This is a genomic window from Agrobacterium sp. LY4 (genome assembly GCF_001526585.1).
Classification (GTDB): Bacteria; Pseudomonadota; Alphaproteobacteria; order Rhizobiales; family Rhizobiaceae; genus Agrobacterium; species Agrobacterium leguminum.
Genome location: NZ_ASYA01000054.1, coordinates 1 through 57,671, shown reverse-complemented (window position 1 = coordinate 57,671; position 57,671 = coordinate 1). Strand labels below are relative to the sequence as shown.

51 protein-coding genes, 2 tRNA genes and 1 riboswitch are annotated in these 57,671 nt (G+C 59.8%); of the genes, 22 read left to right on the top strand and 31 right to left on the bottom strand.

Translation table 11 applies throughout. The features are described from left to right. Positions 1–434 precede the first annotated feature (434 nt). On the top strand, positions 435–1,826 hold the full coding sequence (gene fumC / locus L904_RS25705) for a class II fumarate hydratase (protein ID WP_031234063.1): 1,392 nt from the start codon (positions 435–437) through the stop codon (positions 1,824–1,826). A 120-nt stretch (positions 1,827–1,946) separates the two neighbouring features. Continuing rightward, the gene (locus L904_RS28005; protein WP_155246281.1) at positions 1,947–2,279 is read left to right on the top strand and encodes a hypothetical protein; all 333 of its coding nucleotides are present in this window, start codon (positions 1,947–1,949) and stop codon (positions 2,277–2,279) included. A 118-nt stretch (positions 2,280–2,397) separates the two neighbouring features. Here the strand turns inward: L904_RS28005 and L904_RS25700 are convergent, their stop codons facing one another. From L904_RS25700 to L904_RS25685, 4 genes are all read right to left on the bottom strand, one after another. Then, a complete protein-coding gene (locus L904_RS25700) occupies positions 2,398–4,026 on the bottom strand; it encodes a CTP synthase (protein ID WP_059760448.1) in 1,629 nt (542 codons plus the stop codon). A gap of 159 nt (positions 4,027–4,185) precedes the next feature. Continuing rightward, positions 4,186–4,641, bottom strand: a complete 456-nt coding sequence (gene secG, locus L904_RS25695; RefSeq protein ID WP_003524802.1) for a preprotein translocase subunit SecG — start codon at positions 4,639–4,641, stop codon at positions 4,186–4,188. A 116-nt stretch (positions 4,642–4,757) separates the two neighbouring features. After that, on the bottom strand, positions 4,758–5,528 hold the full coding sequence (gene tpiA, locus L904_RS25690; RefSeq protein ID WP_020809901.1) for a triose-phosphate isomerase: 771 nt from the start codon (positions 5,526–5,528) through the stop codon (positions 4,758–4,760). Between the two features lie 212 nt (positions 5,529–5,740). Beyond that, positions 5,741–6,622 carry an alpha/beta fold hydrolase gene (locus L904_RS25685; RefSeq protein ID WP_020809900.1) on the bottom strand — a complete coding sequence of 294 codons (882 nt, stop codon included), beginning with the start codon at positions 6,620–6,622 and terminating at the stop codon, positions 5,741–5,743. Between the two features lie 225 nt (positions 6,623–6,847). Here L904_RS25685 and parE point away from each other — a divergent pair, with 225 nt between their 5' ends. Beyond that, positions 6,848–8,962, top strand: coding sequence for a DNA topoisomerase IV subunit B (parE, locus tag L904_RS25680; RefSeq protein WP_020809899.1), 2,115 nt, complete (start codon positions 6,848–6,850; stop codon positions 8,960–8,962). A 67-nt stretch (positions 8,963–9,029) separates the two neighbouring features. Then, a complete protein-coding gene (locus L904_RS25675) occupies positions 9,030–9,920 on the top strand; it encodes an NAD(P)-dependent oxidoreductase (protein WP_020809898.1) in 891 nt (296 codons plus the stop codon). 10 nt (positions 9,921–9,930) lie between these two features. Here L904_RS25675 and L904_RS25670 read toward each other — a convergent pair whose 3' ends face one another. Genes L904_RS25670 through L904_RS25660 form a run of 3 tightly spaced genes read right to left on the bottom strand, consistent with a single transcriptional unit; the run spans position 9,931 to position 11,248 of the window. Beyond that, a complete protein-coding gene (locus L904_RS25670; protein ID WP_020809897.1) occupies positions 9,931–10,539 on the bottom strand; it encodes an ATP-dependent Clp protease proteolytic subunit in 609 nt (202 codons plus the stop codon). Positions 10,540–10,580: 41 nt separating this feature from the next. Continuing rightward, positions 10,581–10,937 (bottom strand): SRPBCC domain-containing protein, encoded by a 357-nt coding sequence (locus L904_RS25665; protein ID WP_020809896.1) that lies wholly within the window; start codon positions 10,935–10,937, stop codon positions 10,581–10,583. After that, entirely contained in the window at positions 10,934–11,248 is a 315-nt protein-coding gene (locus L904_RS25660) for a helix-turn-helix transcriptional regulator (protein WP_003524773.1), read from the bottom strand. Before L904_RS25660 ends, L904_RS25665 begins: the two co-directional genes overlap by 4 nt. 159 nt (positions 11,249–11,407) lie before the next feature. Between L904_RS25660 and L904_RS25655 the strand changes: the two genes are divergently transcribed. Further along, the gene (locus L904_RS25655) at positions 11,408–12,964 is read left to right on the top strand and encodes a phospholipase D family protein (protein ID WP_020809894.1); all 1,557 of its coding nucleotides are present in this window, start codon (positions 11,408–11,410) and stop codon (positions 12,962–12,964) included. Between the two features lie 16 nt (positions 12,965–12,980). On the opposite strand, the gene L904_RS25650 is transcribed toward L904_RS25655, so the two are convergent. The 5 genes from L904_RS25650 to L904_RS25630 form a co-directional block, all read right to left on the bottom strand. Beyond that, entirely contained in the window at positions 12,981–13,814 is an 834-nt protein-coding gene (locus tag L904_RS25650; RefSeq protein ID WP_031233782.1) for a response regulator, read from the bottom strand. 162 nt (positions 13,815–13,976) lie between these two features. Continuing rightward, positions 13,977–16,490: an FAD-dependent oxidoreductase gene (locus L904_RS25645; RefSeq protein ID WP_059762706.1), complete on the bottom strand. Its 2,514-nt coding sequence runs from the start codon at positions 16,488–16,490 to the stop codon at positions 13,977–13,979. Between the two features lie 215 nt (positions 16,491–16,705). Next, on the bottom strand, positions 16,706–17,068 hold the full coding sequence (locus L904_RS25640; protein ID WP_155272835.1) for a hypothetical protein: 363 nt from the start codon (positions 17,066–17,068) through the stop codon (positions 16,706–16,708). Then, positions 17,038–18,333 carry a hypothetical protein gene (locus L904_RS25635; protein WP_245285009.1) on the bottom strand — a complete coding sequence of 432 codons (1,296 nt, stop codon included), beginning with the start codon at positions 18,331–18,333 and terminating at the stop codon, positions 17,038–17,040. Before L904_RS25635 ends, L904_RS25640 begins: the two co-directional genes overlap by 31 nt. A gap of 258 nt (positions 18,334–18,591) precedes the next feature. Beyond that, positions 18,592–21,273, bottom strand: coding sequence for a mechanosensitive ion channel family protein (locus L904_RS25630; protein ID WP_059762705.1), 2,682 nt, complete (start codon positions 21,271–21,273; stop codon positions 18,592–18,594). Positions 21,274–21,395: 122 nt separating this feature from the next. Here L904_RS25630 and L904_RS25625 point away from each other — a divergent pair, with 122 nt between their 5' ends. Both L904_RS25625 and L904_RS25620 read left to right on the top strand, forming a co-directional pair. Further along, a complete protein-coding gene (locus L904_RS25625; RefSeq protein WP_003524764.1) occupies positions 21,396–21,650 on the top strand; it encodes a GlsB/YeaQ/YmgE family stress response membrane protein in 255 nt (84 codons plus the stop codon). 155 nt (positions 21,651–21,805) lie between these two features. Further along, positions 21,806–21,881, top strand: a tRNA-Lys gene (locus tag L904_RS25620). Positions 21,882–22,055: 174 nt separating this feature from the next. Here the strand turns inward: L904_RS25620 and L904_RS25615 are convergent. Next, positions 22,056–22,499 carry an energy transducer TonB gene (locus tag L904_RS25615; protein ID WP_245267314.1) on the bottom strand — a complete coding sequence of 148 codons (444 nt, stop codon included), beginning with the start codon at positions 22,497–22,499 and terminating at the stop codon, positions 22,056–22,058. 498 nt (positions 22,500–22,997) lie between these two features. Between L904_RS25615 and L904_RS25610 the strand changes: the two genes are divergently transcribed. The 3 genes from L904_RS25610 (at position 22,998) to L904_RS25600 (ending at position 24,152) form a co-directional block, all read left to right on the top strand. Continuing rightward, a complete protein-coding gene (locus L904_RS25610; RefSeq protein WP_020810465.1) occupies positions 22,998–23,249 on the top strand; it encodes a hypothetical protein in 252 nt (83 codons plus the stop codon). Positions 23,250–23,450: 201 nt separating this feature from the next. Further along, the gene (locus L904_RS25605) at positions 23,451–23,681 is read left to right on the top strand and encodes a hypothetical protein (protein WP_020810466.1); all 231 of its coding nucleotides are present in this window, start codon (positions 23,451–23,453) and stop codon (positions 23,679–23,681) included. A 282-nt stretch (positions 23,682–23,963) separates the two neighbouring features. Then, the gene (locus tag L904_RS25600) at positions 23,964–24,152 is read left to right on the top strand and encodes a hypothetical protein (RefSeq protein ID WP_003524758.1); all 189 of its coding nucleotides are present in this window, start codon (positions 23,964–23,966) and stop codon (positions 24,150–24,152) included. 234 nt (positions 24,153–24,386) lie between these two features. On the opposite strand, the gene L904_RS25595 is transcribed toward L904_RS25600, so the two are convergent. Continuing rightward, positions 24,387–24,635 (bottom strand): hypothetical protein, encoded by a 249-nt coding sequence (locus L904_RS25595; RefSeq protein ID WP_003524756.1) that lies wholly within the window; start codon positions 24,633–24,635, stop codon positions 24,387–24,389. 683 nt (positions 24,636–25,318) lie between these two features. Between L904_RS25595 and L904_RS25590 the strand changes: the two genes are divergently transcribed. After that, a complete protein-coding gene (locus L904_RS25590; protein ID WP_003520624.1) occupies positions 25,319–25,756 on the top strand; it encodes a PACE efflux transporter in 438 nt (145 codons plus the stop codon). Positions 25,757–25,777: 21 nt separating this feature from the next. Here L904_RS25590 and L904_RS25585 read toward each other — a convergent pair whose 3' ends face one another. From L904_RS25585 to L904_RS25565, 5 genes are all read right to left on the bottom strand, one after another. After that, on the bottom strand, positions 25,778–26,743 hold the full coding sequence (locus L904_RS25585) for a dienelactone hydrolase family protein (RefSeq protein WP_020810468.1): 966 nt from the start codon (positions 26,741–26,743) through the stop codon (positions 25,778–25,780). 112 nt (positions 26,744–26,855) lie between these two features. Further along, positions 26,856–27,461, bottom strand: coding sequence for an ABC-type transport auxiliary lipoprotein family protein (locus L904_RS25580; protein WP_020810469.1), 606 nt, complete (start codon positions 27,459–27,461; stop codon positions 26,856–26,858). A gap of 15 nt (positions 27,462–27,476) precedes the next feature. Next, the gene (locus tag L904_RS25575) at positions 27,477–28,847 is read right to left on the bottom strand and encodes an MlaD family protein (protein ID WP_020810470.1); all 1,371 of its coding nucleotides are present in this window, start codon (positions 28,845–28,847) and stop codon (positions 27,477–27,479) included. Between the two features lie 8 nt (positions 28,848–28,855). Next, positions 28,856–29,692 (bottom strand): ABC transporter ATP-binding protein, encoded by an 837-nt coding sequence (locus L904_RS25570; protein WP_035223193.1) that lies wholly within the window; start codon positions 29,690–29,692, stop codon positions 28,856–28,858. Between the two features lie 10 nt (positions 29,693–29,702). Continuing rightward, on the bottom strand, positions 29,703–30,863 hold the full coding sequence (locus L904_RS25565; protein ID WP_020810472.1) for an ABC transporter permease: 1,161 nt from the start codon (positions 30,861–30,863) through the stop codon (positions 29,703–29,705). Positions 30,864–31,006: 143 nt separating this feature from the next. Here L904_RS25565 and dgcA point away from each other — a divergent pair, with 143 nt between their 5' ends. Next, positions 31,007–31,990: an N-acetyl-D-Glu racemase DgcA gene (dgcA, locus tag L904_RS25560; protein ID WP_035260342.1), complete on the top strand. Its 984-nt coding sequence runs from the start codon at positions 31,007–31,009 to the stop codon at positions 31,988–31,990. Between the two features lie 535 nt (positions 31,991–32,525). Here dgcA and L904_RS25555 read toward each other — a convergent pair. Further along, complete coding sequence (locus tag L904_RS25555; protein WP_004433026.1) at positions 32,526–33,365, bottom strand: UDP-2,3-diacylglucosamine diphosphatase; 840 nt, start codon at positions 33,363–33,365, stop codon at positions 32,526–32,528. Positions 33,366–33,593: 228 nt separating this feature from the next. On the opposite strand from L904_RS25555, the gene L904_RS25550 reads away from it, so the two are divergent. Together L904_RS25550 and L904_RS25545 are read left to right on the top strand one after the other, a co-directional pair. Next, on the top strand, positions 33,594–35,909 hold the full coding sequence (locus tag L904_RS25550; RefSeq protein ID WP_020809546.1) for an NADP-dependent malic enzyme: 2,316 nt from the start codon (positions 33,594–33,596) through the stop codon (positions 35,907–35,909). 136 nt (positions 35,910–36,045) lie between these two features. Continuing rightward, positions 36,046–37,158 (top strand): DUF2865 domain-containing protein, encoded by a 1,113-nt coding sequence (locus L904_RS25545; protein ID WP_031233649.1) that lies wholly within the window; start codon positions 36,046–36,048, stop codon positions 37,156–37,158. 194 nt (positions 37,159–37,352) lie between these two features. Here L904_RS25545 and bluB read toward each other — a convergent pair whose 3' ends face one another. Beyond that, positions 37,353–38,069 carry a 5,6-dimethylbenzimidazole synthase gene (gene bluB, locus L904_RS25540; protein ID WP_020809547.1) on the bottom strand — a complete coding sequence of 239 codons (717 nt, stop codon included), beginning with the start codon at positions 38,067–38,069 and terminating at the stop codon, positions 37,353–37,355. Positions 38,070–38,145: 76 nt separating this feature from the next. Next, a riboswitch (cobalamin riboswitch) is annotated at positions 38,146–38,328 on the bottom strand. A 64-nt stretch (positions 38,329–38,392) separates the two neighbouring features. Next, positions 38,393–39,223, bottom strand: coding sequence for a TolB family protein (locus tag L904_RS25535; RefSeq protein WP_020809548.1), 831 nt, complete (start codon positions 39,221–39,223; stop codon positions 38,393–38,395). A gap of 188 nt (positions 39,224–39,411) precedes the next feature. Between L904_RS25535 and L904_RS25530 the strand changes: the two genes are divergently transcribed. Further along, complete coding sequence (locus L904_RS25530) at positions 39,412–39,789, top strand: glyoxalase superfamily protein (protein ID WP_020809550.1); 378 nt, start codon at positions 39,412–39,414, stop codon at positions 39,787–39,789. A gap of 253 nt (positions 39,790–40,042) precedes the next feature. Here L904_RS25530 and L904_RS25525 read toward each other — a convergent pair whose 3' ends face one another. Next, positions 40,043–41,722: an NAD+ synthase gene (locus L904_RS25525; protein ID WP_020809551.1), complete on the bottom strand. Its 1,680-nt coding sequence runs from the start codon at positions 41,720–41,722 to the stop codon at positions 40,043–40,045. Positions 41,723–41,944: 222 nt separating this feature from the next. Here L904_RS25525 and L904_RS25520 point away from each other — a divergent pair, with 222 nt between their 5' ends. The 3 genes from L904_RS25520 (at position 41,945) to sthA (ending at position 46,676) form a co-directional block, all read left to right on the top strand. Beyond that, positions 41,945–43,885 (top strand): LTA synthase family protein, encoded by a 1,941-nt coding sequence (locus L904_RS25520; protein WP_020809553.1) that lies wholly within the window; start codon positions 41,945–41,947, stop codon positions 43,883–43,885. Between the two features lie 117 nt (positions 43,886–44,002). Beyond that, positions 44,003–44,536 (top strand): DUF1003 domain-containing protein, encoded by a 534-nt coding sequence (locus L904_RS25515; protein WP_031233651.1) that lies wholly within the window; start codon positions 44,003–44,005, stop codon positions 44,534–44,536. Positions 44,537–45,272: 736 nt separating this feature from the next. Continuing rightward, entirely contained in the window at positions 45,273–46,676 is a 1,404-nt protein-coding gene (sthA, locus tag L904_RS25510) for a Si-specific NAD(P)(+) transhydrogenase (protein WP_035261139.1), read from the top strand. 245 nt (positions 46,677–46,921) lie between these two features. Here the strand turns inward: sthA and L904_RS25505 are convergent, their stop codons facing one another. The 4 genes from L904_RS25505 to L904_RS25490 all read right to left on the bottom strand — a co-directional run bounded on the left by L904_RS25505 (position 46,922) and on the right by L904_RS25490 (position 50,375). Continuing rightward, a complete protein-coding gene (locus tag L904_RS25505) occupies positions 46,922–47,572 on the bottom strand; it encodes a hypothetical protein (RefSeq protein WP_035261134.1) in 651 nt (216 codons plus the stop codon). 259 nt (positions 47,573–47,831) lie between these two features. Beyond that, positions 47,832–48,359 carry an AAA family ATPase gene (locus tag L904_RS25500; protein ID WP_035261136.1) on the bottom strand — a complete coding sequence of 176 codons (528 nt, stop codon included), beginning with the start codon at positions 48,357–48,359 and terminating at the stop codon, positions 47,832–47,834. 215 nt (positions 48,360–48,574) lie between these two features. Continuing rightward, on the bottom strand, positions 48,575–50,053 hold the full coding sequence (tig, locus tag L904_RS25495; RefSeq protein WP_035261138.1) for a trigger factor: 1,479 nt from the start codon (positions 50,051–50,053) through the stop codon (positions 48,575–48,577). 239 nt (positions 50,054–50,292) lie between these two features. Further along, positions 50,293–50,375, bottom strand: a tRNA-Leu gene (locus L904_RS25490). A gap of 664 nt (positions 50,376–51,039) precedes the next feature. On the opposite strand from L904_RS25490, the gene L904_RS27465 reads away from it, so the two are divergent. The 3 genes from L904_RS27465 to trmFO all read left to right on the top strand — a co-directional run bounded on the left by L904_RS27465 (position 51,040) and on the right by trmFO (position 53,735). Further along, positions 51,040–51,186 (top strand): DUF1127 domain-containing protein, encoded by a 147-nt coding sequence (locus L904_RS27465; RefSeq protein ID WP_004433052.1) that lies wholly within the window; start codon positions 51,040–51,042, stop codon positions 51,184–51,186. 480 nt (positions 51,187–51,666) lie between these two features. Beyond that, on the top strand, positions 51,667–51,810 hold the full coding sequence (locus tag L904_RS28650; RefSeq protein WP_003495735.1) for a DUF1127 domain-containing protein: 144 nt from the start codon (positions 51,667–51,669) through the stop codon (positions 51,808–51,810). 482 nt (positions 51,811–52,292) lie between these two features. Next, positions 52,293–53,735 (top strand): methylenetetrahydrofolate--tRNA-(uracil(54)-C(5))-methyltransferase (FADH(2)-oxidizing) TrmFO, encoded by a 1,443-nt coding sequence (gene trmFO, locus L904_RS25485; protein ID WP_020811362.1) that lies wholly within the window; start codon positions 52,293–52,295, stop codon positions 53,733–53,735. A 6-nt stretch (positions 53,736–53,741) separates the two neighbouring features. On the opposite strand, the gene L904_RS25480 is transcribed toward trmFO, so the two are convergent. From L904_RS25480 to L904_RS27990, 4 genes are read right to left on the bottom strand one after another with little or no spacing between them, the layout of a single operon-like run. Then, on the bottom strand, positions 53,742–54,344 hold the full coding sequence (locus L904_RS25480) for a TadE/TadG family type IV pilus assembly protein (RefSeq protein WP_020811361.1): 603 nt from the start codon (positions 54,342–54,344) through the stop codon (positions 53,742–53,744). Further along, positions 54,341–54,907: a TadE/TadG family type IV pilus assembly protein gene (locus tag L904_RS25475; protein ID WP_020811360.1), complete on the bottom strand. Its 567-nt coding sequence runs from the start codon at positions 54,905–54,907 to the stop codon at positions 54,341–54,343. The genes L904_RS25480 and L904_RS25475 overlap by 4 nt, the downstream gene beginning before the upstream one ends. Before the next feature lies 1 nt (position 54,908). After that, complete coding sequence (locus tag L904_RS25470; RefSeq protein WP_155246289.1) at positions 54,909–56,036, bottom strand: pilus assembly protein; 1,128 nt, start codon at positions 56,034–56,036, stop codon at positions 54,909–54,911. Next, positions 55,984–56,274: a hypothetical protein gene (locus L904_RS27990; RefSeq protein ID WP_155246288.1), complete on the bottom strand. Its 291-nt coding sequence runs from the start codon at positions 56,272–56,274 to the stop codon at positions 55,984–55,986. Before L904_RS27990 ends, L904_RS25470 begins: the two co-directional genes overlap by 53 nt. 277 nt (positions 56,275–56,551) lie before the next feature. Between L904_RS27990 and L904_RS25465 the strand changes: the two genes are divergently transcribed. Continuing rightward, positions 56,552–57,671: S-(hydroxymethyl)glutathione dehydrogenase/class III alcohol dehydrogenase (locus tag L904_RS25465; protein ID WP_059775536.1), on the top strand; the 1,120-nt coding region annotated here is incomplete at its 3' end.

The following is a 57,671-nucleotide window of genomic DNA, read 5'->3' as shown; positions in this document are numbered from 1 at the left end:
AAAGGGCGGGCATCAGTTTCATGCCTGTCTAGCCGATCGACGGCCCGTTGAAAAGAAAACGCGAAAAAGCCCACAACCGTGCCGAAATGAACCTTACGATACAGCCAAAGCCGTAAAAACGTAATTTCCAGAATTGGCGAGAATGGTTAAATTTCCATTTATTTCATTCACTTTGCCCTGCCCCGCCAGACCTTCCGGGCGCCCCGGAAAGCCCGGTTTTCCGGCCATTTCGCGTCGTAGTAAAAATGACACGCCGGCGCCTTTTTCACCCCGCGCCGCGCCATACGGCGAAATCGCTTTTGCGCGGCGGGAAATATCTGCCTCCGCTGCATTGCAGCGCTTTCATTGCCGGCGCGATGATTCTATATATCGGCCGCGCAAGGCGGGCGAAGGCGCCGTTTTGGCGGAGGAAAACGAGTAAAAAGGCAAGATTGATGACAGCCACACGGACGGAAACCGATACATTTGGACCCATTGAAGTTCAGGCCGATCGCTATTGGGGCGCGCAGGCGCAGCGCTCGCTCGGCAACTTCAAGATCGGCTGGGAAAAGCAGCCCGCCTCTGTCGTTCGCGCGCTCGGCATCGTCAAGCAGGCCGCAGCCCGCGCCAACATGGCGCTTGCCGGCCTCGATCCCAAGGTCGGCGACGCCATCATCGCCGCCGCGCAGGAAGTCATCGACGGCAAGCTGACAGAGCATTTCCCGCTCGTCGTCTGGCAGACCGGCTCCGGCACCCAGTCCAACATGAACGCCAATGAGGTGATTTCAAACCGCGCAATCGAGATGCTCGGCGGCGAAATGGGCACCAAGAAGCCGGTTCATCCCAACGACCACGTCAATATGAGCCAGTCTTCGAACGACACCTATCCGACGGCGATGCACATCGCCTGCGTGGAAGAGATCGTTCATCACCTGTTGCCGAGCCTCAAGCACCTGCACAAGGCGCTGGAAGCCAAGGTCAAGCAGTTCGAAAAGATCATCAAGATCGGCCGCACCCACACGCAGGATGCAACGCCGCTGACACTCGGCCAAGAATTCTCCGGCTACGCCGCGCAGGTCGCCTCGGCCATCGCCAATATCGAAACCACCCTGCCCGCGCTCTCCAAGCTCGCCCAGGGCGGCACCGCCGTCGGCACGGGCCTCAACGCCCCCATCGGCTTCGCCGAGAAGGTCGCCGAGGAAATCTCCAAGATTACCGGCCTGCCCTTCGTGACCGCGCCGAACAAGTTCGAGGCGCTCGCCTCGCACGATTCCATGGTCTTCTCGCACGGTGCGATCAATGCGGCCGCTGCTGCGCTCTTCAAGATCGCCAACGACATCCGCTTCCTCGGCTCCGGCCCGCGCGCTGGTCTCGGCGAATTGTCGCTGCCGGAAAACGAACCCGGCTCGTCGATCATGCCCGGCAAGGTCAATCCGACCCAGTCGGAAGCACTGACGCAGGTGTGCGCCCATATCTTCGGCAACAATGCAGCACTGTCCTTCGCCGGTTCGCAGGGCCACTTCGAGCTCAACGTCTATAACCCGATGATGGCCTACAACTTCCTGCAGTCGGTCCAGCTTCTGGGCGATGCGGCCGTCTCCTTCACCGACAATTGCGTCGTCGGTATCGAGGCCCGCGAGGACAATATCAAGAAGGGCGTGGAAAATTCGCTGATGCTGGTGACGGCGCTGAACAGCAAGCTCGGCTACGACATCTGCGCCAAGATCGCCAAGACCGCGCACAAGAACGGCACGACGCTGCGCGAAGAAGCCGTCGGCGGCGGATACCTCACCAACGAGGAGTTCGACCAGTTTGTACGCCCGGAGAACATGATCGGGCCGAAGTAAGCCTGTTTGAATCGTGCTGAAATGAAAACAGGCCTTCGGGCCTGTTTTTTTTGGGGGGGCATGAGGGGTGCGACGATGGCGCTCAAACTCCACAGAACTTCAATCTGAGCGGGGATAACATTGAAATATACGGGCATTATCCTGATTGCCGTAATGGCTCTAGCGTCGTGCAATACACTTGGACCCTACAACACCCCAGAGATACGCCGCGTCGCGTCAACCGGGAGCGCATTAGGCAAATGCTTGCAGCGGACCGCAAAGTCGTTTCTTGTTTCAAACAAAAATCCGCAAAAAGTCGCTTCAATGCTTGATAACGCATGCATGTCGGAACGAAAGGCAGCGTTGGATGCCAAGCGTGCGGCAGGTTTGCCGGTGAGCTATTTCGATTATGGAAAAGGGCGACACGAAGTCTCATTATATTGGGCGCACAATGCACAGTGGATTCAAGAATAAGCGGACCACAACCAAAAACCTCTGTGTAAAGAGGTCAGTATCTGAAACTCATGGCGGCAATCTTTAATGCACAATAAAAAGGGCCGCTTTCGCGACCCTCTTCGTATTCTTCAAACCGTCAAACCAGCCGGCTCTGTTCCACCGCAGCTTCGATAAAGCTGGCGAAAAGCGGATGCGGATCAAGCGGGCGGCTCTTCAGTTCCGGGTGGTACTGAACGCCGATGAACCACGGGTGGTCAGGATATTCCACCGTTTCCGGCAGGACACCATCCGGAGACATGCCCGAGAAGACCAGGCCGCATTCTTCCAGCCGGTCCTTGTAGTCCACATTCACCTCATAGCGGTGACGGTGGCGCTCGGAAATATCCGTGGTGCCGTAGATTTCGGCGATCTTGGTGTCTTTCTTCAGCGCTGCCTTGTAGGCGCCGAGACGCATCGTGCCGCCGAGATCGCCCTTGGAGGAGCGCTTCTCCAGCTCGTTGCCCTTGACCCATTCGGTCATCAGGCCGACGACCGGCTCGGAGGTCGGGCCGAATTCGGTGGAGGAGGCATTTTCGATGCCGGCAAGGTGACGGGCCGCTTCCACGACCGCCATCTGCATGCCGAAGCAGATGCCGAAATAGGGCACGTTGCGCTCACGCGCGAACTGCGCCGCCATGATCTTGCCTTCCGAACCGCGCTCGCCGAAGCCGCCGGGCACCAGAATGCCGTTGACCTTTTCGAGATAAGGCGTCGGGTCTTCCTTTTCGAAGACTTCCGACTCGATCCATTCCAGCTTGACCTTGACCCGGTTGGCGAAGCCACCGTGATGCAGCGCCTCGATCAGCGACTTATAGGCATCCTTGAGGCCGGTATATTTGCCGACAATCGCAATCGTCACTTCGCCTTCCGGCGTGCGGATGCGGTTGCAGACCTCTTCCCAGGGCTCCAGACGCGGCTTCGGCGCCGGCTCGATGCCGAACGCGGCCAGCACTTCCGAATCGAGGCCTTCCTTGTGGTAGGCAATCGGAACGTCATAGATATTCGCCACATCCAGCGCCTGGATGACGGCGGAAGGACGCACATTGCAGAACAGCGAAAGCTTGCGGCGTTCCGCTTCCGGGATTTCCCGGTCGGCGCGCACCAGCAGAATGTCGGGGTGAATACCGAGCGCCTGCAGTTCCTTCACGGAATGCTGGGTCGGCTTGGTCTTCAATTCGCCGGCTGCCGGAATGTAGGGCATCAGCGTCAGGTGAAGATAGATCGCCGTACCGCGCGGCAGGTCGTTGCCGAGCTGACGGATCGCTTCCATGAACGGCATCGCCTCGATGTCACCCACCGTGCCGCCGATCTCGCAGATGACGAAGTCGTAATCGTCATTGCCTTCGATCACGAAATCCTTGATCTCGTTGGTGACATGCGGAATGACCTGAACGGTTGCGCCGAGATAGTCGCCGCGCCGTTCCTTGTCGATGATGTTCTTGTAGATGCGACCGGTGGTGATGTTGTCGGTCTTGGTTGCCGAACGCCCCGTGAAGCGCTCGTAATGGCCAAGGTCGAGGTCCGTCTCGGCACCGTCATCCGTCACGAACACTTCGCCGTGCTGTGTCGGGCTCATGGTGCCGGGATCGACGTTCAGATAGGGGTCGAGTTTACGAAGCCGCACCCGATAACCACGGGATTGCAACAAAGCTCCGAGTGCTGCCGCAGCGATGCCCTTGCCTAGAGAGGAGACCACGCCGCCTGTGATGAATACATATCGCGCCATGGGATTCACCGGATACCTTTTTACCTCTGATTCCGCCAGCCCAAATTTCATGCTTTCGAAAATTCGCTGTTGACGAATTTGCGATGGGTCAGGCCGGAATGCGAACAAAAGAAAACCGGCAGGCTTTTGGCCTGCCGGAGCGTTAAATCAAAACCGGGCTTATTGACCGGTCGGAACTGCGTTCGGATCGGCGGGCTGCGCCGGGGCCGGAGCGGCCGTGCCGGAAGCGGCCGGAGCCGGGGTCGTCTGAGCCGGTGCGGCTGCACCATTGGTCGGAACGCCATTCTCAGCCGGAGCGGGCGTCGACGGCGTCGTCGCCGGGCCGAGTGTATCGAGAATGCCGTTACCCTGGCCCTGCGTGGCCGGAATACGGTTCAGAATGTCGGTCGGGCGCGATTCGTAGCGCGTCAGGAGACCGAGGCCGAGCGAGGTCGCGAAGAACAGCGCGGCAAGGATCGCCGTGGTGCGCGTCAGCGCATTGGCCGTTCCGCGCGCGGACATGAAGCCCGAACCGCCGCCGATACCGAGGCCGCCGCCTTCGGAACGCTGGATCAGGACCACGCCGACAAGCGCCAGCACGATCATGAGGTGAATAACAATCAAAACGGTCTGCATGACAATCCATTCCATGCCCCGCGCGGAGCACTACAAAGAAGGTTTCGCGGCTCTTTACATGAGGCGAAGGCTTATTCCAAGCCCCTTTCCCGCCATCTGTAACAGGAAAACCTGTCTCAGGCCGTCAGTTGCTCGTATGCCGCATAGATGGACAGGAAGTCCGAGGCTTTCAAGCTCGCGCCGCCGATCAGCGCGCCATCCACGTTCTCGACACCCATCAGTTCCAGCGCATTGGCCGGCTTCACAGAGCCGCCATAGAGGATGCGCATGGTCTTGCCGGCGTCGCCGAAGCGCTTGACGAGTTCGTCGCGCATGAAGGCATGGGCCTCACGCACATCGTCCACGGTGGGCGTCAGACCCGTGCCGATCGCCCAGACGGGCTCATAGGCGATGACGGTATTTTCGGCGGTCGCCTCGTCCGGCAGCGAGCCGGCGAGCTGGCGCTTGAGGATATCGAGCGTCTGGCCCGCCTTGCGCTCATCCGCCGTCTCGCCGATGCAGACGATGGCAATAAGATCGGCTTGATGGGCGGCAACGGCCTTGGCGCGCACCAGATGATCGGTCTCGGCATGGTCGGTGCGGCGCTCGGAATGGCCGACGATGACATGGGTGCCGAAGCAGTCGGCGATCATCTCGGCGGAAATATCGCCGGTATGCGCGCCGGAGGCGTTCTGGTGGCAATCCTGCGCGCCGATCATCAGCGGGCTGTCATCGCACAGCGCCGTTGCCACGTAGAGCAATGTCGAGGGCGGGCAGATCAGCGCATCCACCTTTTCGGACAGCGCGCCCTTGACGCCCTCTGCCATGGCCTTGATCTGATCGAGCGAGGCACGGGTGCCGTTCATCTTCCAGTTTCCGGCAACAAGCGGTCGAACATTCGGCGTCATGCGTATCCCATTCCCTTTGTCTTGAGGCCGCCTGTGGCGGCGCCCCTTCCCTCAGCCGTATCACGGCCCATAATCGCGACAGAAACACTGCCGGAAATCCCGGGATATTCCTTTAACCTCAGCCGGCAACAAATGGTACAAAAAAGCGGCCTAAAGGTTCAAAACGACGGGCAATTTCTAAAAATTTGCCGTTGCTGACCCAAATCGAGGCCTCAGCGGCTCAAAATCCAGTTCAAAACCGCCCGCCAGTCGGTCATGCGCACCGGTGTGCCGTGGCTGCCGGTCTCATAGCGCGTGAACCGCGCCGGCTCGCCGGCCTTCAGCAAAGAGCGGAAGATGCTTGCCTGCTGATCCGCCGAATAGACCTTGTCGGCGCTGCCATGGGTGAACCAGACCGGCTTCTTCGCCCTGGCAAACGCGCTTTTCGGAAAATCCGGATCGACCGCACCGCCGAGGATCGCCATGCCCTTGAGATTGGCGACGGCAGCCTTGTCGCGGCTGATACCGTAACAGATGAAACTGCCCATCGAGGCGCAGGTCAACACGACAGGCTTGCCGCCCGATTTTTTGGCCGCATCGGCAATCAGCGCCGCGATATCGGCAACGCCGTTCTCATCGAAGGAACGCACGCTCGGCGCATAATAGGTGCCGCCATTGGCGACGGCGAGGTTTTTCAGCCGGTTGAAATTGCCGCCGAAGGTGTAGTCGTTCATTCCGAGCCGCCGGTCGCCGCCGCGTCCATGGATGAAGATGACCGTGAAGGCCTGCCCGCTCGCCGGCCCGACACGGCCGACCTCAAGCGCCCTGCCCTCAACGGAAACACTTTCCAGCGCCTGCGCCTTCTTCGGCGTCATATCGACATATTGCCGTTTCACCCGCCGCTCGGGCACCTCGTCGCGGCCGTTGATATCGCGCATCTCCTGATAGTCGACGACTTCTGAAGCGCCGCCATCGGCCGTGGAAAGCACCGTCTGGGCGGAAAACAGCTCATCCTTGAAGGGACGCAGCGGCCCATCGGAGGCCAAGGCCGCAACCGGCATGGCCGCAACAGTCAGGCTGAAAAGAGTACAAAACGTGAAATGAGCTGTGGACATGCCTTGGCTAACCGTTCATTCGTGGCTGCGAGACTTGCCATTGCAACCTCGCCAGCGCAATCCTCCTGTTGCGAAACCCTGACACAATCGTGGCATAGGATGCGCCGCATCTGCCAGACGGGCCCACTTCAAATCGGACGGGAACCGCGTTTGGCGTTATGATTGACGCTACTGGCATAATGATTCGCATGGCGAAATTCTGACACACGCTTTTGAACTTTGGACATGATGGACGACAGCAACGATCTCTTCTCCGGTCTTCCGGCAGCACGAAACAGCGATACGGAAACGAACGAGGACACCGCAAAGACGCCGGTGACCGCGGCCGCCAACGTGCCCGCCAACGCGAATGTGCAGCCGAAGCCCGCAGCCGTTGCGGCCGTGACGCCGCCCGCCCCCGTATCACCATCCGGTGACGACTACGGCGCGTCCTCGATCCGCGTGCTCGAAGGGCTGGAGCCGGTGCGCATGCGCCCCGGCATGTATATTGGCGGCACCGATGAGAAGGCGCTGCACCACCTGTTCGCCGAAGTCATCGACAACTCCATGGACGAGGCCGTCGCCGGCCACGCCAATTTCATCGAGGTCCATCTCGATGCCGAAGGTTTCCTGACGGTCACCGACAATGGCCGCGGCATTCCGGTGGAAAACCACCCGCAGGTTCCCGGCAAGTCGACGCTCGAAGTCATCATGACCAAGCTGCATGCCGGCGGCAAGTTCGACGGCAAGGCCTATGAGACATCGGGCGGCCTGCACGGCGTCGGTGTTTCCGTGGTCAATGCGCTCTCCGATCTTCTCGAAGTGGAAGTGGCCCGTAACCGCAAGCTTTACCGCCAGCGTTTCTCGCGCGGCCTGCCGATCGGTCCGCTGGAAGAACTGGGCGACGTGCACAACCGTCGCGGCACCCGCGTGCGTTTCCATCCCGATCCGCAGATCTTCGGCGACCACGCGAAGTTCGAACCGGCCCGCATCTTCCGCATGGCCCGTTCCAAGGCCTATCTCTTCGGCGGCGTCGAAATCCGCTGGAGCTGCGATCCCGGCATGGTGCCGGCCGGCGGCGAAATCCCCGAAAAGGCCGTGTTTCATTTCCCCGGTGGCCTGAAGGACTATCTCGCCGCCACGCTCGGCAAGGAATTCACCGTCACCCGCGAGATTTTCTCGGGCCGCACGGAAAAGACCGGCGGCCACGGCGCGCTGGAATGGGCCGTCACCTGGTATGGCGGCGACACGCAGATCCATTCCTATTGCAACACCATTCCCACGCCGGAAGGCGGCACGCATGAGGCCGGTTTCCGCATTGCGCTCACCAAGGGCCTGAAGAACTACGCGGACCTGACGCAGAACAAGCGCGCCAAGGACATCACCACCGATGACGTGATGATCTCGGCCGCCGGCATGCTCTCCGTTTTCATCCGTGAGCCTGAATTCGTCGGCCAGACCAAGGACAAGCTCGCCACCGTCGAGGCTCAGCGCATCGTCGAAAACGCGCTGCGCGATCCCTTCGACCATTATCTTGCCGGCAATCCGGGCGAAGCGGCGAAGCTGCTCGACTGGGTGATCGAGCGCGCCGAAGAGCGCCTGCGCCGCCGCAAGGAAAAGGAAGTCAACCGCAAGACCGCCGTGCGCAAGCTGCGCCTGCCCGGCAAGCTGGCGGATTGCGCCCAGAACACGGCGGAAAATGCGGAACTTTTCATCGTCGAGGGTGACTCGGCGGGCGGCTCGGCCAAGCAGGCGCGCAACCGCGCCAACCAGGCCATCCTGCCGCTGCGCGGCAAAATCCTCAACGTCGGCAGCGCCAGCCGCGAAAAGCTCTCCGCCAACCAGCAGATCGCCGATCTCATTCAGGCGCTCGGCTGCGGCACGCGCACGAAATATCGCGAAGAGGATTTGCGGTATGAGCGCATCATCATCATGACCGATGCCGATGTCGACGGCGCCCATATCGCCTCGCTGCTCATCACCTTCTTCTATCAGGAAATGCCGGAACTCATTCGCGGCAGCCATCTCTATCTCGCCGTGCCGCCGCTTTATGTCATCCGCCAGGGTGCCAAGAGCGCCTATGCCCGCGACGACACCCACCGTGCCGAGCTGATGGAAACCGTCTTCAAGGGCAAGAAGGTCGAAATCGGCCGCTTCAAAGGCCTCGGTGAAATGATGGCCCAGCAGCTGAAGGAAACCACCATGGATCCCGAAAAGCGCACCCTGCTGCGCGTCGAGATCGACGATGTGGATTTCGAAGGCACCCGCGAGGCCGTCGACAATCTGATGGGAACCAAGGCAGATGCCCGATTCCGTTTCATTCAGGAACGGGCGGCGTTCGCGGATAATCTGGATATTTGATCGTCCGGATGACACCTTGAAAGGCAACGCATGGCGCTGCCTTTTGTGTTGATGTGGAGGCAACATCATGCGGATAGTGCTGACGGGCAGCTCCGGTCGGGTCGGCCGCGCGATTTTCAGTGCCCTTGCCGGCAGGCACAATATCACCGGCATGGATCGCTCCCCCTTTTCCACCACCCATATCGTCGGCGATTTTGCGGACGAGGCGCTCCTGCGCTCCGCTTTCGAACGGGCGGATGCGGTGATCCATACGGCAGCACTCCACGCTCCGCATGTCGGCATTGTCCCGGACACGGAATTCCAGCGTATCAATGTCGACGGAACCCGCATGGTGGCGCAAGCGGCAATGGCGGCGGGCGTGCCGCGGCTGGTCTTCACCAGCACCACGGCGCTTTACGGACACGCGGTGTCTGCAGGGTCCTGCACCTTCATCAATGAAGAGACGCCGCCCCGACCGAAGAGCATCTATCACCGCACCAAACTTGAAGCCGAGCAGATGCTGGAGGGAATGGCAGGCCCGCATCTTGCCGTGCGCGTGTTTCGCATGTCCAGAAGTTTCCCGGAGCCCGCCCACGTGATGGCGGCCTACAGGCTGCATCGCGGCGTCGATATTCGCGATGTCGCCGATGCCCATGTGCTGGCGCTGACCAATGCGGGAGACGATTTCCAGCGCTATATCATATCGGCAACCACCCCGTTTTCCGCCGATGACTGCGACAGCCTCGCCAAGGATGCCGCTTCCGTTCTCCGGCAGCGGACCCCGGCCCTCGCCGACGCATTCGCGCAAAGGGGATGGGCGCTGCCGGCAACTATTGACCGGATCTATTCGCCCGCCCGCGCCACAGAGGGTCTGGGCTGGACATCCCGCTTCGGTTTCGGCGAGGTACTTGCACAATTGGACCGGCGCAGTCTGGAGGTCCTGCCTATGGGCGCCAATATCAGCAGGAAATCCGAATAAGCGTCCGGCCTTATGCCGCGACATCCTCACGAACGCCCAGAATGCGATCGATCAGGCCCCATTCCAGAGCTTGCTCCGCCGTCATGAAAAAATCCCGGTCCATGGCCGCTTCGAATTTTTCATAGCTGTGTTTGCAATGCTCGGAATAAAGCCGCGTCATGCGGTGCTTGGTCAGCCGCATCTCTTCGGCATGGATCAGCATGTCCGACGCCTGCCCCTGGAAACCGCCCAGCGGTTGATGAATGTGGATGCTGGCATTGGGAAGGGCGCTCCGCTCGCCCGGTTCACCCGCCATCAGCAGAAACGACCCCATGGAGCGGGCCGTTCCCATGCAGAGCGTATGAACCGGTGCGCGGATATAATGCATGGTGTCATACATGGCGAGACCGCTGGTCACCACACCGCCCGGCGAATTGATATAGAGATGGATCGGTTTCTTCGGGTTTTCCGCCTCGAGAAACAGCAATTGCGCGCAGACCAGCGCCGAAACCGCATCGTTCACCTCGCCGTTGAGGAAGATGATCCTTTCCCGCAACAGGCGGGAATAGATATCGAAAGACCTTTCTCCCCTTGACGATTGTTCGACTACCATAGGGACGAGTTGCATCGCTTCGCGCATCGGCGAACTCCTGTCGTTGAAATGTCGGGGGACGTTCCGGATCAGGCGGCGAGCTTGATCGGCGAACCGTTATGGTTTGCAGCGGCCTTTATCATCCGGTCGGTATTGACGGGCAGGTCATGAATGATGCGCAGGCTGGTGCCGCCATGGGCATTCGCCGCGATCCTGAAGGTGACGGTGCTTTCCAGAAATGGCGGATTATCCTCACGCAGCCGGTAGCGAACCTCCTCGCCGGGTTTGATATCGATCGCATCGGGTTCCGCCAAAGCCTCATTCGGCAGCCAGTTTTCACGAAACGCCGGAATGCTGATGGCGCGCCAGACCTTTTGCGGCGGCTCGTCCAGATCATATTCAAGCTCGATGCCGTTCTTCGGCGCTTCCGGTGTCTGCCTGTTCATTGGTCCATATCCTTCAGCAGGAGTTTGAGAGCCTCAATGCGCTGCGGCCAGTAGGCGCGATATTTGCCGAGCCAGGCCGCAATGCGCGTCAGCCCGTCCGGATCCACTTCATAATTAACGAAACGGCCCTGCCGCTTCTCGACCACCAGCCCTGCCCCGCGCAACACTGAAAGATGCTGCGACATGGCCGGCTGGCTGATCTCGATCCCCTCACGCAGGGCGGAAGCGTTCATGGCGCCATCCGCCAGCTTTTCGAAAATGGCGCGGCGCGTCGGATCGGCCAGCGCCCGGAAAATATCGTTCTCTGTCATGACAACACATAAGCACACACTTATGTGATTCACAAGCCCTTTCGGCGCGTGGAAAACGCGTCTTTTTCACGCCGATGGCACAAGATGCCGTGAACGCTTTATCCCCTCGCGCGTTTTCATCCCGGCTGATACTCTTCGGGCCGGGAGCGATCAAAACAAGTGACTGCATTTACGGTCTTCATCGTCATTCTTCTTATGGTCATCGGGCCGAGCCTGTTTGTCGTCATCGGCAAACAGCGGGAAAAGGCCATTCCAAAGCGTCCTTCCACCGCCCTGCCCCTTGCCGAAGACGCAACGACGCTGGACCGGCACTGGCAATCGATAAGAAACGGCTGGAACGAGAAAAATGCGCTCTGCCTGCTGCATTCCAACCTCGATGCCTTTGCGGTGCGCGTGGCGGCGGCGCGTGCCGCCGGGCGCAGCCTCGATCTGATGTATTACATGTGGAATGCCGACCTGACCGGACGGCTGATGATGCGCGAAGTCATCGCCGCCGCCGATCGCGGCGTGCGCGTGCGCCTGCTGCTCGACGATCTCGGCGTCTCCATCTCCGACCGCATCTTCCACGCCATCGACAGCCATCCGAATATCGAGTTGCGACTGTTCAACCCCACCCGGGCGCGGGAAAACATTCTGCATCGAAGCATCGAGCTGGTGCTGCGCTTCCGAAGCGTCAACCGGCGCATGCACAACAAGGCCTGGATTGCCGATGGCCGGGCCGTGATCGTCGGCGGGCGCAACATTGGCGACGCCTATTTCGACGCTGCCGAGCGGGCAAATTTCCACGATTTCGATATCCTCGGCTTCGGCAGGATCGTCGCCGACGCCACGGAAATCTTCGACGATTACTGGAACAGCGCCGTTTCCGTGCCCGTCCGCTCGCTATTGGCACGCAGGCCGAGCAAACTCGCAAGGCTGCGGCGCGAGCTGGACGCCCTGCCGAAAAGCGAAGCGGCAAAACCCTATCTGGAGCGCGTCGAAAGCCAGTATGGCCGCGACCATTTCCTGATGTCGGACCGTCTGCACTGGGTCGAGGCGGCGGATATCCTCGCCGACCCACCGGAAAAAGCGGCAGGCAAACGCCGCAAGGGTCATAACTTCCTGATGGAAAGCCTGCTGCCGCTGATGCAGGCGGCAAGCGACAGCCTGCACATCACCTCCCCCTATTTCATTCCCGGCAAACAGGGCGTGGGGATATTTCTACAACTCGCCGAGAACGGCGTGTCGGTCGCCATCCTCACCAATTCGCTGGCCGCGACGGATGTGGCCGCCGTGCACGCCGGTTATGCCCGCTATCGAAAACCGCTTCTCTCCGGCGGGGTGCGCCTGCACGAGCTGCGCGCGCAGGCAGATCAGTCCAACTTCACCCTGCGCGGCTCGGGACAGGCGAGCCTGCACACCAAGGCTTTCACACGTGACGGCAGGACCGGCTATATCGGTTCACTCAATTTCGATCCGCGTTCCGCCTCGCTGAATACGGAAATGGGCGTCGTCTTCAACTCGGCCCCGCTGGTTGCCCGCATGGACGAGATATTCGCGGGCGAAATCCGTCGCACCATGAGTTTCGAGCTGGAAATCGACAAAGGCAGGCACATCGTCTGGATGACGGAAGAACAGGGGCGCACAAGGACATACCGGCGCGAACCCGACGCCACCATCAGCCGCCGCATCGTTGCCGGTATCATGCGCTTCCTGCCGCTGGAATCGCAGCTTTAACGGGGAAAGCCTGGGCTCAGGCCGCCGGCCTTACCCCCGCTTTCGCCAGCTGTATCTGCACCAGCGTATCGAGGTTCTGGTTGACCCGGCAATAAAACTCCTCGTCGATGAAGGGGCGCAGCATGAAATCGTTGCCGCCCGCCTTCAGGAACCGCGCCGAAAGCAGCCGGTTGGTGGAGGACGACACCCCGATGATGCGCAGCTCGTGCGACCCACGGACGGTGCGGATGCGCCGCGTCAGTTCGAAGCCGTCAATATCGGGCATGTTGTAATCGGTCACCACGAGGCCGATATCGGGATTGGCCTTCAGAATCTCGAGCGCCTTCGCACCGCTGTCGGCCAGGCTGACGCGGAAATTATAACGCTTGAGACGGCTCGAAAGCAGCGCCCGCGCCGTCGGGCTGTCATCGACGATCAGCACGTGATGGCGGTGGTTGGTGAGAAAGCGGCAGACGGATTCCGTCAGCATATCCACGGCGAAAATATTGTCCTTCAGGATGTAATCGACCACATCCTTGGCGATCAGCGTTTCGCGCGTCGCCTCATGAAAAGTGCTGGTGAAAACGATGGTCGGGATCGAAAGATCGATCAGATATTCCAGCGCCTCGCCCTTTTCCGCCCCCGGCAGGTTGATGTTGGAAATCGCCAGCGTCACCGGTTCGGGAGAATGTTCGTAACAGGCCTGCAATTCCTCGAAATTGCGGCACACTTCCACGGTAACGCCCAGCAGTTCTTTCAGGCGCATGCTCACCATCTGGGTGAACACATTGGTATCTTCCGCCAGCAAGATGCGGCTGTTGGTAAAAGGCACGCCAGAATATTGCATGCCCGTAATGCCTAGAAAATTCATTCTGCCCCGATCCCCCATCGTATGTCAGGGAAAGATAGCAGGCTCATTTTTCAGAATCATTAATAACACTTTTGCCGGAAAGCCAGTTGAGCACATGCTTACCTAAACGGAAATACGGCCCACGAGGGGCCGTATTCCGACTTTGGGAGGGGATATTTTGTCTCAGGCGCGCAGAAGCGCATTGTCCGTGTCGAACGGGCTTTCTTCCACCACTTCGGCATCATAGGACGTACCGAGAATGCGGATCTTGAGCTTGGTGCCCACGGCCGCATATTCCGGTTTGAGCATGGCGAGCGCGATGGATTTGCCGAGACGCCAGCCGAAGCCGCCGCTCGTCGCGCGGCCCGCAAGCGCGCCGCTTTCATCGAAGATCGCTTCCGAACCGCGCGCATCGACATCCGTATTGCCAGATACGGTGAGCGTCGAGAACACCCATTTCACCCCGGCTTCCTTGTAGGCCACCAGCGCATCGCGGCCGATGAAGCTCTTCTCCGGGCGCAGGAAGCGGTCGAGACCCGATTCATAGGCGTTATATTCGACCGACAGTTCACGCCCCATGTTGCGATAGGATTTTTCGAGCGACATCGAGACCATGGCGCGGATACCGAAGGGCTTGATACCGAATTCGGCGCCCGCTTCCATTAGCCGGTCGAAGATGTAGTTTTGCATCTCGATCGGGTGGTGCAGTTCCCAGCCAAGCTCGCCCACAAAGTTGACGCGCAGCGCATGCGCCGTCGCCACGCCGACGGAAATCTGCCTGCCGGTGAGCCAGGGGAAATCCTTGTTCTCAAGGCTGGTGCGGGTCAGCTTCTTCAGGAGATCGCGCGACTTCGGACCGGCAAGCACCAGCACGCCGTATTTCTGCGTGATCGGCTGCAGCACAACCGAACCATCGGTGGGCGCAAGGCGGCGCAGCACGTCATGGTCATGCGCTTCGAGACCACCGGCCGAAACCATGTAGAAGCGGCCCGGCGCCCATTCATAGACCGTGAATTCCGCCTTCACGCCGCCATTCGGCGTCAGAAGATGGGTGAGCGCGATACGGCCGCGCTTCTTTGGCACCGCATTGGCGAGAATGCTGTCGAGCCATGCCCGCGCACCGGGGCCGGAAACCTCCATCTTGGCGAAGGCCGACATATCGAGCACGCCGACATTCTGGTGAACATTCTTCACCTCGTTGCCGACATGTTCGAAATAATTCGAGCGGCGGAACGACCATTTCTCGACAATACGGCCGTCATCCAAGGCCGGCGCATGGTTGTGGCTGGTGATGACATCGGCACCCACGCCGAGATCTTCTTCGCGCAGCGCATAACCTTCCGGCGCATACCAGTTGGCACGCTCCCAGCCATAGACCGAGCCGAACACGCCGCCGAGCTTCTTCAGGCGGTCATAAACCGGCGTCGTCTTCAGCGGACGGGCGGCGGAGCGCTCCTCATCCGGATAATGCATGGTGAAGACGTTGGCATAGGCTTCCTCGTTCTTGGCGATGAGGTAACCTTCCGTTGCGTAAGGGCCGAAGCGGCGCGGGTCTACACCCATCAGGTCGAGCGTCGGCTCGCCGTCGACGATCCACTCGGCCAGCTGCCAGCCAGCGCCACCGGCAGCGGTGATGCCGAAGGAATGGCCTTCGTTCAGCCAGAAATTCTTCAGGCCCGGTGCGGGGCCGACAATCGGGTTGCCGTCAGGCGTATAGGCGATAGCGCCGTTATAGACTTTCTTGATGCCCACTTCGCCGAAGGCCGGAACGCGCACCATGGCGGTTTCGATATGCGGCATCAGGCGGTCGAGTTCCTCCTGGAACAGCTCATATTCGCTGTCGTCGGAGGGACCGTCGACATAACAGACCGGTGCGCCGATTTCATAAGGACCGAGGATCAGGCCGCCCGCTTCCTCGCGCATATACCAGGCGGAGTCGGATTCGCGCAGCACGCCCATTTCCGGCAGGCCCTGGCGACGGCGCTCCTGAATGGCCGGGTGCGGCTCGGTGACGATATATTGATGTTCGACCGGAATGACCGGAATGTTGATGCCGACCATCTCGCCGGTCTTGCGGGCGAAGGAGCCCGTGCAGGAGATGATATGCTCGGCGACGATCTCACCCTTGTCGGTCGTCACCTTCCAGTGACCGTCTTCCAGCTGCTCGATGGCGGTGACGGTGGTGTTGCGATAGATCGTGGCGCCACGATCACGCGCGCCCTTGGCGAGCGCCTGCGTCAGATCGGCGGGCTGAATATAACCGTCGTCGGGATGCTGGATGGCGCCGAGCAGACCGTCCGTCTCGCAGAGCGGCCAGATTTCCTTCACCTGCTCCGGCGTCAGCATGTTGACGCGCACGCCGATGGTCTCGGCGATGCCGGCATAATACATATATTCGTCCCAGCGATCCTTGGTGCGGGCGAGACGGATATTCGAGACTTTGGAGAAGCCGACATTCATGCCGGTCTCTTCCTGAAGCTCCTCATAGAACTTCACGGAATATTTGTGAATCTGGCCAACGGAATAGCTCATGTTGAACAGCGGCAGGAGCCCGGCCGCATGCCAGGTGGAACCCGAGGTCAGCTCCTTGCGCTCGATGAGAACGCTGTCGCTCCAGCCCTTCTTGGCAAGATGATAAAGCGTCGAAACGCCAACGACGCCGCCACCGATCACCACCGCCCGTGCATGTGTCTTCATTTACAGAACCCCTGAAAAGCGCCGGCCTTGCCTTATTCCGCCGACATTGGATGGGAGGAATATGAAGCGCTTGCGGGTTGTTCAGCCGCCTGATTGCGACATGGCCATAGGGTGCTGCGACAGGGAAGAAATTGCCGCCATCGGGGTGGGCTTTGGCGCGACTGCCGCCGCCCCTGTGGAAACGGCGACACAGGCTGGAGAGTATCGATCCGGTATCAGGGAGACCGATTCTGAAGCTGCTTCTGCATCTCAAGCATCTTGGGCTGATCCAGTTTGAATTCTTCGAGCATGTTATTACCCGGAATAATTATCGTTTCCTTGAAAACGGGGGCTCCGGGCAGATTGTGAATGCCTCCTCCGCCTGCTGCCGGTGGTGGAGAGACCGGAGGCTTACCTGGAACACTGACGATTGGAGTTTCGCAAGGCGGAATCTCAAATTGGCAATCGGCGTTGATCGGGGAAACATCGCCACCAACAGGCTGCGAGAGGGCATTTTGAGTACTGGCGAGAAAGAAGCAGAACAGTCCGAACAAAATCGATGCGTTTTTCATTTCTGCACCTCCGTCGATGTCGCGCATGCCAGCGTCGTGCCTTTTACTTTCTTATCGGCGGCTGCCTTTGCCAGATCGTCCCTCCAAGCAGGCGTACTGCCACGCATACCCAGCGAAACGGAATTGAAGCCAATAACGAGGGGTCGGGCAAAACGACGTTCGGAGAACAGGCCAGAACTATTGGCGCTGCGGATGGCATTTTCAGCAGCGAGCTTTTCCTTCACGGCAGCGTCAGCCGGGGTTTCCTTGGGCCGGTCGGTTGCCGCCGAATTCACGGCATCCTGCAATTGCTTCATGTCCGGCTTGCTACCGGCCAGATCGGCCGCAATCAACCGGCCACGGCCGTTGGTGACCTTCACGCCACGCGTCAGGAATGCCTGGCGCACCACAAGCAGCCGGATGTCGTAGATGTAGCGCAGACCGCAATCTTTGGTTTCCGCACTCCTCAAAATGTCGCGGCCGAGAATATAGGAGAGCTTCTCGCGCAGATATTCATCGTTACAAAGGAGCTGCGTCTTCTCGCCGGCACAAAACTGAATCAATGCGTATTGAGCGTGAAAAGGATTGATGGCGTAGGTCTGGACGTTCTGAAGCTCGATTTCCTCGACATCAGCACGCGCGCCGCCGAAACCGATAGTGTTCCAGAGCCCGGCCATGCCTTCCCTGCGCTCGATCTTGATAACCGGGAAAAGCACATCCTTCACCTCAAGACCCGAGGTCGTGCCATTATTCTGGACTTCGCTGCGCGGCTGCGAAAGGGCAAGCTTTTCCTCACCCTGCTGCCAGGTATTGTCACCGAAATAAGGGGCTTCCGATTTCAGGGAAAGGTATTGTCGAAGATGCGGTATCTGCGTCACCTTGACGTAGCGGCCAATGAAGGATTCGCTCTGGAGATCGTCCGGCAGCGATTTGAATTTATGGCCTGAATCTACGACTTCGGCGATGATATCGCCGACATAAATGTCCTCCTGGGGCGGATAGACCGGCGTTATGCCCAGCCTTCGGATGGATTCGTTCCAGCGCTTCGGCAGGTAATCGTCGGTCACATCCGTCTCACCCATCAGGAAAAACAGACCCGCCGAGCCGATAACGACCCCCGCCGTCAGAAGGGACAGCCGGGCTGCATGGGGCTGCGTCCACGCCCAAAGCCCCTTCAGCTTCTCCCGAAGAGATGTTTTTGCAGGAACCGGGCCCGGAGGCTGGGCAGGCTGGGCAGGCTGGGCAGGCTGGGCAGGCTGGGCAGGCTGGGCAGGCTGGGCAGGCTGGGCATTCTCATCGACTGGATCCGGCATTTGAACCCCGACAGGAAAGAAATAAACTAAATAATAACCATAATGTATCAACTTACAGTTTACATAACAATACAGTCATTGCGGGTATTTCGATTATTTTTTCATGACGGCGGCCGGGCATATCCGACCTCCATCAAAGTAAAAAGCTGTCCCGGGAAGTACCCATCATTCACAGCAACGCAGCCGGGTGCGAGACATGGTCGCGCACCCACCTGAACCGATACCGGCGGCCCATTGATCGACATCGGCCGCAGCCGCTCAATTGTCCTTGCCGACCACCTTCGCCGCCGTCGGCTGTTCCGCAACGGCCTTGTCGCCCGTCTTATCACCTGCCTTGCCCGCATCCTTTTCCGGCACAGTGCCGGCAACGGGCGATGCCGCGCCCGTATGGGCCACCACCGCCTTGTCGCCCTCCTCCGAAAGCAGCGCCGCCAGCATCTGCGGGTTGGCGTCGCCTTCCACGTGGATGTTGAGGTTGCGCTGCGGGAACGGGATGTCGATCCCCTCCTCCCGGAAGCGCTGGAGGATTGCGATACGGAGCGCGTTTTTCACACCAAGACCGTTGGAGAGATCGGCAAGGTGGAAACGCAGTTCGAAATCCAGCGAAAAATCGCCGAAGCGCAGGAACTCCACATGCGGCTCGGGATTGCGCAGCACCGGCGGCTGGGCGCGCACGAGTTCCAGCAGAATATCCATCACCTTCTGCGGATCGGAATCGTAAGAGACGGAAACGGGAATTTCCGCACGCATGATGCGGTTGCGGTGAGTCCAGTTGCCGACCGAGGAATTGATGAATTCCGAATTCGGCACGATGATCGACTGGCCGCGGAAGGTTTCGATTTCGGTGGCGCGCACGGAAAGCCGCTTGACGGTGCCTTCCGTCGTGCCTGTCACCACCCAGTCCCCCACCTTGAAGGGGCGTTCGACCAGCAGGATGAGGCCGGAGACGAAGTTGGAGACGATGTTCTGCAGGCCGAAACCGATACCGACCGAAAGGGCCGACGCCACCAGCGCCAGGCTGGAGAGGTTGAGACCGGCCGAAGACACGCCGAAGATGGCCGCCACTGCGATACCGAGATAACCGATACCGGTCTTGACCGAGTTGCGCACCCCGGCATCCACCTGGCCGCGCGCCATGACGTTATTGTCCAGCCACTTCTGGAACCAGCGGGTGATGATGTAACCGATGGCGAAGACGAGGACGCCGCCGAAAAGGCCGATCAGCGAAATGGAGGCATTGCCGACGGTGATGCCGGTCAACAGGCGATAGGCCCAGCTTTCGATGTCGCCCGGCTGGAAGCCCCAGGAAAACAGGATGAGCGGCACGCCGAAGGCAAGCGCGACGGCATAGATGCCAAGCCCCGCGGCAAGACCGGCCTGATCGAGCGCCACCACGCCGAGACCGAAACGCCGCGCGAGATAACGGCCGGCAAGCGATTCCGCAAAGGCGCCCTGTCGCGAAATCGCCTTGCCCGAAAGAATGCCGATATACATCGTCGCCAGCACCGCGCCGGTGGCGACGATCTGCGTGGCAAGGAAGCGCGCAAGCCCGACATAACCCGTCAGGCAGGCGCCGATGAGAATGAGGCCGCCCACCCGCAGCAGGATGACGAGCCAGCGCGGCAGGCGCTGGTTGCCGGTCTCGTAATCCTGCCCCTCGCCGATCACCGGCCGCAGGAACGATACGGTGAGCAGGATAAGGCCGATGATGATCGAGGCGAGGAAACTTTTGGCAACCGTGACGATCAGCGGTGAATAAAGCGTCTCGCTGATCGTGCCGAGCAGGTAGTCGAGCCCGTTGACGAGCGCCATCAGCAGCACCGCCGAGGACAGCGTGTGCGCGCCCTTGTTGGACACCTTCAGAAGGCGCCATTCCGGCTGCGTCGGCGCAAAGATCGCATAGCTCAGCCGCGAGACGAAATAAACGAAACCGGTGATCGCCATCGCCCCGAACAGGATCGGCGCAATGTCTGACCGCAGCACGTTGAAATTATCGAGGAAGAAGGCGGAGGTGACGAGAAACAGGAACAGCGACAGCGACTGCACCATCGTCGACCAGAAGGCCACCGAAAGCCGTCTCAGATAGGAAGGCTCGCCCGTAAAGGCCCGCCGGTCCATGCGGCTGCCGAAAAAGCGGTAACCGCCCACGAGAAACAGCAGGGCGGCCATGATCGACAGCGTCACCGCCCCGAACATCGGCAGGCGCTTGTAATTCCAGACGAAACTCGCCCAACTGCTGAAAGCGTTGTTGAGGTTGGTCAATTCGGTCAGAAAGGCGGAGGAGGCATCGCCCAGCGTCTGCGCTGAAACTTCCGTGCGCTTGAACAGCGTGGCGGCGAAAAGCGCCCGGCGGACGGCAGTGATGTTATTGGAAATCTGCGCGGCATTGGTGGCCGTGCTCTCCACCTCCCCGGCAATCGCGTTCACCTCGGCCCGTTCCGCCGTCAGCCGGTTTCGCTCCTCCGTCACCATGCTCGCTTCCGGCGGCTGGTCGTCCGCAGGCGCCGCACCCAGCGCATCCAGCCGGGTCTTGATCTGGTCGAGACGGGTGCGCAGCTTGGTGTTGGCGGCAGCGGCATCGGCGGCGATGGTGTCGGCGCGGCCCTTCAGGTCCACAAGCTGCACATCGTCGCTGCCGCCCGCTTCCACCTGTTTGGCGATGGCCGCGACATCGGCCTTCCATTTCTCCAGCTCCGCCCTCGCCTGTTCGACGGTCGAGGCCTGGATCGCCACCGGGGCGGGCGATGTTGTTTCCCCCTGCGCCGCCGCCGGCATTGCCGACAAGAGACCGCCAGCCAGAAAAAGCACCATGGCCATTATCGCCGCCATGGCGCTCCTTTGCCGCCGATCCGGCGCCAGGCCGTCGAACATCCTTCTGCCGTCCATCAATCCGCCGATCATCAACCGCACATCCATGCCTTTCGTCTCTTTGCGCCGCATCAGGCTTTTTAGCGCCTGCCGCGCGGAAAACCACCCGCATAAAGCGAGGTTTTCAGGAGTTTGCCTTGCTTTTCACCACGAGAATCATCACCTTTGATGATGCAGCAACATGGGAGGAAATCATGGAATCTGCTGGCATTGGCTGGATCGCAGCCATCATCATCGGTGGTGTCGCCGGGTGGCTCGCCGAACAATTCATGAAAAGCAATATGGGTGTTTTCATGAACATCCTTCTCGGAATCGTCGGCGCGATCGTCGCCAACGCCATCCTTTCGGTATTTGGAATCGTTTTGACGGGTTGGCTCGGTTATCTCATCGCCGGCTTCATCGGCGCCTGCATCCTCATCCTTATCGGCCGGGCTTTCAGGCGCGGATGAATAAAAGGAAAAATCCGTAAAACCCCGGATTTCCAGACTTTTCCAGCGCGACTGAAATTTTTTCGTCACAAAAATCGAAGAAATTTCATTTCCGCGCTGGACAAGCCCAAACTTCCCCTTTATACGCCCCCTCACACCGCCACACGGTGCCGGTCGGGTGATTAGCTCAGTTGGTAGAGCAGCTGACTCTTAATCAGCGGGTCGTAGGTTCGAGCCCTACATCACCCACCAAATTCTTCCTTAAATGACAAGACGTTGCGATGCTAACTTAAAGCATCGCATAAGCGCGCCGGGCGCTCGCCAAGGCGTTCTTTTTCGATAATGTTTCGATAGTGGTTGCGCATAGAGCCGCCCTCGTCACCTGCAACGCGCGTCTGCGCCAACGGGTCGGGCCGGTGTCAACGCCTATAATTCCGTTTCCGGCGCCTTGATGTCTGCCCCGACAAAACGCGGCGCCAGCGGCCGCCCCGCGATACGGCTTCCAAATTGCTCGGTGAAAGGTACAGGTGCCGCCCGTTTGACCGCCTCGATGGCGGAATCGATGAAGGCCTTGCGCCTCGGGCTGTCTTCCTGTGGGCGCGCGGCGGTGACCACCACCTTGCCCCTTATCTGTCCGTCCTTGTGCAGAATGAACTGCAATGTCACGACAAGCCCCGCAGTGTCTTCCGGCGGCACCCAGCAGGCATAGATCGCATCGAACATTTCATCGATATTGCCGGCCGGCGTGGGATCGTTGCAGACCCGCGACTGGCCTGAGGCCTGCGTCGAAAAACCGGCGGACAACAGGACCAGCGCCGCGAGGCCTGACAGCCTGAACGCGCTGGCGAATGGAAACCAATACGGGATCAAATCAATACCCTCTACCGAAGCCAGATCCGCCTGCCTGGACAGACCGACAGTCACCGTTTCTTGAAATCAATTTCGTCAATAAGAATTAAGCGCAGCATTGCCGGGCTTCGCCCGCTCTTAAGTTTCACGATCGCAGCAAGCCTAAACATATCAATAAAAACCAAAAGTAAAACAACTTTAAATTAAAATAAATTACAGAATAAAGAAAATTATTACGATTTACATCAAAATCATCAAGCAAATCCGAATTTAGAAACATAAAATACAGAGATATACAAATAAACGACACCACAAACACGGAGATATATAATGCCGTCAGCTCTCCGCGTGAGGTGAACCGCCGGTCTGGACATATACACCCCACGCCCTGGCAATCACGACCCTCCCCGTAAGAGCGCAGGCTCAACTGCGGCAACCGGCTTTCCATGTGGCCGCCGAAAAGATGATTATTGGCGTTGCGGCACCGCCCGTTTCCCCAAAGCTGTCTCAATCGTCCTTATGATCGGGACCATGAGATTGCTCATCAACATATTGCTTTTCATTCTCGGCGCGGTCGGGAGCGGGATATGTGCGTTTTTATTATCGGCCGCACTTGCCGATTCCGGATTTCTCGGCTCCTGTTTTGAGGGAAATTGCGCTTATGCGGCGCTTTTCATGGTACTGCCCGTCACATGGTTCGTGCTTTTTGCGCTTTATGTGATGGCGCTGCTGATCTGGCGGCGAAAGCCTTTCCGGAACGGAAGGCTCTGAAAACGAAGATGGCGACGTCATCGCCGCCGCGCACGCGTTGACAGCGATCAAGACTTGCCGCTAACGTCCGCCTGCTGGGGGATTCGCTGCCAGTGATATGCGGGCCTCATGAGCATACCCGATATCACCGGCCTCTGAATGTGCATGTTCCGATTTGCGTCTCGCGTATGTGGACATGACGAAAAACAGGGAGACCAAAGGATGCGGGCCGCAATCAATTCCCCGTCGCTTTCGATCGACACCATGGACTATCAGGCCGAGTGCCAGTTCGCGCTGGAACCTTCCATTCACGGGCTGATCGAAAAAGCGGAACATGCCGGCTGGAACCGCCAGCAGGCCGCCCTTGCCATCGTCGCGCTCGCCAGCGAGCATCTCACCGATCTATTGTCCGCCGGCGGCGCTCCCGCGCCGGATCAACGCCCCCTCTCCTGATACCCTCCTCAAGCCGGCGGATCAGCGCCGGCGTCATCGAAACATCATCCCAAAAATCAACACAGCAGGTCCGGAGTGTCCCTGTCGACACTGCCGGAACAGGTTCGTGCTGTGAAAGGTCGACGTGTGGGCAAAGCCGATCCCTCGCGCACCCGACGCAGCCTGTTGCGCGCCCGTCCGTTCATTGTGCCGGGCGCCAAACCGCCTGCCGGCAACCCTGCCATAGTGTTGACACAAGCCACCAATAATGAGAACATAAAGTGAACATTATGGAGGTCAGCGATGAACACAGCAGACGCAGCCATAGAAAATGCCCTCTCCGTTGTCGCCCGCTCCCGCGATATGCGCGAACGCGCGCTCGAGCGGCGGCGCGAGCTGCAACGGCGAACGGAAGTCATCATCACCCGGCCGCTTTACGTGCTCAAAAAGAACGAAGGGCCAAAACAGCTATCGCTGAAACTCGATAGCTAGAACACGCCCGGTTTGAACGGAATCGGTGAAGTACTCTACCTCTTTGTTTTTACGCATTTTCCGGACGTAAAACCGCTTCGCACTTTTACTGGAAATGCTCTAGTCGCTGATGCAAAGAACCGGCAAGCGAGGCGCTGTGAAAGCGAAGGTTGCCCGCCTTCCTCCTGAAAGCAAAATCCCGTGCGGATCACCTCACGCACGGGATTTTTAGAATGAAGAGGTTGTTGTTCCTGTTTATTGCATGCGTTGCATTGCGGCTTCTGGTTCACCGGTCGTCGCAACCGTCGCAGGAAGGCGGTCGGTCTTTTTCAGGATGACGACTGGCTTTTCCACCGGATCTGTCGGCGGAACGATGCTTGCGGTTTTGAATTCACGGTCTACGGCAGGAACGGAAGCGTTGATCTGTTGATGACCTGCGCATTCCGCAAGCGCTGCACTGGCGGAAAAACCAAAGACAGCGGCGATAATGAGAACTGATTTCATGTCATTCTCCCTTCGCTCTGGTGGCGATCTCCAGTCTAGGTGGAGACGGGCCGGATTGAAAATCACACTTTAGAGACATCTAAAGCTCATCATCATTTCGGCAGTCGTCGTCATCGATGTGCGGGGGCAGGCAACAGGCAAATGCATTAGCCCTTATTTCTTCCGCACATCCAGCGGATTTCGGCAAAGCGGTCTGCGAAATATCATCGCCACATAACTTCCCTTAAGGGAAATGAGGCTTGGCGTGTAAGTCGAAACCTTCGCCGTGTTGGCGGCCTTATCGTTCTCCCCTCAGAGAAATTCTGCTGCATGGCACGCCTCCTTCCATAAGCAATAACGAAAATGCGCCGGTCTTGTTCCGTGCTCACGCGAAACAACGGTCAAGCGAGAAGACAAGGTGCTGCCGCGTGTTTCTTCTCCCCGCCGGGGAGAAGGTGGCCCGAAGGGTCGGATGAGGGGGCAAGCGCAGAGATATGCGGAGAACGTGCCCCCTCATCCCGCTGCCGCGGACTTCTCCCCGGCGGGGAGAAGAAACAAGTGGCGCCCTCCCCGTGACATCGACTGTCCTCAACGCCCGCGCTTGAAAAATTCGCCCAAAATCTCTATATGCCTCAGCGCGAGGACGACCTCGGCCACATCGGCGACAGCATGCGGGACGGCCCGGTCACATACCGGAGAATGAAATGCGTTCCCTGCAAGATCGTATCCGCCACGCCCTCAGCTTCGAAATCATCGGCCTCCTGCTCATCATTCCGCTCGGTGCGCTGCTGTTTGGCATGCCGATGGAAGATATCGGCATTGTCGGCATCGTCAGCGCCACGCTGGCGACGGTCTGGAACTATGTCTACAATCTCGGTTTCGACCACGTCATGCAGCGGCTGAAAGGCACGACGCTGAAGACGCCCGCCCTTCGGGTCGCCCATGCCGTGCTGTTCGAACTCGGTCTGCTGATCGTGCTGATGCCCTTCATCGCCTGGTATCTGAATATCAGCCTTGCCCACGCGCTGGTGATGGATATCTCGTTTGCGCTGTTTTACGTGGTCTATGCTTTCGTCTTCAACTGGAGCTACGACCGGGTTTTCCCCCTGCCGGAATGGAAGTCGCAGCAGGACGCCGCCTGACCGGCGCGGAAAGGAAAAACGTCAGCGCAGCGACGCCTTGAAGAAGCTGACCACCTCGGCGTTGAAGCTGCGGTGAAACCCCGCCCGGTCGAAACCCGCCGCATCGCTGCAAATCTGGGGCACGGCCTTTTCCATCTCGGCGGGGCAAGGGGCGATAAAGGAAAAGTGCCCCGCCCCTTTTACCATCCGATAATCCGGCTTCACCGGCAGATCGTCGCGCAGCCTTGCAACATCCTGCGGCGCGACACCATCACCGCCGCGTTCCGAACTCCAGAGCTGGACGGGGATCGTGATATTCTTCAGGTCGCCAGCGCCGGGAAAGGCATTCAACGGGTCGGCGGCAACCACGGCCTTTATCCGCGCATCCTGACCGCCATGCTGCGGCAATGTCGTCTTCTGCCGCATCTGCGTGCAAATCGGCGCCTGCGGGTCGGGACAGGGCAGCCCGGCATTGGCAAAATCAGGCGTGCCGCCGGCAAGTACCAGCGCGGTATAACCGCCGCGCGAAAATCCGAAGACGCCGATCCGTCCGGCATCGATGGAACCGGCTTCGCTAAAACCTTCAAGCAGATGATCGAGCAACCGGGCAATATCCGCCGGACGGCCCGTCAGCGCGGAAAGCTCTCCGGCCTTCTTCATTTCAAGCGCATTGTCTCCGGGGTGATTGATCGCCGCAACAATGAAGCCGGCATCCGCCAGCGCCGCCGCCGTGTCCCGATGGCTGAAATAGGTGCCGCCAAAGCCATGGGAGATGACGATGAGCGGATATTTCCCTTCAGGAACAGGGCAATCGCGCACGGCCGGCAAAAGGAAGGGACCGATCCTGACCTCTTCCGGCGCGGCCGCGCAGGGCGACCAAACCGCAGCCTTCATGGCAGCTTTGCCATTCGCGGCTGGAATGTCGATCAGCCGGAGACCGGCCGCCATGGCGGCGCCCGTTCCAGACAGGGCGGAAAAGATAAGGCAAAGCAGCAGCAGAAATCGCATCACCAACTCACGGATCGGGCTCACGGATCGGGACCATTATGCATAGGCCGATCGGTGACCGGCGCTACGCGAACATAAAGCGGTTTCCTGTGACGGCAATAACGCCGAACGCTTAAAGCGATTTCAGCGTCCAGGCCACGATGTCGCGCGTGGCGGCGGCAAAGGCCTGATCCAGCGCCTTCACGAAATTCGCGTTGCCGGAACCGCTGACGCGGGCGCTGGCGCGGAACACGTCCTGCGCCTTCACCGTGCCGTTGCGGTCATTCAGCAGTTTCACCGACATCTCGATATTGGCGATATTCTTCACCGTATCGATTTCGAAGGCGCGAATATCGGTCACGACCTGATAGTCGATTGCCAGCCCCTGCCCCGGCCGGCCGACGCCGCCGAGCTTGCCGGTATCCTCGAAGGCTTCCACCAGCTTGGATTGCACCATGCGCGGCAGGCGGTCGCTCCATTGCGAGTTGCCGAGATATTGCACCTCCGAGCCGGAAAGGCGCACCACGATGTTTTCGCTGTCGAGCGCCTTCAGGGCGGTCGGATCGGCGATCAGCAATTGCCGGCTTTTCAGCGAAGGTCCTTGCGCCACCGCCGCCGAAGAGACGGAGAGATCGAAAGTATCGTTCTTCGGCGCACCCGCGCAGCCCGCCATCAAGGTGGCAAACAGCGGAGCCAGAATGAGGGCGCGGCGCTGACGGCCGTTCATCAATCGTGTCATTGGCCCATACCCCTCTTAGCGCCTTGTTCTGCCATCATATTGTTTCACGGTTTCGCCGCCGAAAATCAACCGCTGCGGATCGCGGTCGATATTGGTGATGGCATTGTTGAGATTGTCGACCGTGACCCGCGTGCTGCCGATCAGCGCCTGGAAATCCTTCAGGCCCGAGCTGGAGAAACGGGTCAGATTGTCGGCAATCGGCCCGATACGGGCATTGAGATTGTCGGCCACCGCCTTGAAGGAGGTCAGCGTTTCACGCGCCTTGGCAAACAGCGAATTGGCGTCATCGGTGCCGAGCATGCCGTCCACCTTGGCGAGAATACCGTCGACGCGGCTGGAGGCAAGGTTCAGCTTGCGGCCCATTTCTGTGAAGTCGGAAACCGCCTGGTCTATATCGGCGCGACGGGCGCCGACATCGTCGGCGATGCGTTTGAAGTTCGCCACGGCATCGCGCGCATCGGCGGTCGCAGAGGAAACGTCATCAACCACGGTGCCCACCTTGGCGGGATCGACGGAGGCGAGAAGCTCATCCGCGCGCTTCACCACGGTCTGCACTTCCGTGCTCGCCGCTTCGAAATTGCGCGCCGTGCTCTGCACCGTCTCCATGATGCCCTGAATGTCGCTGGAAGCGGAAGCGACATCCTTCGTCACCTTGTCGACATTCGACAGGATGGAATCGATCTTGCCAGCATCCACCGCCTTCACCAGATCCTCGATGGCGGTCAGCGTGCCGTCGAGACGGACCGAGACCGACTGCACCGTGGTGGAAAGCGAGCTGAGGCTGGCGATGAAATTCTTGATGCCGTCGGAATTGGCCGCCAGCGCATCGGAGAATTTCTCGGCATTGCGCACCGTCTGCGTCAGCGGGCCACGCGCATCCTGCACGAAACCCTGCAATTCACCGATGGCGCCATCGGCGCGTTTCAGGATTTTATCGGCCGTGGCGAGCAGGTTAGTGACGCTGGAAAGATCGGCCGTCAGTTCGGCCGGAACCCCGCTTTCGACAGCCTTCTGCAGAATGCGCTCGCCATCCTTGTTGCCACCGGAAAGCTCGATATAGGCAGCACCCGTCAGGCCCTGAATTTCAAGCACGGCGCGGGTGGACGGGAAAACCGGGGCATCGGCCTGCACTTCGGTAAAGGCGATGGAATAGGCCGGATCATCGCGGTCAATGGCAAGGCCGCGCACGGTGCCGACCGGAATACCGTTGAAACGCACGGGAGAACCGACGGAAAGACCGTTCGCGGAGCCGGGAATACGCACGACGAGCTGGGCCGTCGGGCCGCCACGACCGAATTCCGCCATCCAGTAAACGAAGCCGAATGCGGCGGCGATCACGATCAGCGTGAAAATTCCGACTATGGTGTAGTTCGCCTTGGTTTCCATGCTTCTTGTTACTCCACCGGATTTTCGTGTCTGCCGTCCGGAAGAACGACAGAGCGCGCCCGTTTGCCGCGGAAATAGGACTGCACCCATGGGTCGTCGCAGGCGAACATGTCCTGCAATGTCCCTTCCACCAGCACTTTCTTCTGGCCCAGCACCGCAATGCGGTCACAGACGGAGAAGAGGCTGTCGAGGTCGTGCGTCACCATATAAACGGTCAGGCCGAGCGAATCGCGCAAGCGCGCAATCAGCATATCAAATTCCGCCGCCCCGATGGGATCGAGGCCGGACGTCGGCTCATCGAGGAAGACGAGGTCGGGATCGAGCGACAGCGCGCGGGCAAGCGCTGCGCGCTTGATCATGCCGCCGGAAAGCTCGGAAGGATACTTGTCGCCCGCATCGGGCTTCAGCCCCACCATCTCGATTTTCAGATAGGCAAGCTCGTCCATCAACTTCTTCGGCAGGTCGAGATATTCGCGCATCGGCAGCTGGATGTTTTCCTTCACCGTCAGGCCGGAAAACAGCGCCCCCTGCTGGAACAGCACGCCAAGCCGCTGGTCGAGCATCATGCGGTCGTCTTCGCTCGCCTTGTCGTAATCGGTGCCGAGAATGCGGATCGCGCCTGCCTGCCGCGGCAGGAGCCGCAAGATCGCGCGCATCAACACGGATTTGCCGGCACCGGAGGGGCCGATGAAACCGAGGATTTCACCGCGATAGACATCGAGATCGAGATTTTCGAGTACGTTGCGGCCGTTAAAACCGACGGTCACGCCCTCGACGGAAAGCACCACCTCGCGGCCGTCTTTACCGGTTCTGGTCTCCTGCGGTTTCTGATCCAGTTTCTCCAACGCGCCCTCCCTAAAAATCGATGGCTGCGTAGAAGATGGCGAAAAGGCCATCCACCAGAATGACGACGAAGATCGACTTCACCACCGAGGAGGTGACGTGCTGGCCGAGCGATTCGGCCGAGCCGCCCACCTTCATGCCCTCTACTGCCGCGACGATGCCGATGATGAGCGCCATGAACGGCGCCTTGATCATGCCGGCGGCAATGGTCGATTCCTCGACAGCGCCATGCAGGCGCGACAGGAACACCTCAAACGTGATGCCGGAATAAAGCAGCGCCACGATGGCCGCACCGAAAAGTGCTGCGAAATTGGCGAGAATGGTCAAAAGCGGCAGCGCGATGGTGAGCGCCACCAGCCGCGGAAACACCAAAACACCCACGGGGTTGAGGCCGATCACCTTCAGCGCGTCGATTTCCTCGCGCATCTTCATGGAGCCGATTTCCGCCGTGATCGCACTGCCGGAACGGCCGGCGATCATGATCGCGGTCAGAAGCACACCAATTTCGCGCAATTGCAGAATGCCGACGAGATCGACAACGAAGACTTCCGCACCGAAATAACGGAGCTGGAACGCGCCCTGCTGCGCGATGATCGCACCGATCAGGAACGACATCAGCATGATGATCGGCACGGCGCGCACGCCCATATGGTCGATCTGGTTGACGATCGCCGCCGGCGAGACGCCGCGCCCGCGCCCGAGCTTCATCTGCGCGCCGCGCACGGCCGAGCCGAGAATATACATGCCCGCCAGGAAATCCGCGCCGTTCTGGATGACGGCCTTGCCGATGGGCGCAAAAATACGTTCGGCGAGCCCCGCCTTCGCAGCGGCTTCGCCCTCCATCTCCACCTTTTCGGGCAATTGGCCGATGACCTCTTCGATACGGTCATTGCCCGTCACGGTGACGGTGGCGCCATTTGCCTCGAGGTCCTTGCGCAGGCGCTGGATGATCCATGCGCCGGTCGTATCGATGGCCTCGACGGAAGAAAGATCGATCTCCACCGGGCCGGCGGATTTGCTCTTTTCGATCTTTTCAAGACTGGGGAAAACACCGGCGAGATTGCTGTTGCGCCAGGAACCGCTCATGACAAAACGCAAGCCGCCGCCGGAGACGTTATCGTCTTCGGTGATTGCGGCCGGGTTCGCCTGTTGCCGTGTGTCCTGTTCTTGCATAATGCTCCGAGCGAGTGCAGCCGTCACGAGATTCTTAAAGGTTTCATAACGTTTTGGCCTCCGGCAAGCCACAGTGACGGCCGACAATTCGTGATAAATTTGGCGTCATGTGTCTTTTGCCGCCCAATCGGAAGTGAAAAAACATGCCCCGTTACCTTCAAGCCACAACAGAACGTTTTCCCGTCGCCGGCAGCTTCACCATTTCACGCGGCACCCGCACGCATGCGGATGTCGTAACGTGCACCATCCGCGATGGTTCCTTTACCGGCATTGGCGAATGTGTGCCCTATCCGCGTTATGGCGAAAGCATCGAAGGCGTCATCGCCGATATCGAGGCGATGGCGCAGCAGATCGCCGGCGGCGTGACACGGCAGGAACTGCAGCAGGCGATGCAACCCGGCGCCGCCCGCAATGCGGTCGATTGCGCGCTGTGGGACCTCGAAGCCAAGATCAGCGGCAAAACCGTTGCCGAGCGCATCCTCGGACAGGCGGCAAAGCCGCTCGTCACAGCCTACACCATCTCACTTGCCGATCCCGAGACCATGGCCGCAAAGACGGCGGAAAACGCAGGCCGCCCGCTGCTGAAAATCAAGACCGGCACGGCGGACGACGAAGCGCGTCTAAGGGCCGTGCGCGCCGCCGCACCTGAAGCGCGCATCATCATCGACGCCAATGAGGGCTGGAACGATTATAATATCGAATATTATCTGAGACTTGCGGCAGAGCTGAAGATATCGCTGATCGAGCAGCCGCTACCCGCCGGCAAGGATGACATCCTCGCCCGCATCGACCATCCGGTGCTGATCTGCGCCGATGAAAGCGTGCATTCCACCCGCGACCTCGCCGCCCTGCGCGACCGTTACGATGCGATCAACATCAAGCTCGACAAGACCGGTGGCCTGACCGAAGCGCTCATCATGAAGGCCGAGGCCGAAAGGCTCGGCTTCACCATCATGGTCGGCTGCATGCTCGGCACCTCGCTCGGCATGGCGCCGGCCGTGCTGGCGGCGCAGGGTACAGCCTTTGCCGATCTCGACGGACCGCTGTTGTTGGCGCAGGATCGTGAGCCGGGACTGGTTTATGAGGGTTCGCTGGTTTATCCGGCGCGGCCGGAACTGTGGGGGTAAGTCGCTGGTATTGGAAGCAGTGAGACAAAGTGATCCACAACGTCGCCCCTTGTTTCTTCTCCCCGCCGGGGAGAAGGTGGCCCGAAGGGTCGGATGAGGGGGAGAGGTCAACGATGGGCCGAGAGCTTGCCCCCTCATCCCGCTGCCGCGACCTTCTCCCCGGCGGGGAGAAGGCGAAAAAACGCACCCGCTCGCCTTAAATGACGGAAGGGCTCGTCTATGAGGAAGGCGTGGTTATCCGGCCCCGCCGGAATTGCAGAAGTCTCGCTCAGGCACCGCGCGCCAAGGCGGTATCTTCCGCATGCCTTACTCAAAGAGTCACAGGGAAGATTTTAGAACCTCTCCTCCGTCATGCCGGACCTGATCCGGCATCCAGCCACGGCGCGTCTGCGCGGTGAGAAGAGTCTTACGCGATCAAAGACTTGATCGCGCTGGATCCCGGCTCAAGGCCGGGATGACGGTGTGCGGATATTGCCACTCATCGAATGCGGCATTCCATACGAGCCTATCGTCAGCGCCCGTCAAACGCCCCAATTCAGGCCGCGTGCTTCCCGATCAGCCCCGGAATATCCACCGGCTCCATCTCGTCCGATGCCTGCTCGGCGGTAACGTCGCTCGTCTGCATCCAGGTGATCAGCTCGAAGCTGCCATCGGCGTTTTCGGCAATCGCCGTGCAGCTTTCCACCCAGTCGCCGGTGTTGATGTAGCGGATGCCGTCCATGTCTTCCATCACCGCATGGTGAATGTGGCCACAGATGACGCCGTCGACATTGTTGCGGCGCGCCTCTTCGGCCACCACGCGCTGGAATTCGCCGATGAAGTTGACGGCGTGCTTGACCTGAAGCTTGGCCCAGGCCGAAAACGACCAGTAAGGCAGGCCGATGCGGCGGCGCACGGCGGCGATGGCGATGTTGAGCGCAATCGCCGCATCATAGGCCCAGTCGCCGAGATAGGCGAGCAGGCGGGCGTTGCGCACCACCACGTCGAACTCGTCGCCATGGATGATGAGATACTTCTTGCCGTCGGCCGCCTCATGGATCATGCGTTCGGCCACTTCGATGCCGCCGAAATGCATGCCGGGAAATTCCCGCAGGAATTCATCGTGATTGCCGGGAATATAGACGATGCGCGTTCCCTTGCGGGCCTTGCGCAGAAGCTTCTGCACCACGTCGTTGCAGCCCTGCGGCCAGTACCAGCTGCGGCGCAGACGCCAGCCGTCGACGATGTCGCCGACGAGAATGATCGTCTCGGCCTCGTGATGTTTCAGGAAGTCGAGCAGATAGTCCGTCTTGGCCGCCTTGGAGCCAAGATGAACATCCGAAATGAAAAGCGTTCTGAACTGTCTGGTTTCGATTTGACCGGCCACGGATTTCATCCCCCTGTTCGGTTGCGTCCCTGCGGCTTTCTTACCTCTCAGAACCAGACTCGTGTTTCAGCAACATGACAGACGTCGGTTTTTATAGGGAATATGACGAAAGCCTTCACGAAAACGCGAATAAGCCATGGCCGCATTTGCATAAGGTGCGGTCAAATAACGGCTGTACCACGGGGAAGTTTGTTGTATTCAGGGGTCCGGAATTGAACCAGACATGACGGTGGAAGAATGACCTCTCACGATAAGAACAACACGCCCGCCAACACGGCAAAGGCCGACATCGAGGAACAGGCGCTCTTTTTCCACCGCTATCCGCGCCCCGGCAAGCTGGAAATCCAGGCCACCAAACCGCTCGGCAACCAGCGCGATCTGGCGCTGGCCTATTCGCCGGGTGTTGCCGCCCCCTGCCTCGCCATCCATGAAAATCCGGAAACGGCGGCGGAATATACCGCCCGCGCAAACCTTGTCGCCGTCATTTCCAACGGCACGGCGGTGCTCGGCCTCGGCAATATCGGCCCGCTCGCTTCCAAGCCGGTGATGGAAGGCAAGGCCGTTCTCTTCAAGAAATTCGCCGGCATTGACGTCTTCGATATCGAAATCGATGCGCCCGGCATCAACGACATGGTCTCCACCATCGCAGCGCTGGAGCCCACCTTCGGCGGCATCAACCTTGAGGACATCAAGGCGCCGGAATGTTTCGAGGTGGAACGTCAGCTGCGCGAAAAGATGAATATCCCGGTCTTCCACGATGACCAGCACGGCACCGCGATCATCGTCGCCGCCGCCGTCACCAATGCGTTGGAACTCGCCGGAAAATCGCTCTCGAGCGTCAAGATCGTCGCCTCGGGTGCAGGTGCGGCGGCGCTTGCCTGCCTCAACCTCCTCGTCGCCATGGGCGCGAAGAAAGAAAACATCTGGGTCCACGACATCGAAGGCCTCGTTTATGACGGCCGCAACACGCTGATGGACGAGTGGAAGGAAGTTTACGCCCAGAAGACCGACAAGCGCGTCCTGGCCGAAACCATCGACGGCGCCGACGTCTTCCTCGGCCTTTCCGCCGCCGGCGTGCTGAAGCCGGAACTCTTGGAGCGCATGGCGGAAAACCCGCTGATCCTGGCGCTTGCCAACCCCAATCCGGAAATCATGCCGGAGGCGGCGCGTGCGGCCCGTCCGGATGCGATGATCTGCACCGGCCGCTCGGATTTCCCGAACCAGGTCAACAACGTTCTCTGCTTCCCCTATATCTTCCGCGGCGCGCTCGATTGCGGCGCGACCACGATCAACGAGGAAATGAAGATGGCCGCCGTGCAGGCCATCGCCGAACTCGCGCGGGAGGAAGTCTCCGAAGTGGCCGCAAAGGCCTATAGCGGCGAAACGCCGGTCTTCGGCCCGAACTACCTCATCCCCTCGCCTTTCGATCCGCGCCTCATCCTGCGCATTGCGCCGGCGGTTGCCCGCGCTGCCGCCGCAAGCGGCGTCGCCGCCCGGCCGATCACCGATTTCGAAGCCTATCTCGATCAGCTCAACCGTTTCGTCTGGCGCTCGGGCTTCATCATGAAGCCGGTCTTCAATGCCGCGAAAGCCGCCGAAAAGAAGCGCATCATCTTTGCCGAAGGCGAAGACGAGCGCGTGCTGCGCGCCGCCCAGGTGCTGCTGGAAGAAGGCACCGGCATCCCGATCCTCATCGGCCGTCCGCAGATTATCGAAACGCGCCTGAAGCGCTTCGGCCTGCGCATCCGCCCGCATACGGATTTCGCCGTGGTCAACCCGGAAGACGATCCGCGCTACCGCGACTATGTCGATGACTATTTCGCCCTTGTCGGCCGCGTCGGCATCAACCCGGAAGCAGCCCGCACCATCGTACGCACCAACACGACCGTCATCGGCGCGCTGTCGGTGAAGCGCGGCGAAGCGGATGCGCTGATCTGCGGCCTCGAAGGCCGTTACGACCGCCATCTGCGCGACGTGAACCAGATCATCGGCAAGCAGGAAGGCGTGCGTTCCTTCGCCGGCCTCAGCCTGCTCATCACCCAGCAGGGCGCGCTGTTCCTGACCGACACTTTCGTGAATTACGACCCGACCTCCGAGGAAGTGGCGGAAATGGCCATTCTCGCGGCCAAGGAAATCCGCCGCTTCGGCATCACGCCGAAGATCGCCCTCGCCAGCCATTCCAATTTCGGTTCGCGCGATTCCGAAAGCGCCCGCAAGATGCGCCGCGCCCTGAAGATCGTGCAGGAAGCCGCACCGGAACTGGAAGTGGATGGCGAAATGCAGGGCGGTTCGGCCCTTTCGGAAGCGCTGCGCAAGCGCGCCATGCCGAACAGTGTGCTGACCGGCGAAGCAAACCTGCTGGTCTTCCCGAACCTCGATGCCGCCAACATCACGCTCGGTGTCACCCGCACCTTGACGGAAGGCCTGCATGTCGGCCCGATCCTGCTCGGCACGGCCCTGCCCGCCCATATCCTGTCGCCCAGCGTCACCTCGCGCGGCGTCGTCAACATGGCGGCCTTTGCCGTCGTGCAGGCCTCGCATCCTTCGGTGTGATAGAGGCCCTATTAACGCAATTTTGAACAGGCTGTTGCCGCCTTGCGGCAACAGCTTATGTTATCTTCCCGAAACACGGATTTCGTGAAGTATAACGCCCCTGCCACCGGCCGGGGACATCGAACGGATCGAACAATTGACCCGCCGCAGCCGCATCATCGGCCTCCTGCTTCCCCTTGTTTTCGTCGCCCCGGCCGCCGCTTTCGCGGATCAGGTCTGCGATATGCTTTATGCGCAATTGCGCGAGCCGCCCCGCGTCATCGGCAATACGGCCGAGGTGCGGCGTTACGCCAATGCGCTCGCCCGCCAGAATATCGTCATCCGCAAGATCAGGAACGACTTGCGCGGCTATGGCTGCTCATCCGGCAGCGTCATCGTCTACGGCAATCCCAATGCCGGTATCTGCGCCGAAATCGGCGATGCGCTGGCGGAAGCAGAAAGCGAGCGCGACGCCATCATCCGTGACCGCGACGACGCCATGGCGGCAGCGCGTAGCGACGACGGCGACATCAGGCGTCAGCGCATTCTTGCCGCCCTCGATGCCAATGGCTGCAACACCCTGCCGCAAACGGAAACGCAATTGCCGCCGCCTCCGGATGTAACGCGTTATCCCGACGCTTTTCGGCAGAATGGCCCGCAGAACGGCGACGAGCCGGGACAGGCGGGGCTTTCGCCCTACCCCAACGCCGCCGAGGGCGGGCTTCGCACACTCTGCGTGCGCACCTGCGACGGCTCGTTTTTCCCCATCGCTTCCAATGCCTCGCCGCTCGATTTCCGCGCCCAGGCGGAGCAGTGCGAGAAAATGTGTCCGGGCACCGAGACGGAGCTTTATTTCCACTCCATGACGGATCAGGAAACCGCCGATATGGTTTCGGCGGAAACAGGCAAACCCTACAGAGAGCTGCCAACCGCCTTCGCTTACAGGAACGCCACAGCAAAAGCGCCGGGCTGCGCCTGCAACATGGCCGCCTATCACAATGAAATGCAAAAGCAGGAAGAGGCCGCCCGGCCGCAGCCCGAAAAACCCTATTCCGGCATCACCACCATTCCATCACCGCAAGGTGACAAGGCTGAAAAACCCACCGAACAGCAACAGGCTGCCAAGCCGCCGGAACAGCCCGTTCCCGAACGCGACTATGACCCGAACGATAGCCGCGTCCGCGTCATAGGCCCGAAATTCCTGCCCGACCAGACGGGCCGGATCGACCTGAAGAACCCGGCATTGAAGGGTATACAGCCGCAGCAGTGACATACATCGCGGAGCGAGCGCGCTCCCCTTGCTTCTTCTCCCCGAGGGGGAGAAGTCCGCGGCAGCGGGATGAGGGGGCGGCGTCAGCGATATTCGGAGAGCTTGCCCCCTCATCCGACCCTTCGGGCCACCTTCTCTCCGGCGGGGAGAAGAAACACGCGGCAACGTCCCGCTTTGTTCACAGGCCTCCGCTTCTACACCCCGCCCCAGCGGTTACGGAACACCAGTTCCTCCAGCGGCACGCGCTGTCGCCAGCCCTTCACCGCCAGTTCCGGCTCGTTATAGAGCGCATCGACACGGCCGAGGCAAAGCCAGGCGACGATTTCGATATGGTCGGGAATATCGAGAATGGTGCGAATGTCGCTATCGTGGAAAATGCTGACCCAGCCGACGCCGATGCCTTCGGCGCGCGCCGCGAGCCAGAGATTCTGGATGGCGCAGACGGTGGAATAGACATCCGTGCGCGGATTGTGGGTGCGGCCCAGCACCACCTTGCCGCCGCGCGTCGGATCGCAGGTGACGCAGATGCTGAGCGGCGCCTTGCGGATGCCTTCAAGCTTGAGACTGCGATAAAGCGCCTGCTGCTCGCCCGTAAACATTGCCGCCGCCTCCTCATTGGCGCGGCTGAAGGCCACGAAGGCCGCCTGACGGATCGCGCCATCGGTGACGAGGGTGAAATTCCACGGCTGCATGAAACCGACCGAGGGCGCGGAATGGGCCGCCTTCAAAAGACGCTCCACCAGATCGTCCGGCAGCGGGTCCGGCAGGAACTGGTCGCGCACGTCGCGACGGGTCTCGATGGCTCGGTAAATCGCCTCGCGTTCCTCACAGGAAAACGGGCGGGCGGGCGAGAGCGCATGATCGAACGAACTGGCGCCGGGCTGATTGCTTACGGACGAATCGGCTGGCATCGTTTATCCCCAACAATGCGAAGGCCGGGCGCAAATGCGCACCCCGCCTCGACAACAACCTGCCGCCGTCCGCGCGGTTCGGTCTATCCCGTCAGGCCGGTCTTCTGACTTGGCTTCATCCGCCCTTTTCGCCTTCCCGAATTGCTTCAGTGGCTTAAAAAAAGAACGTCCGCCTCACAGCGCTGGGCACGTTCCGGTCTTTCACCGGATTCCCGATTCTCCCGCCGCAACGGCAGGCACCTGACAGGCAAGCTATGCGCAAAAAAGTTTGCGAATGCAAGCATCCTGCCGGTGGTGCGGCAATGTGGCCTGCCTCACCCCCATCATTCCACCGGGAAATACCTCACATAAGCGAACTCATCCCCATCCGGTGACCAGTTGGGCGAATTCATCGTGCCCTGCCCGCCGAAAAGTTCGAACAGCGTCTCGGCATTGCCGCCATCCATGTCCATCAGCCGCACCCGCACATCGAGATCGCGCGGATGATCGAAGACATCGCCGTCATAGGAAACGAACACCACCTTGTCACCTTTCGGGGACGGATGCGGAAACCAGTCGCCATAGGAACTGTCGGTGATGCGCTCGACGGCGGAGCCATCCACCCGCACACGCCAGATCTGCATTCGCCCGGTGCGGCTGGAATTGAAATAGATCCACTCACCGTCAGGCGAATAATCCGGCCCGTCATTGCGGCCTTCACCATGGGTCAGCCGCATCTCGACGCCGCTTGTTATATCCATCGAATAGATATCGAAGACCTGATCGCGAATGCCGCAATAGGCAAAGCCCTTCCCATCTGGCGACCAGCCATGCCAGTAAGAAGGAAGATCTTTCGTCATCAGCCGTGGCGCGCCGCCCGTCGAAGGCATGAGATAGATGGCGCTCTTGCCGAATTCCACCTTGTCGGAAATGGCGTAAAGCGAACCATCCGGCGAAATACCGTGATCGTTGTTGCAGAGCGTGGCAAAGCCAGTGTCGACCTTCTCCGGCGACGCATCACCGGCAAGGGACAGGCGGTAAAGCAGCCCTTCGCTGTTCAGCAGCAGATATTTTCCATCCGGCGACCAGTTCGGCGCTTCGAATAGATCGGGCGTCTGCCACACCACCCGCATCTGCCGGGTGCGGATGTTGAAGATTTCGATGGAGCTGCGCATTCTGCCTCCCGGGCGTGTCCGTGTCTCGTTCAAAGCGCCCGGTGCAGACATTCCGTTTGCATCCGCCATCGCCTCGATTATGATCCTAGGGCGGCAGGCACCGTCCTGCAAATTCAAACCGGAAAAAACGCCAGCGCTCCGGCACCGTCCGTGACCCTTGCCGTTTCTCCCAGATCCGAGGTTCCGCGATGAATACCATCGCCGATCACGGCATCCGCTTCGGCCGGATCGCCGCAATGCTTCCTGTCAAAAACATCGAAAAAGCCCATGATTTTTATGTCGGTGTTCTAGGCTTTGAAAAGACCTTCGAAAACGGCACCCCCGTCGGCTTCATGATCCTCAAACAGGGCAACGCCGAACTGCATCTGACATTGCAGCCCACCCACAAGGCAGCACCCTTCAATGTGGCGCATATGATGGTGAGCGATGTGGACGCGCTGCACGCGCTCTGCAAGAGCCAGGGCTTGCGCATCATCAAGGGCCTGCAGGATAAGGATTACGGCCTGCGCGCCTTTGTGTTTGAAGACCCGGATGGCAACCGCATCGATGTGGGGCAGGTTATTTGAGATGAGCGAACGGCGCGGGGCTTTCTCCGCGCCGCTTGCTTAAACACGAAGGCTTGTTGTGGAACGAGCGCACCCCCCTTGTTTCTTCTCCCCGCCGGGGAGAAGTCTGCGGCAGCGGGATAAAGGGGCAAGGGTCGAGATATTCGGCAACGTTGCCCCCTCATCCGACCCTTCGGGCCACCTTCTCCCCGGCGGGGAGAAGAAACGAGCGGCAACGCCGAGCAAAGCATCCGCTACCCGCGCCTTCCTTCAATCATCGATCCCGGAACCGGTTGGTGATCGGATAACGCCTGTCACGCCCAAAGTTCTTCTTGGTGATCTTCACACCCGGCGCCGATTGCCGGCGCTTGTATTCGGCGAGATAGAGCAGATGCTCCACCCGGTGCACCGTCGCCACATCATGGCCGCGCGCGAGAATCTCCTCGACCGACATTTCCTTCTCGACGAGGCATTCCAGAATATCGTCCAGCACCGGATAGGGCGGCAGCGAATCCTGGTCGGTCTGGTTGGGGCGCAATTCGGCCGAGGGCGCCTTGGAAATGATATTGGCCGGGATCACCTCGCCGGAAGGACCGAGCGCGCCCGGCGGCACATGGGCGTTGCGCCAGCTGGAAATGGCGTAGACCTGCATCTTGTAGAGGTCCTTGATGGGGTTGAAACCGCCATTCATGTCGCCATAAAGCGTGGCGTAACCCACCGACATTTCCGACTTGTTGCCCGTCGTCACCACCATGGAGCCGAACTTGTTCGAGACGGCCATCAAAATGGTGCCGCGCGTACGGCTCTGCAGGTTTTCCTCGGTAATGCCCTCTTCCGTGCCCTCGAAGAGATCGGAAAGCGCCGAGAGGAAACCCTCCACCGGCTCTGAAATCGGCACGATATCGTAACGGCAGCCCAGCGCCTTGGCGCAATCGGCCGCGTCCTTCAGCGATTCTTCCGAGGTATAACGGTAAGGCAGCATGATGCAGCGCACCCGCTCCTCGCCAAGTGCGTCGACGGCAAGGGCGGCACAGATCGCCGAATCGATACCGCCGGAAAGGCCGAGAACCACGCTCTTGAAGCCGTTCTTGTTGACGTAATCGCGAAAGCCCAGCATGCAGGCGCGGTAATCCGCCTCCTCGCCTTCGGGAATCTTCGAAAAAGGCCCGCTGTCGCAATGCCAGCCGTCTGCCGTGCGTTTCCAGTCGGTGACGGCAAGTGTGGCCTCGAACTGGCTCATCTGGAAGGCAAGCGTCTTGTCGGCATTAAAGCCGAAGCTTGCGCCATCGAACACCAGTTCATCCTGCCCGCCCAGCTGGTTGGCGAAGACGAGCGGCAGGCCGCTTTCGATAACCTGCCTGAGCGCCACCTGATGGCGCACATCCAGCTTGCCGCGATAATAGGGCGAACCATTCGGCACCAGCAGGATTTCCGCCCCGCTTTCGGCGAGCGTTTCGCAGACACCCATATCGTTCCAGATTTCCTCGCAGATCGGAATGCCGATCCGCACACCCCGGAAATTATAGGGACCGGAAATCGACCCTTCGGCGAAAACCCGCTTCTCGTCGAACTCGCCGTAATTCGGAAGATCTATCTTGTCGCGCAGCGCGATGATCTTGCCGCCATCCAGAAGCGCTACGGAATTGTGCCTGCCCGTCTCGCCCTGTCGCGGAAAACCGATAACGACGCCCGGCCCGCCATCGGCAGTTTCCGCCGCCAGCTCTTCCACGGCTTTCAGGCATGCTTTCAGGAAAGCCGGCTTCAGCACCAGATCTTCCGGCGGATAGCCGGATATGAACAGCTCGGTCAGAAGCAGAAGATCGGCACCCTGCGTCGCCGCATCGGCCCTTGCCTCTCGCGCCCTGGCGAGATTGCCCGCCACGTCGCCAACGGTGGGATTGAACTGCCCGACGGCAATCCGGAGATGGTTCTGGATATCGTGTCTGTCGCTCATGGCTTTTCAATACCGCGCCCGTGGCCGCTCCGCAACGCGGCAATTGCATGGCGGCGTCCGTTACGCTTCGGCCGCGCGCGTTCACGCTAAGGTTATCGCCGCGCCGGCCAGACTCTTCAAAGTTCATGTCGCGTTCATCGCGCTTATGTGACAGTTACATGACACTTTTGCGACACCCGATTCACCTCCCCGGATCGGCCGTGCCGCCTGCAATACCGGAGTATGGGTTTGAGAGATTCGGCGCCAAAAACAACGGCTTCCGAAAAGGCTGGTTTCGTCTTTTCGCCTGCATGGACAAGGAGCCTTTCCAAGCTTTCGGGCATCGCCTATCCGCTTGCCAATCTGACGGTCGCGTCCGTCGTGCTGGTCGTGGCGCTGGAGTGGATCGCCCGCGGTTCGCTGAACGATGTCGGCGCTTTCCTCACCTCCTCCGCCCGCCCCGGCATGACCACCATTGCCGCCGTGCTCGCCCTTCTCGTGGCGCTGGATGCACTTCTTGGCAGGCGCTACCTGTCGCTGATCGCGCTTGCGCCGCTCTGCGCGCTGACGGGGCTGATTTCGGCACAGAAACAGACCTATCTTTCCGATCCGCTTTATCCATCCGACCTGCTGTTCGGCCGGCAGATCCTCGAGCTTCTGCCGACCATGCTGAAGGCCCAGCCGATGACGGCAGCCCTCGTCGCCCTTGGCATCTTCGCCACGATTGCGGCACTTACGGGCCTCTGGCTGCTGGCGCGCCGCCATTCACCGGGCTTGAGCTGGCGAGAACGCGCCGCCGGTCTCGCGCTGGCGCTGCCGCTTCTTGCCGGTCTCGCCTCGCTTATGGACTATTCGCATTATTCCTGGGTGCGCGATCGCCTCAACATCATTCCCATGATGTGGGACCAGCAGGAAAATTACCGCCATAACGGCTTCCTGATGGCCTTCGCCTTCAATATTCCGATGGCCAATGTCTCGGCGCCGCAGGGTTACGGCGAAAATACCATTGCCGACCTGACCTCCGAGCCCGCCGCCTTCGCCGCCAACAAGGGCGATTACCCCGATGTCATCATGCTGATGAGCGAATCGCTGTGGGATCCGACGCGGCTGGAAAATGTGAAGCTCTCCGCCGATCCCATGCCGACGATCCGCGCCAAACAGTCCGGCAATGTCTTTTCCCCGGAATTCGGCGGCATGACGGCGAATGTGGAATTCGAGGCGCTGACCGGCTTTTCCAACGCCTTCCTGCCCTATGGCAGCATTCCCTATCAGCAATATATCCGCCGCCCGGTGCCCTCGCTCGCCAGCTTCTTCCGCGGCGAAGGTTATTCCGCCATCGCCATGCATCCGTTCCAGGAATGGTTCTGGAACCGCAAGCAGGTCTACAGGAATTTCGGCTTCGAGGAATTCCGCTCCGAAGAGACGCTGCCGGCCATGGAAAAACGCGGCAACTTCGCCTCCGACGATGCGCTGATGGACGAGATCATGGCGACGGCCGAAAAGGCGCAGAACCCGCTCTTCCTCTTCGCCGTCACCCTTCAGGGACATGGTCCCTACGAGGCGACCCGTTACGCCGAAAACACCATCGGCGTCGAAGGCGATCTATCCGCCTCGGCCTCGCAGGCGCTCGCCACCTATTCTCAAGGGGTGGCGGAGGCTGACGAAGCGCTGCTGAAACTGATGCGCTGGGCAAAGAAGCGCGACCGTGAAACCATCGTCGTCCTTTTCGGCGACCATCTGCCGCCGCTCGGCCAGACCTTCGTGGAAAGCGGCTACATGCCGGGCATGGTGGCCAGCCGCCGCGCGCCGCTGGAGGTGATGAAGAAGGAACACGAGACGCCGCTCGTCGTCTGGTCCTCAAAGAAGGGCGTGCGCAAGAATATCGGCACCATCAGCCCGGCGCTTTTGCCCTATCACGTGCTGAAGACGGCGGGCTTCTCCGATCCCTTCTATACCGGCACGCTTGGCGAAGTGCAGCAGGCCTTTTCCGTCATCGACCGGCATATGCTGGTGACGACCGACGGCAAGGCCCTGCCCGACTGGTCGATCGCACCCAATGCCGTTCCCGACGTGGTGCGCGATTACCGCCTGCTGCAATTCGACATGATGTTCGGCCAGCAATATGGCCGCGAGCGCTTCTTCCCCGGTTTCAACTGGCTGCACGAGGGCGCGCCATCGGTCTGATGTTTTTCGGCGGGGACGCCTGAACCGCATGGCGGTGGAAATCGTTTGAATTCCACCGCCATGCGGGTTTATCTCGGGATAACATCCGCATCGCTCCATCAGAACCGGAGACACACCGTGTCAGATATCTCCGACTATATCGTTTCGCATTTCAAGCGTTCCTCTCGCGAAATCGGCGAAGTGGAGCGGCGCATTCTGGAACTGTCGCACCAGAAGAAGCTGGTTTCGAGCGACACCAATGCTGAATTTTCCGCTGGTGCGAGTTTCGGCGACAGACTGGCCGACAATATCGCCAAGGTCGGCGGCTCCTGGGGTTTCATCCTCGGTTTCTGCTTTTTCCTGATTTTCTGGGCTATCATCAACACCATCATCCTGACGACCGGCGCTTTCGATCCCTACCCCTTCATCTTCCTCAACCTGCTGCTTTCCATGCTGGCGGCCATTCAGGCGCCGATCATCATGATGTCGCAGAACCGTCAGGCCGCCCGCGACCGTTTCGAGGCCGCCAAGGACTACGAGGTGAACCTGAAGGCCGAGCTTGAGGTTCTGTCCCTGCATGAAAAGATCGATGTGAAAGTGCTGGCCGAACTGGCCGCGCTCCGGCAGGACCTTGCAGCCCTTCACCGCCATGTCACCCGCAAGGAAGACTGACGCCGGAAAATTCATCCCCGCTTTTCCCCACCCCGCGACGCGCTGTTAGATTAAACGCAGTCCCGCCGGGTGGACGCCAGACGTGGCGGAAACCGAGGGACGGTCCTGGTGGTGGAACGCTGGCAACGTTCGTGGAAAGGACCATTTCGCAAAAGGCGGTGCACCGCCGCTTGCGAAATACGGCATAGCGAAAGACCCGGCTGCGCAACGCATCCGACCCACACCAACCCCAACCGAAGCGCAGCCGGGCAATCGCCCGACGCACGCTGAGTATCCCCGACCGGTAACGCCGGGCGGGATGAAGCTGTTGGGGGTTTAGGGCGTTTTCAGGAAAGGTGGGCCTAGGTGCGTGGGGCTTACCCCCCTCTGCCCTGCCGGGCATCTCCCCCACAAGGGGAGAGATCGATCTGCGGCGCGGTCTCGTCCGACACAAAGCTGGAGATTGAAGCGATAAAGATGCGTCTTGCCGATCTCCCCCCTTGTGGGGGAGATGCCCGGCAGGGCAGAGGGGGGTAAGCCCCGCGCTCCTTAGCTAAGCCGAAATTCACCCCCAGTTACGAATCCGTCAGATTCTTACGCTACAGATTGACGCAGGCGTTTGTTGCATTGCACTCTTGCGGGCAAGGCTGAAGGGGAATCACTCCCCATCGTCAAAATGGCATCACGACCATTTCGCGGCGACGCCATGCCGGATGCGACATCCGGTCATCGCAATAATTCTGTTCCGGGGTTTTTCATGCACCAGTTCGATCTGATTGTTGTCGGCAGCGGTCCGGCGGGAAGACGGGCCGCCATTCAGGCCGCCAAGCTCGAAAAGAGGGTTCTGGTCATCGAGAAGGGCAGCCGCGTCGGCGGCGTTTCCGTGCACACCGGCACCATTCCATCGAAGACCCTGCGCGAGACGGCGCTCAACCTCACCGGCTGGCGCGAGCGCGGTTTTTACGGCCGCGCCTATCGCGTCAAGCAGGAGATCGATGCGGAAGACCTGCGCCGCCGCCTGCTCATCACGCTGGATCACGAAGTGGAAGTGCTGGAACACCAGTTCGCCCGCAACCGCGTGCAGCACATTCGCGGCACGGCGAGCTTCATCGACGCCAACACCATGAAGGTGGTGAAGAGCGACGGCGAGATCATGACCGTGACGGGTACCTCCATCCTGCTGACCATCGGCACCCGACCCTATCGACCGCCGCATATTCCCTTCGACGGCCAGGCCGTGCTCGATTCGGATGAGATTCTCGAGATCAAGGAACTGCCGCGCTCCATGGTCGTGGTCGGCGCCGGCGTCATCGGCATCGAATATGCCACCATCTTCAGCGCGCTCGATACGCAGGTGACGGTGGTGGAGCCGCGCGAAACCATGCTGGAATTCATCGACAAGGAAATCGTCGAGGACTTCACCTATCAGCTGCGCGACCGCAACATGAAGCTGATCTTCGGCCAGAAGGCGGAAAAGGTGGAGCGCGACGAAAGCGGCAAATGCCTCGTCTCACTCGGCAATGGCCGCGTGCTGAAGGCCGAGACGGTGCTGTTCGCCGCCGGCCGCGTCGGCGCCACCGATACGCTCAATCTTTCGGCCTGCGGGCTGGAGGCCGACAGCCGTGGCCGCCTGAAGGTCGATCCCGAAACCTTCCAGACCTCGGTGCCGAACATCTATGCCGCCGGCGACATCATCGGTTTCCCGAGCCTTGCCTCCACGTCCATGGAACAGGGCCGCATCGCCGCCCGCCACGCCGTCGGCGCACCGGCCGGCGAACCGCCGCAATTCTTCCCCTATGGCATCTATGCCGTCCCGGAAATCTCCACCTGCGGCCTGACGGAAGAAGAAGTCATCGAACGCGGCATTCCCTATGAATGCGGCATCGCCCATTTCCGCGAAACCTCGCGCGGCCACATCATGGGTCTCGACAGCGGCCTCTTGAAGATGATCTTCTCGCTCAAAACCCGCCGCCTGCTCGGCGTCCACATCGTCGGCGAAGGCGCGACCGAACTGGTGCATATCGGCCAGGCGGTGCTGAACCTGAAAGGCACGGTGGAATATTTCGTCGAGAATACGTTCAACTATCCGACGCTTGCCGAAGCCTACAAGATTGCGGGACTCGATGCGTGGAACCGCATGGGTGAGATCAAGAAGGATTGAGCGAGTATTCAGCGGGACGGCACAACGCCATGCGGGCGCTTGTGGTAAGGTCGTAGCCTCCTCTCCCCGTCACCCCGGACTTGATCCGGGGGCCAGCCAGCCCAAGTCCTTGGGCTGAAAAGGCTCACCTCACTGCGCAGACGCGCCGTGGCTGGATGCCGGATCAGATCCGGCATGACGGAAGAGAGACATTCATCTGCACCCCACTTATCTAGAGACGACCCCGGCGCAGCCAGCCCGCCCCCTCACCACCGAATACTATACCGCGCACTCACCCCCGGCCGGAAATGATCCGCATAGCCCTGATCGAGCGTCCCCCGCACAGTCAGGTGATCGCCCAGTTTCTGCTCCACCGCCACGCCGCTGCTGAACTCGTTGAAACTGTTGCGGCTTGCCCCCGTCAGCACAAAGGCCGTGCCAGTTTCCGAGCGGGAAAGGCGCAGCGACTGCGACACATCCAGCCCGTTCCATTGCTGCGCCGTGCCGTCATAACGCACGGTGAAATTGCGGTTCGCCTCGATATCCAGCTCCGGCGTAACGATGCGCTTCTGCTGCGAGGTCACGGAAACGCTGCTCGATCCCGTCAGCGCATTGAAGATGACGCCGACATCACGGGCCAGGGAAACGCCGGGCAACTGTTCGGCCAGCAGCGTGACATTACCCCATACCCGCACCGGCGTATCCACCACCTGCCCCGTTTTGGAAGCGCTCATGCCCATTTCCAGCCCCGCGCGAATGGGCGTATCGACCGGCAGTTTCGCGCCGATACGCGCCGTATAGGAACGGTCGGAATTCTTCACCGGCTTCCAGATCAGCCCGGCCTCATCGGCGTGTGCCGCGGTGCCAGCGGCGGTGAAAAGAGACAACAGAAGGGTAAAACCCATTCGTGGCGACATACTTGTCCCCTGGCAAATTAAGGGCGCACCGGGAGAACCTGGCAGGCACGGTAAAAGCTTAAGGCCAATGGTTTGGCAGCGATAAGGCCGCACGAGAGCGACACACAATGCCCGAACGACCGCATGCAGCGGCCGGGGCAAATCATGCTGCGCAGGGTGACAGATGAACGGGAGATGAACAAGAGCAGATGCAGCAAAAAATCATGCTGCACTGCATTGTGATCGAAACGAAGGTACGGGAGCCCGCGCGCTGCAAGTTTCAGGCTGAATCAACGCAGCGCACCAGAATATCATCTACCACCATGTCCAAGGACCTTGATGAATCAATGACCGTTGCATCTGCGGGAAGGTCTTCTTTCGTCGCATGGAGTTGCAGGACGAATTCACGTTCGGCCGGTTTTCCACCGAACTCATCCTCGGGCCTCTCCGTCAGCCGTCTTCGCAGGGTCGCGACGTCGACATCCAGAACGAAAACCCGATCGAAGAGCTCTATGAAACGCCGAAAGTTCCTAGAGCCACCGCAGAAGAACGTATTTGCGTGACGCCGATCTGTGACAAGCGCCTGAACCTTTTCGACATCCCAAATATGACGCCGATGGCGGTAGACCATATCCCTGTCGCCCTGAAACAGGGAGAGATCGACCGGTTCACCGGTTTCAGGGTCGCCCTTGTAGGCAAGTTCACGGTCGCCGTGGATGACGTGATAGCCACGCCGCTGGAGTTCCGTTGCCACGGAAGTTTTACCGGTGCCGGAAACACCCTCGATCAAGTAGTTTCTGACACCCATGGCACGACCCTTCAACATTCATCCGCCTCGCGGCGATGTGTCTACACCTTCGGTTCTGCTGCCACGATCTCTAATTATAGCGATCCAGAATAACGCAGCGATGTCAAACGTCCGAAACCGGGTGGGCAATACCGCCCAGAAACCGGACGCCCAAAACAAAAAAGGCCGCAGCTTTCGCTACGGCCCTTTGTTCAATCAGCTTGCACTGAAGAAGATTATTCGGCGTCGCCTTCAGCGGCCTTCTTCTTGGCCGGAGCCTTCTTCTTCGGAGCTGCTTCTTCGCCTTCAGCGGCGTCGTCAGCCTTGGCGGCAGCCTTTTTCTTGGCCGGCGCCTTCTTCTTGGTTTCCGTTGCTTCTTCGCCGTCGTCAGCCAGAAGCTCTTCCTTGGAAACGGTCTTGTCCGTTACCGAGATTTCGGAGAGCAGCTTGTCGATGACCTTTTCTTCGAAGATCGGAGCGCGCAGCGAAGCGGAAGCGCCGGGGGTGTTGCGGAAGAAATCGAGGATTTCCTTCTGCTGGCCCGGGAACTGCTGCAGCTGCTGGAACAGCGCGCGCTGCATCTCTTCTTCGGTCACTTCAACGCCGGCCTTTTCGCCGATTTCGGAGAGAACGAGGCCGAGACGGACGCGGCGTTCAGCAAGCTTGCGATATTCTTCGCGGGCTTCTTCTTCGGTCGTGTCTTCGTCAGCGAAGGTCTTGCCCGACTGGGCAAGATCGGTGTTGATCTGGCGCCAGATGTTGTCGAACTCGGCGTCGACGAGACCGGCCGGCGTGTCGAACTTGTACATCTCGTCCAGCTGGTCGAGGATCTGACGCTTGACCTTCTGGCGTGTGATGTTGCCGTACTGGCTTTCGATCTGGCCCTTGACGATTTCCTTCAGCTTTTCAGCCGATTCGAGACCGAGCTTGGTGGCCAGTTCGTCGTTGATTTCAACAGCAGCGGCAGCGGCAACTTCCTTGACGGTGATGTCGAAGTTGGCGTCCTTGCCAGCAAGGTTCGCAGCCGGGTAATCGGCAGGGAAGGTCACGGTGATGGTCTTTTCATCGCCAGCCTTGACGCCGACCAGCTGCTCTTCGAAGCCGGGGATGAAGCGGCCCGAACCGAGAACCAGTTCGGCATCTTCGGCAGCGCCGCCATCAAAGGCAACGCCGTCAACCTTGCCGAGATAGTTCATGGTGACGCGGTCGCCATCGGCGGCCTTGCCCTTCTTGGTCTCGTAGGTGCGGGCGCTTTCAGCGATCTTGAGGATCTGCTCGTTGATTTCGTCTTCGGAGACTTCAACGACTTCGCGGGTAACCTTGATGCCGTCATTGGCCTTCAGTTCGATGGCCGGAATGATTTCGTAGGCAACGGTGAATTCGAAATCGGATTCGGCCGACAGGATCTTTTCGGCTTCCTGCTCGTCTTCGGTCATGGAGATGGCCGGCTGCGTCGCAGATTTTTCGCCGCGGCTGGAGAGGATTTCGGTCGGCTTTTCACGAACCAGCTCGTTGACGAGGTCGGCCATGATGGACTTGCCGTACATCTTCTTCAGGTGGCCCATCGGCACCTTGCCGGGACGGAAACCGTTGATGCGAACCTTGTCCTTGGCGTCAACCAGGCGCTCGTCCAGACGGGCCTTCATGTCGGCGGCCGGAATAACGACCTTGAGTTCGCGCTTCAGCCCTTCAGCGAGCGTTTCGATAACCTGCATTTTCCTAACCTTCACATCATGGCGGCGGTGCTCAGACAGCCGTTGGTTTACTTTCGAGCACTGCGCCGGAAACATCGTTCCCCGGCCGTGGCTTCCCTTACTTCTTTACACAAGCGCCTGCCGGACACCATTTAGCCTGCACCGGAGAAAAGACCAAAGGGGAGAAATGAACCCCGAAGCTCCCCGCATCTTATAAAGATGCACTCTGGCGCAAGCGTGGCGCAGCCATGCCTTGCTTGTGGTGCGGGTAGAGAGACTCGAACTCCCACGCCGAAGCGTTGGTACCTAAAACCAATGCGTCTACCAATTCCGCCATACCCGCACGTTGGGCGGCGGTATGTCACAATGTTCAGAAAGGGTCAAGCACGCCGTTCCCCCCGCCTTTCGTTTCCTCCGGACTTTTCTTGCCGTCCGCGCCGGTGGCAAGAGATGGCCGCCCTCTCCGCTTATTCGCCGCCCGCGCCGGGGGACAGCGCGCAACAGCCGGACAGAGGCGTTTTGGGAGAAAAAACGGCAAGCCGAACCACATCCGCCTCCATCGCCTTCCCGACCCACCTCGCCCGGCACATCGCATGCAGGCAGGCGCGGAAAGCAGGCAATATTTATGCGGCTACATTGACATTATATATAGCCTGCCCCGCAGCCCAAGTTGCCGGATTGCTGGCCGTTGCTCCAAACCGGCGATTCAGGGCTTCCGCACCCTGCCCCGCCCCTTATCCGTTCATCTTACACGCCTTCGCACTGCCAAACCTCCAGGCGATCACCAAAAGCACACAAATTGGTCACAAATTATGCATGAATCGCCGCAATCGGCCTGTTTTACCGGCTTGCATTGCAATGCGTGCATAGGTGACATCTTGCTTTGTCTGTTTTTGTTTTGATTAAACCGATTATATTCATGGTCATACAGAGATCGAGTTCAGCCCCGGACCAAAGCCTCCCAAGACTGGCCGCAGAGACTGAACAGCACGAAGAGGAAGATGAAAATGAACATTGCACGCTCGCTCACCAACTGGCGCAAGTATCGTCAGACCGTAACCGAACTCGGCCGCATGACCGACCGCGAACTGAGTGACCTCGGCATTGGCCGTCAGGACATCCGCCGCGTCGCCAAGACCGCCGTCGGCTTCTGATTATACGCCCCGCCGCTTCTTGCGGCGGATGCGAGACGACCTACCCAAAAAGGCCTGAGGCTCCCGCCTCCGGCCTTTTTTCTTTTTCGGCGGTTCTCCGGGTCGAAGCGGCACTGCCTTAGCCGCCCGCAGTGTCAGCCGATGAAAAATGCATCGATGGCCGACCGTTCACGCCGCGCCCGGATAGCGTCCGAGCCCCTCCCGACACCCCTTTTCACGCCGCAAAACCCCTTTAGCGCCGCGAAAGGCTGCCATATCAGTCAAAATCGCCTGAAACACAGGCATTTCCGCTCATATTTTGCTCAGATGATATTCAAAGCCGCAAATTTAGCCGACATACTGCACAAATGCATGGCAGTAGCCTAAATTCTGCACTGCACAACATGGCTCAATGTCTATATATAAACCTCAACAGCCGAGAGCACAGAGAAACGCTGAGCCGGCAGACGAAATCAACAGAGATAGATTGAGGAAACGACCATGAACCCCATCCGCATCGCAAAGAACTGGATCTCCTACCGCCGCACGATCAACGAACTTGGCAGCCTTTCCAACCAGGCTCTGAGCGACATCGGCCTGACCCGTTACGACATCCGTAACGTAGCAGCCCGTTCGTTCCGCTAAGGCGTAAACGATCGTCCCGCTGCCCGACCTCCAGGGCGCGACGATTGAGCGACAGGTAAAAAAAGCGGCGCCTCTGGCGCCGTTTTTGATTCTGGGGTTTGGCTGGAGGAACTGGCCTTTGGAAAGGCGCCCGGCATCGCGGCATATTTCTTCTCCCCGCCGGGGAGAAGGTGGCCCGAAGGGTCGGATGAGGGGGCAACGCCAGCGATAGACCGCACCCTAGCCCCCTCATCCCGCTGCCGCGACCTTCTCCCCGGCGGGGAGAAGAAACAAGCGGCACCCGCTCGCTCCAAAATGCGCGTCTGCTCCTCGAGCCCGCCGGGAGCTTGGCAGCCCCCTAGCCTCCATCCCTCAAAAACATTTGGCTGCCCCGGCCATGCATGCTAGTGCATCCGCAAACAATGCCGCGTCCTTAGGGACCCGTGCGGAACAATCACTCGAAAGACAGCCGCCGGACGGGAGCCTTTGCCCCGCGGCCGCCCATGGACGCCAGCATGCAAGACAAGAGCACTTCTCCCATTCACGTCGTGGGCGGCGGACTGGCCGGTTCGGAAGCCGCGTGGCAGATCGCGCAGAGCGGTGTGCCCGTCATCCTGCATGAAATGCGCGGCGTGCGCGGCACGGATGCGCATAAGGGCGATACGCTGGCGGAACTGGTCTGCTCCAACTCCTTCCGCTCCGACGATGCGACCGCCAATGCGGTCGGCGTTATCCACGCTGAAATGCGGCTTGCCGGTTCTCTCATCATGGCCTGCGCCGACAGACACCAGGTGCCGGCCGGCGGCGCGCTCGCCGTCGATCGCGACGGGTTCTCCGAGGCCGTGACGAAAAAGCTGGAAAGTCACCCATTGGTGACGATCGTGCGCGAAGAGGTGAATGGCCTGCCGCCGAAGGAATGGGGCAACTCGATCATCGCCACCGGCCCGCTGACCTCGCCGGATCTTGCTGCCGCCATTCAGGCAGAGACGGGTGAGGATGCGCTCGCCTTCTTCGACGCCATCGCCCCCATCGTGCACCGCGACAGCATCAATATGGATATCTGCTGGTACCAGTCGCGTTACGACAAGGTCGGTCCCGGCGGCACCGGCAAGGATTACATCAACTGCCCGCTGAACGAGGAGCAGTACAACGCCTTCATCGACGCGCTGATTGCCGGCGACACGGTCGGTTTCAAGGAATGGGAAGGCACGCCCTATTTCGACGGCTGCCTGCCTATCGAGATCATGGCCGAGCGCGGCCGCGAGACGCTGCGCCACGGCCCGATGAAGCCGATGGGACTGACCAACGCCCATAACCCCACCGTCAAGGCCTATGCCGTCGTGCAGCTGCGACAGGACAATGCGCTCGGCACGCTATACAACATGGTCGGTTTCCAGACCAAGCTGAAATACGGTGTGCAGGCGGATGTATTCCGCATGATACCCGGCCTCGAAAATGCGGAATTCGCGCGCCTCGGCGGCCTGCACCGCAACACCTATATCGATTCCCCGATCCTGCTCGACCGCTCGCTGAAACTGAAATCGCGGCCGGACCTGCGTTTCGCCGGCCAGATCACCGGCTGCGAAGGTTATGTGGAAAGCGCCTCCGTCGGCCTTCTCGCCGGCCGCTTCGCCGCCGCCGAACAGAAGGGCGAGTCCCCAAGCCTGCCGCCGGCCACCACCGCGCTCGGCTCGCTCCTCAACCACATCACCGGCGGCCACCTTTCCTCCGATGATGAGCCGGGCAAACGCTCCTTCCAGCCGATGAACATCAATTTCGGCCTCTTCCCGGAACTGGCGCCGGGCTCCATCGTCAAGCCGGAAGGCGTCAAGCGTTTTCGCGGCAAGGACAAGACGATCATGAAACGCCAGCTTATTGCAGCGCGGGCGTTGCGGGATTGCGCGGCGTGGCTCGGCGAAAGCCAGGCCGAGACAGAGGCTGTCTGAGGCCGATCAGTTTGCTTTGAATGGCGAGCGCTTGAGGTTCCATTTTGCGAAATCCGATTTGCCGCTCTGGTAAGGATATCGCTGGGAAAAGAACGGGTTGACGGCCGCAACATATTCGAATTTGAGCGTGATATCGGCCAGGACCGAGATCAGCGGCCGATAGCTGTAGCGACCGGAGACGACGATGATAGCTTCCTGAGCAACGAAACCGTTGGCAATCACGGTTTTCTCCCATGGCACATCTTCGGCAGATCCCAGAAAATTGTGGGCGGGAAATTGCAGCCGGGCGACCTTATCCACCAGTTTGACGCTTCTCAGCGTCAGGTCGAGTTTGCCCGTCTGGAGAATGCCGCTGCCGGAAAGGACAACGAAGCTCGGAACCCCCGTGCGCACCCGTTCCTCGAATTCGGGGAATCTTGCCGCCCAGCGCGCTGAATTGTCGACTATCGTCATGAACCGGTCATAGCTCAGCCAACCCCGCCCGACCTCAATGATCACTGCAAGCATAAGGACAAGCAGAGGCGCCAAAAGCCCCATTTCCACCGCCGCAGCACCAGAACGGCAACGGCCGAAACCAGCAAGACGCAAAAACCATGTCGCCTTTTTCATTCCGTCACCCGCACGGCAGTGATCGCCAGGGAAATGTTGCGCAATTGATGAATGCCGCCCGTGTCCGGCACGAGGAAACGCGTCGTCGGCATCAAAAAATTCCAGTTGTAACCGATGGCCAGAATGTACTGCCCGGCGGTATCGGCGGGCGGGCGAAAATCGTTCACGATTGGTATGGGCACTTTGGCTTCGGCAATATCGTCGTCGGGGATCGGCAAAAGGGCAATCTTGAGATTGGTTTCGTCAGTCCCTCCAATGAAATGGGAGGCGATTGCCTTGCGCAACGCAATCTCGGTCGCCGGTTTACCGTCCGCCGCCGCCTTGCGGAGATATTCGATACCCGCATTCGATGCGAACGAGAGATAAAGATAATAGAGCATCAGCAGGCCGATTTCGAGCGTCCCGAAAATCAGCGCAAAAAACAGCGGCAACAGCAGCGCCGTCTCGACCGCCGTTGCTGCCTTTCGGTCGCCAAATAGCCGGTAACAGGCGGCATGCGCGAACAGGCATCTGCGCGGGCGACCACGGCTTTTATCCTGACACGGGAAAAGTAAGGACTTCATCTCAGCCCTCTTCCATTCGATCCACGTAGATGAGCTGGAAACCGGTGATGATGCCACCGAAGCTGTCGCTCAGGCCGGTTGCCTCAATCGTCACCCGATAGATGGAGTAGGCCTTGACCCTGAAACTGTAGTCCCTCGGCGTCCAGGCAATACTGTTTTTATCCTGGGTCAACTCCCACACCCGCTGCTGGGGTTGCAGGTCAGGAAGGAGCTGTTGGAGCGAGATCTTGATTCCGTTTGTTTTTTCCACGTCCTCGACGGCCCGGCGCCCATTATACCAAACCATGATCTTATATATTCCGGGATGAAGCTCGACATCCTTGTAGATCGAACTATTGGCTTCGATATTTTTTTTCTTGCCGGGCTTAGGCGGGCCCCAGTCGCTGTCGAGCTCCATGACATAACGGGTTGGCAATGAGAGCTCGGTGCCCGCCTTCTTGTCGATTTCGATCTTGTCGGTGGTCTTTGCCTTATCGACCTCCTTCAAAGTGCAGGCTTTGTCGTTGGCGGTAGGGGCCTCGTTGAGTTTCTTGCTCTGCATTCCCGCCGGATAGCCCTCCCAATTGTGGTTGCGGCGGCAGCAGGGGCTGCTCCAGTCCTGCAACTCGACGCCGGGGCCGGTCCCGCCATCCCATCCGATTTCCGAATAGGGATAGACACCCCAGCAACCGCCGGGGGTTTCCTTGGTAACGCCGTTTTTCAAAACCCGCTCGACGCCGAGAGCGTTGCTCTCGAACATATTGTCAATGATAACCGCATCGTCCTCGGGATAGGGCGGGATACCTTCGCAGGACTCATCAAGGCGATATTTCAGCTTCTCGAGATTGAACATCTCCGAGAAAATCAGCCCGTAACTGAACTCGGCATTGATTTTTGTCTCAGTCCATTTCACTTGCACGTCTCGCGAGAGGACCTTCTGCTTGGTGGATTGAATCATCGCATCGAAGGCCCCGGCCACATTGGCGCGCCGCACTTCATCGGACAATGTGAAGGTGCGAGTCGGCTTGGTGGCTCTTTCGCATGCCATCGCCATGACCCGCTTTGACTGGTTGTAATAGGCCAGCGCCCTGCCACCCTCAAAAAGCAGCCCCAGCAAAATGATAAAGACCGGCAGCAGCAGCGCGGTCATGATGGCGAAGGTACCCGCGCGATCCCTGAGGAGCGATGAAAATAGGCTCCATTTCCATGCCGCTTTTTTTATCCGCCTGCTCGTCATCAAAACACCGTCTCATGTCGCTCATCGCCATGGGAAAGGCGCGCTGTGAAAAGCGACAGGCCTGGCTTTCTGCGACGCTAAAAAATGTCCGGCTCACGCCGGTCGCTCGAAAATTGCTCGTTGGTCGCCGGCGGCGCTGCTTTTCGAGCAACTTCGCCTGACCACTGAAATACAGGGGTCAATTAACACACAAACCGTAAATCAAAGCTCAATCGGAATCTAAAAATATGAAGCAAATTCATATGCTTAGTTTATTTATTAGTAAATTAGAGCCAGCCAATAAAATCGTATGACCGCGTGACGGCAGTGTGGGGTTTGCATTCACGGTTTCTTCCGAAAACACAAACTTGGGCTCGCCCCTTGTCCCTCCAGCCAAGCTCGGGCAAAACAGCCCTGTTCAATCACAAGACAATGCCAGGAGATAAGATATGGACGTTCGCGCCGCAGTTGCCATTCAGGCCGGAAAGCCGCTTGAGGTCATGACCGTTCAACTCGAAGGCCCGCGCGCCGGCGAAGTGCTGGTTGAGGTCAAGGCGACCGGCATCTGCCATACAGACGATTTCACCCTGTCGGGCGCCGATCCGGAAGGCCTGTTCCCGGCCATTCTCGGCCATGAGGGCGCGGGCGTCGTCGTCGATGTCGGACCGGGCGTCACCTCGGTCAAGAAGGGCGACCATGTCATTCCGCTCTACACGCCGGAATGCCGCGAATGCTATTCCTGCACCTCGCGCAAGACCAATCTCTGCACCTCCATCCGCGCCACCCAGGGCCAGGGCGTGATGCCGGACGGCACGTCGCGCTTCTCCATCGGCAAGGACAAGATCCATCATTATATGGGCTGCTCGACCTTCTCGAACTATACGGTTCTGCCGGAGATCGCGCTTGCCAAGATCAACCCCGACGCGCCCTTCGACAAGGTTTGTTACATCGGCTGCGGCGTCACCACCGGCATCGGTGCGGTCATCAACACCGCCAAGGTCGAGATCGGTTCCACCGCAATTGTCTTCGGTCTCGGCGGCATCGGCCTCAACGTGCTGCAGGGCCTGCGCCTTGCCGGCGCGGACATGATCATCGGCGTGGATATCAACCCCGACCGCAAGGCCTGGGGCGAGAAGTTCGGCATGACCCACTTCGTCAACCCCAAGGAAGTCGGCGACGACATCGTGCCCTATCTCGTCAACATGACGAAGCGCAATGGCGACCTGATCGGCGGCGCGGATTATACATTCGATTGCACCGGCAATACCAAGGTCATGCGTCAGGCGCTGGAAGCCTCGCATCGCGGCTGGGGCAAGTCGGTCATCATCGGCGTTGCCGGCGCCGGCCAGGAAATCTCCACGCGCCCGTTCCAGCTGGTCACCGGCCGCAACTGGATGGGCACCGCCTTCGGTGGCGCACGCGGCCGCACGGATGTGCCGAAGATTGTCGACTGGTACATGGAAGGCAAGATCCAGATCGACCCGATGATCACCCACACCATGCCGCTCGAAGACATCAACAAGGGCTTCGACCTGATGCACAAGGGCGAAAGCATTCGCGGCGTCGTGG

Excerpts from the sequence above, each read along its gene's own strand:
- L904_RS28650 (WP_003495735.1), top strand. The coding sequence starts at position 51,667 with ATGAACCCCATCCGCATCGCAAAGAACTGGATCTCCTACCGCCGCACG.
- L904_RS25625 (WP_003524764.1), top strand. The coding sequence starts at position 21,396 with ATGGAATCTGCTGGCATTGGCTGGATCGCAGCCATCATCATCGGTGGT.
- L904_RS25640 (WP_155272835.1), bottom strand. The coding sequence starts at position 17,068 with ATGCGCGACATCGACGGAGGTGCAGAAATGAAAAACGCATCGATTTTG.
- L904_RS25505 (WP_035261134.1), bottom strand. The coding sequence starts at position 47,572 with ATGTCGCCACGAATGGGTTTTACCCTTCTGTTGTCTCTTTTCACCGCC.
- L904_RS25500 (WP_035261136.1), bottom strand. The coding sequence starts at position 48,359 with ATGGGTGTCAGAAACTACTTGATCGAGGGTGTTTCCGGCACCGGTAAA.
- L904_RS25535 (WP_020809548.1), bottom strand. The coding sequence starts at position 39,223 with ATGCGCAGCTCCATCGAAATCTTCAACATCCGCACCCGGCAGATGCGG.
- L904_RS25650 (WP_031233782.1), bottom strand. The coding sequence starts at position 13,814 with ATGAATTTTCTAGGCATTACGGGCATGCAATATTCTGGCGTGCCTTTT.
- L904_RS25600 (WP_003524758.1), top strand. The coding sequence starts at position 23,964 with ATGAACACAGCAGACGCAGCCATAGAAAATGCCCTCTCCGTTGTCGCC.
- L904_RS25670 (WP_020809897.1), bottom strand. The coding sequence starts at position 10,539 with ATGCGCGAAGCGATGCAACTCGTCCCTATGGTAGTCGAACAATCGTCA.
- L904_RS25565 (WP_020810472.1), bottom strand. The coding sequence starts at position 30,863 with ATGCAAGAACAGGACACACGGCAACAGGCGAACCCGGCCGCAATCACC.
- tig (WP_035261138.1), bottom strand. The coding sequence starts at position 50,053 with ATGCAGGTTATCGAAACGCTCGCTGAAGGGCTGAAGCGCGAACTCAAG.
- L904_RS25685 (WP_020809900.1), bottom strand. The coding sequence starts at position 6,622 with ATGTCCACAGCTCATTTCACGTTTTGTACTCTTTTCAGCCTGACTGTT.
- L904_RS25595 (WP_003524756.1), bottom strand. The coding sequence starts at position 24,635 with ATGAAATCAGTTCTCATTATCGCCGCTGTCTTTGGTTTTTCCGCCAGT.
- L904_RS25520 (WP_020809553.1), top strand. The coding sequence starts at position 41,945 with ATGGGTTTGAGAGATTCGGCGCCAAAAACAACGGCTTCCGAAAAGGCT.
- dgcA (WP_035260342.1), top strand. The coding sequence starts at position 31,007 with ATGCCCCGTTACCTTCAAGCCACAACAGAACGTTTTCCCGTCGCCGGC.
- L904_RS25700 (WP_059760448.1), bottom strand. The coding sequence starts at position 4,026 with ATGGCGCGATATGTATTCATCACAGGCGGCGTGGTCTCCTCTCTAGGC.
- L904_RS25585 (WP_020810468.1), bottom strand. The coding sequence starts at position 26,743 with ATGCGATTTCTGCTGCTGCTTTGCCTTATCTTTTCCGCCCTGTCTGGA.
- parE (WP_020809899.1), top strand. The coding sequence starts at position 6,848 with ATGATGGACGACAGCAACGATCTCTTCTCCGGTCTTCCGGCAGCACGA.
- tpiA (WP_020809901.1), bottom strand. The coding sequence starts at position 5,528 with ATGACGCCGAATGTTCGACCGCTTGTTGCCGGAAACTGGAAGATGAAC.
- L904_RS25665 (WP_020809896.1), bottom strand. The coding sequence starts at position 10,937 with ATGAACAGGCAGACACCGGAAGCGCCGAAGAACGGCATCGAGCTTGAA.
- L904_RS25590 (WP_003520624.1), top strand. The coding sequence starts at position 25,319 with ATGCGTTCCCTGCAAGATCGTATCCGCCACGCCCTCAGCTTCGAAATC.
- L904_RS25575 (WP_020810470.1), bottom strand. The coding sequence starts at position 28,847 with ATGGAAACCAAGGCGAACTACACCATAGTCGGAATTTTCACGCTGATC.
- L904_RS25555 (WP_004433026.1), bottom strand. The coding sequence starts at position 33,365 with ATGAAATCCGTGGCCGGTCAAATCGAAACCAGACAGTTCAGAACGCTT.
- bluB (WP_020809547.1), bottom strand. The coding sequence starts at position 38,069 with ATGCCAGCCGATTCGTCCGTAAGCAATCAGCCCGGCGCCAGTTCGTTC.
- L904_RS25525 (WP_020809551.1), bottom strand. The coding sequence starts at position 41,722 with ATGAGCGACAGACACGATATCCAGAACCATCTCCGGATTGCCGTCGGG.
- L904_RS25660 (WP_003524773.1), bottom strand. The coding sequence starts at position 11,248 with ATGACAGAGAACGATATTTTCCGGGCGCTGGCCGATCCGACGCGCCGC.
- L904_RS25480 (WP_020811361.1), bottom strand. The coding sequence starts at position 54,344 with ATGAAAAAGGCGACATGGTTTTTGCGTCTTGCTGGTTTCGGCCGTTGC.
- L904_RS25580 (WP_020810469.1), bottom strand. The coding sequence starts at position 27,461 with ATGACACGATTGATGAACGGCCGTCAGCGCCGCGCCCTCATTCTGGCT.
- L904_RS25470 (WP_155246289.1), bottom strand. The coding sequence starts at position 56,036 with ATGACCGCGCTGCTGCTGCCGGTCTTTATCATTTTGCTGGGGCTGCTT.
- L904_RS25675 (WP_020809898.1), top strand. The coding sequence starts at position 9,030 with ATGCGGATAGTGCTGACGGGCAGCTCCGGTCGGGTCGGCCGCGCGATT.
- sthA (WP_035261139.1), top strand. The coding sequence starts at position 45,273 with ATGCACCAGTTCGATCTGATTGTTGTCGGCAGCGGTCCGGCGGGAAGA.
- trmFO (WP_020811362.1), top strand. The coding sequence starts at position 52,293 with ATGGACGCCAGCATGCAAGACAAGAGCACTTCTCCCATTCACGTCGTG.
- secG (WP_003524802.1), bottom strand. The coding sequence starts at position 4,641 with ATGCAGACCGTTTTGATTGTTATTCACCTCATGATCGTGCTGGCGCTT.
- L904_RS25550 (WP_020809546.1), top strand. The coding sequence starts at position 33,594 with ATGACCTCTCACGATAAGAACAACACGCCCGCCAACACGGCAAAGGCC.
- L904_RS27465 (WP_004433052.1), top strand. The coding sequence starts at position 51,040 with ATGAACATTGCACGCTCGCTCACCAACTGGCGCAAGTATCGTCAGACC.
- L904_RS25530 (WP_020809550.1), top strand. The coding sequence starts at position 39,412 with ATGAATACCATCGCCGATCACGGCATCCGCTTCGGCCGGATCGCCGCA.
- fumC (WP_031234063.1), top strand. The coding sequence starts at position 435 with ATGACAGCCACACGGACGGAAACCGATACATTTGGACCCATTGAAGTT.
- L904_RS25605 (WP_020810466.1), top strand. The coding sequence starts at position 23,451 with ATGCGGGCCGCAATCAATTCCCCGTCGCTTTCGATCGACACCATGGAC.
- L904_RS25610 (WP_020810465.1), top strand. The coding sequence starts at position 22,998 with ATGATCGGGACCATGAGATTGCTCATCAACATATTGCTTTTCATTCTC.
- L904_RS25635 (WP_245285009.1), bottom strand. The coding sequence starts at position 18,333 with ATGCCGGATCCAGTCGATGAGAATGCCCAGCCTGCCCAGCCTGCCCAG.
- L904_RS25630 (WP_059762705.1), bottom strand. The coding sequence starts at position 21,273 with ATGCGGCGCAAAGAGACGAAAGGCATGGATGTGCGGTTGATGATCGGC.
- L904_RS25475 (WP_020811360.1), bottom strand. The coding sequence starts at position 54,907 with ATGAAGTCCTTACTTTTCCCGTGTCAGGATAAAAGCCGTGGTCGCCCG.
- L904_RS25645 (WP_059762706.1), bottom strand. The coding sequence starts at position 16,490 with ATGAAGACACATGCACGGGCGGTGGTGATCGGTGGCGGCGTCGTTGGC.